The sequence below is a fragment of the Thalassotalea sp. G20_0 genome (assembly GCF_017744175.1).
GTDB lineage: Bacteria > Pseudomonadota > Gammaproteobacteria > Pseudomonadales > Endozoicomonadaceae > Endozoicomonas.
Genome location: NZ_JAGHQV010000003.1, coordinates 57,672 through 115,342 on the forward strand (window position 1 = coordinate 57,672; position 57,671 = coordinate 115,342).

The following is a 57,671-nucleotide window of genomic DNA, read 5'->3' on the forward strand; positions in this document are numbered from 1 at the left end:
CGTCCCCGTTCACCGATCAGGGCCAGTACGGTGACATCCACTTCCGCACCCTTAACCAGCATGGACAACAGGGTACTCTTACCACCACCGGCCGCTGCAAAGATACCCATTCTCTGTCCTTCACCGCAGGTTAGAACGCCATCAATGGCTTTAACGCCCAGGGGGATGGGGTGGTCAATAATTCTCCGGGTCATAGGGTCGGGGGCATCGGTATAAACCGGATAATGAGCTTCAGGCTCAATGCCATGAAATGCGTCAGGGTTTAATGGGTTGCCCATACCGTCCAGTACATGACCCAGAAGATGAGGGCCAACGGCTACGTGGTGTACTTTGCCGGTTGGGATAACCTCAGTGGTGGAGGAGATCCCCATAATTTCACCCAGGGGGGATAGCACTGTCTCATGTCCCTGGAAACCGACCACTTCAGCGTATGAATTCCGGTCACTGTCATCAGGGTTATTGGGGGATACCAGCTCGCAGAGCTCACCGATTTTGACACCAGGCACCGCCGCTTTGATGATCATGCCCTGAACTTCAGTAACACGGCCACGGATATCAATCAGCCTGCCGCTTTCCACGGTACTTTGCAGTGCATTGGTGAGATAGTTAAAAGTTTGAGCCAACTTGATGCCTCCATTATTTTTCTTGCTATGGATATGCTGCTATCGAGATCCTTCTACTCTCCATATTCAGACATGCAGCATTACCTGCCCTGACAGCATGGAGTTATTATCCAGACGCGGCAGAGTATAGTTGCTCTACTCAATACGTGGCTGAAAAACCGGATAAAGGATTCCCGAATCCATTACAGGCTGCTATTTCTCTTTTCGGCCTGATGATTTCGAGCTGAAATGGTGTTGGTAAAATAAATGCAGACAGGGAACGCAAAATAAAAGAAGGGCTGTGAAAGCCCTTCATGGTATTGGGTATTTTGGGAGTTACACCATCATTCCCATATCGCCAGGGCCTCCTGGAGCTCCTCCGGGACCACTCTGGGGGCGGGGAGGGGTGGATGTTGAAGAAGTCTGGTCCTGCTTGGACTCATCCAGCTCACTGACACACCATTCCAGAGTGTTGACAAACTTTTCCAGGGTTGACTCAAATAAACCGTAATCGCAGGAAGCCTGCAGGGAGCGAATCAGCAGTACTTCAGTTTTGTCATGGTTCAAAGCCAGAAAGGCACCCTGCATGCTATGGTGCTGGAGGTTCAGTGAACACATTTTTTCCAGCAGTGTGGTTTTCTCCGGACTGTCATGGGTAATCATGGGTCTGACAGAAGCAACAAATACCAGCGCCTCATCATCTTCCAGATACTCCATGTTCACGATCAGGGTATCGTCAAAACACAACCCGCAGGCATCGTGTTCGTTTAATTTGAGTTCTCCCAGGCCGATGCTCTGGGCAAAGTGTTGTAGATGCTGTTCTACATTCTGCTTGAAAGACATCAGGCCCTTCCCTCCAGTGATTTATTTTTCATAATTGAACAATTTATTTTTGATAGGCTATTTATAGCTTAGACACTATATATAGCTCAGACATTCGCCATGGGAAAAAATTCCATAGATTTAATCGGCGGATTATCACATTTCATAAAAAGCTGAAATAAATTCGCAAATCAGGGGATGAAAAGCCTGCCGTTTTACTTCATGATGCCAAATCACTCAAGATTGTCAGGTTTGGTAGATAGTTTGTGATTGATGACACCATTTGGATGAAAGAAGCCCTGCTGGAAGCTGGTAAAGGCCGTACCCTGGGCGAAGTTCCCGTCGGTGCTGTCGTAGTTAAGGAGGGTCAGATTATCGCCCGGGCGTGTAATCAACCTATTTCATCCTGTAATCCCATTGCTCATGCTGAAATTCTGGTACTTCAGTCAGCGGCTGCAGCCATTGGCAACTACCGTCTGATGGATTGTGACCTCTATGTTACGCTGGAGCCCTGTACCATGTGTGCGGGTGCTATTGTCCACAGTCGGATTCGTCGCCTGATCTACGGCGCAACAGAACCCAAGGCCGGAGCCATTGTCAGTGCCGCAAGGGTTCTTGAGCAGCCTCAGATGAACCACCGGGTAGAGGTTACCGGAGGTGTCCTTCAGGATGAATGCAGTTCGATGATCAGCGAGTTTTTTCGTTTTCGCCGTCAGCAGATTCGTGAACAGCGAGGAAAGCTGCCTTTTGTTGATAAATAGCCGGTGACTGCTGGTTTCCGAAGGCCGGTTTCGATTATTATAGGCTGCTTTTGATCATCCCCCTGTGTTGAGAGGCTATAGCATAAGGACTGGCTTGTAATCCAATCAGGAAGTAGTCACTCATGCGGGCTTCCTGATGTTTATTATTAGCTCATCCGGGCTGTAGCTCCTCACTAGCTGTTAATTGGCCCGAGGACAGACCAGAACATGCTGATACTGCGTGGCACCCCTGCACTTTCCCAGTTCCGCCGTCAAAAGCTGCTTGCTCAGCTGCAGAGCCAAGTGCCAGAGATCTCCTGTGTTGTTGCTGAATTCCAGCATTATGTGAAAATCCAGTCGTCCTGTGCGGAAGGTCTGAGTGAGAGGCAGTCTGATATTCTGGCCAGACTGTTGACTTACGGCCCAAAGATTCAACAGATAGAGCCTGACAGTTTTTCTTCCAGGGCAGAATTTCTGGTGGTTCCCCGTCCGGGTACGATTTCCCCCTGGTCCAGTAAAGCATCCGATATTGCTCACAATTGTGGCCTCGGTATGATCCAGCGAATCGAGCGAGGTGTTCGGTTTGTGGTGTTTGCGGATGCCCGTTTATCGGGGGATCAGGAAACCCGGATTGCAGATTTGCTCCATGACCGGATGACCCAGGCCGTCTTCCGTGATGAGGGTGAAATTACCAAGCTGTTTGCTGTGTCCGAGCCAGCTCCAATGACCACTGTGTCCGTTCTGGAAGGCGGCAAAGAGGCACTGGCTGCGGCTAACCTTTCCCTGGGCCTGGCACTGGCTGAGGATGAAATCGACTATCTGGTAGAGAGCTATCAAAAACTCCAGCGGGATCCTACGGACGTTGAGTTGATGATGTTTGCCCAGGCGAACTCGGAACACTGTCGGCATAAAATTTTTAATGCGTCCTGGAGTATTGATGGGGAAGCGCAGGATCTTTCCCTGTTCAAGATGATCCGAAACACTCACGCCTTGCACAGTGAAGGGGTGCTGTCAGCTTATAAAGATAACGCCTCGGTCATTGAAGGTTTCCAGGCAAAGCGTTTTTACCCGGAACCTGATAGCCGTGAATATGGTTTTAATGAGGAAGATATTCATATCCTCATGAAGGTAGAAACCCACAACCACCCGACGGCCATCGCGCCATGGGCGGGTGCCGCCACCGGTTCCGGTGGTGAAATTCGCGATGAAGGTGCCACCGGCAAGGGATCCAAGCCCAAGGCCGGGCTGACCGGGTTTACCGTATCTAACCTGAAAATTCCCGGCTACGAACAGCCCTGGGAACAGGATTATGGCAAGCCAGACCGCATTGTCTCGCCGCTGGAAATCATGATCGATGGCCCATTGGGCGGTGCCGGTTTTAATAATGAGTTTGGTCGTCCAAACCTGTGTGGCTATTTCCGTACCTATGAGGCCAGTGTCAAAGGCGTTGCAGGCTATGAGGTTCGTGGCTATCACAAGCCCATTATGCTGGCCGGTGGTCTTGGCAATATCAAAGCTGAGCACGTTGAAAAAGGGGAGATCCCGGTGGGTGCCAGGCTGATTGTCCTGGGCGGTCCCGCCATGCAGATTGGCCTGGGCGGCGGCGCGGCCTCGTCCATGACCTCCGGTGAAGGCCAGGAAGATCTGGATTTTGCCAGTGTGCAGCGAGACAACCCGGAAATGGAACGCCGTTGCCAGGAGGTAATCGACCGTTGCTGGCAGCAGGGGGACAGGAACCCCATTGCGTTCATTCACGATGTGGGGGCCGGTGGTCTATCCAACGCACTGCCTGAACTGGTCAGTGATGGTGGCCGTGGCGGTCACTTTCAGTTGCGTGCCATTCATAATGATGAACCGGGCATGTCGCCGCTGGCGCTCTGGTGTAATGAGTCCCAGGAACGCTATGTGATGGCGGTGGCGGCAGAAGACCTTCCCCGCTTCGAAGAAATCTGTCAGCAGGAACGCTGCCCTTATGCCGTGGTGGGTGAAGCGACAGAAGAGCAGCGGCTGCTGCTGGATGACAGCCACTTCCATAATCACCCGGTGGATATGCCGCTGGATGTGCTACTGGGTAAACCACCCAGGATGCACCGTGAGATTCAACGTCAGTCCTTCGAGCGTGATCCCCTGGACCTGAGCGACATCAAGCTGCTGGAAGCGATGGAGCGGGTATTAAAACTGCCATCGGTGGCCAGCAAGAACTTCCTGATCACCATTGGCGACCGAACCATTACCGGCCTGGTTAATCGTGACCAGATGGTGGGCCCCTGGCAGGTACCTGTGGCTGACTGCGCGGTGACCGCAACGGCTTTTCAGGGCTATACCGGCGAAGCCATGTCCATGGGGGAACGCACACCGCTTGCCCTGATCAATGCCCCTGCTTCCGGTCGCATGGCGATTGGTGAGGCGATCACTAATATTGCTGCGGCCCGTATTGGTAAAATCGGCGATATCAAACTGTCGGCCAACTGGATGGCAGCAGCAGGTCATCCCGGTGAAGATGAAAACCTGTTTGATACGGTTAAAGCCGTGGGTATGGAGCTTTGCCCGGCACTGGGTATTGCTATTCCGGTGGGTAAAGACTCCATGTCCATGAACACCCAATGGCAGGAAAATGGTGAAGATAAGCGTGTTACTTCACCATTGTCGCTAATTATCTCGGCATTCGCCCCGGTCCGGGATATTCGCAAGACGGTGACGCCTCAACTAAGGACTGATCAGGGTAATACTGATCTGCTGTTGATTGACCTTGGCCGTGACCATAACCGACTGGGTGGTTCTGCACTGGCCCAGGTCTATGGTCAGGTAGGCGACTCGGCACCGGACGTTAACTCTCCGGAAGACCTGAAAGGATTCTTTAATGCCATTCAGGAACTGATGGATAAGGATCTGCTGCTGGCCTACCACGACCGCTCCGACGGTGGCCTGTTTGCCACCCTGATTGAGATGGCGTTTGCTGGCCATACCGGTATTGCTGTTGATCTGGATAAGTTGGCTGGCAACAAGTCCATGGTTCTGCCAGCTCTGTTTAATGAAGAGCTGGGTGCCGTTATCCAGGTGCGTCACAGTGAGAAAGGTCTTGTTAAGGATATCCTGGCTCAGCATGGTCTTGCTGCCTGTTCTCACACCATTGGTACCCTGGCTGCTGGCCAGCGGGTATCGTTCCGGTTCAATGGTTCCGAGCTGGTCAGTGAAAGCCGGATCAAGTTCCAGCGCTGGTGGGCAGAAACCAGCTATCGCATTCAGGCGCTGCGGGACAACGCAGAGTGTGCACGACAGGAGTTTGATAACCTGCTGGACGATCATGATGATGGGCTTCATGCCTCTCTGCCTTACGATATCTCCCTGGATGTGGCGGCACCTTATATCAACACCGGTGTTCGTCCAGCCATGGCCATTTTGCGGGAGCAGGGCGTCAATGGTCAGATAGAAATGGCCGCAGCCTTTGACCGTGCCGGTTTCAAAACGGTTGATGTGCACATGAGTGATATCCTGTCCGGTCGACGCACTCTGGATGAATTTAAAGGTCTGGTGGCCTGTGGTGGCTTCTCTTATGGGGATGTTCTGGGGGCTGGAGAAGGCTGGGCCAAGTCGATTCTCTTTAATGAACTGGCCCGTGATCAGTTTGCCCGTTTCTTCGATCGTCGTGACAGTTTTGCCCTGGGTGTATGCAACGGCTGTCAGATGCTTTCCAATCTGCATGACCTGATTCCCGGTGCAGACTACTGGCCTCACTTTGTCCGCAACCAGTCTGAGCAGTTTGAGGCCCGGGTGGCGATGGTTGAGGTTCAGAAGAGCCATTCAATCTTCTTCCGGGGGATGGAGGGTGCCCGTATGCCAATTGCTGTCGCTCATGGGGAAGGGCATGCCGAGTTTGCTGATCCGTCTCACCTGGAGCGGCTGGCGAACAGTGGTCAGGTGTCTTTGCAGTTTGTGGATAACCAGGGCAGGCCCACCACACGTTATCCGTACAACCCCAACGGCTCGGTGCAGGGAATTACTGGCCTGACTTCCGCCGATGGTCGGGTAACCATTATGATGCCCCATCCTGAGCGGGTATTCCGTACGGTTCAAAACAGCTGGCATCCGGAACACTGGGGTGAAGATGCTCCGTTGATGAGAATGTTCCGGAACGCGAGAGTCTGGGTTGGTTAACAGGAAAGCTCTTTCCTGTTAACCCCAAAAGGAGTTAAAGACATGAATTTGAGACGCTATTGGGCCATATTGCCCATCACTTTTGTCGCTCTGTTGTCAGGGTGTATGACGGACAGCACAGGGACAACTTATTCAAGCAGTGAGACCCGGCGAATTCAGCAGGTCAGTTTTGGCACTATTTCCGAGCTGCAATATGTAAAACTGGAAGGCACAGAAGGTGCTGTGGGTACTGTGGCCGGTGCGGCCATTGGTGGTATTGCAGGATCCGGTGTTGGTGGTGGCAGAGGCAGTGATATTGCCGCTATCCTGGGCGGAGTTGCCGGTGGTGTGCTGGGGAGCAGGGCTGAAAAGCAGCTGACCACACAGCAGGGCATTGAAATGACCATTCGGCTTGATGGCGGTAAATATATTTCAGTGGTTCAGGCCGTCAACCCAAAAGCGCCTTTGCAGGTGGGTGATGCGGTAAAGGTTTTAACGCAGGGTAACACGACTCGGGTTGTTCGAACGCGATAGTTTGGTGGAGCGGGGGCTCGTCTCCGCTCTTGAATAAGTTTTGGAAGCTTTCCGGCTATGGGTGAGGATGGGCATGAGTAACAAGACAATTGCAATAGTGCTGGCGGCTCTTCTGGCTCTGGGGGGAACGGGCTGGTTTTTGCTGGCTAAAAAGGATGAGCCTGAACCATTGCCCGTAACGGAAGTCATTCCGATACAGCAGGAGGTCATAGACACGCCGGTGGAAGAGCCTGCTTACTCTCCGGGCATGGAATTTGACGAGTCTTCCGAAGAAACCCGAATCATTCTGGAAACGCCGGATAACGGAGAGTTGAGCAACCTGCTTTTGGAAAAAGTACTTCGTGACGACAAGGTAGTGGACAAGCCTGCAACCGGGAAATGAAAGTGTGAGACATATCTCACGTTTTTTCGCGTAATCACTGCTATTGCCATCACGAGTGTATTGATAACGTAAACCTTGCATGGATGCACTTGTCACACGGATGTGACCCCGCCAGCTCTGCTGGTGGGTTTTATTTCTCTTCTTAACTTTCCTTTTCTCCGAACTATTCCTCCCTTTGAAGCACAGTTATCAGGACTGGTTGCAAAGCCATTATCATTTTTTTACTGTGTGACAAGAAAAGTAAACCTTCATAAATGTTTCATAGTGGTGTGTTAGCTGCACTGGGTTCCGCTTGGTTAGCAGCCAGACAGAGGTAAGTAGATGCCTTTATTAATAGAGCCGGAGATGCTGGCTACCCTGTTGAACGATCAGCACCTGGTGGTTCTGGATGCTCGATTCAGTCTCGCCGATCCGAAACAGGGGCTGGCTATGTATCACCAGGGACATATTCCGGGAGGGCTCCATGCTGATCTTGAAGCAGATCTCTCCGGTTTGATTATTCCCGGTAAAACCGGCAGGCATCCACTGCCCGAGTCGGCAGACTGGCAGGCAACACTCCGTCGTTGGGGAATTGATAAGCACTCTCAGGTCGTTGTCTATGATGATGGTGGTCATGCCATGGCCGCAAGGGCCTGGTGGCTGTTACGCTGGGCGGGAATCTCTCAGGCTATGATTCTGCATGGTGGGATGAAAGCCTGGCAGGCGGGCCGTTATCCTGTGACCAACGATGTGTCTGGGGTGGCAGAAAGTCAGGCTGATTTTACCATGGGACATATGCCAACGGTTTCAGCGCAGGATCTGATGGCGCAGATAGAAACTGAAGGAAATAGCCTCGGGTATAAACTGATTGATGCCAGGGCTTATGAACGATTCTGTGGAGAAGAAGAAACTCTGGACTCGCAGGCTGGGCACATTCCCGGGGCGGTATGCCATCCATTTGCCAAAAATCTGGATGAAGATGGCCGCTTTCTTTCAGCGGATCACTTGCGGGAACTATTTACTGCACTGGTTAGCGACGACTCCCGGCCTGTCTTCTACTGTGGTTCCGGTGTTACCGCCTGTCACAATATTTTTGCCATGGAGCTTGCGGGCTTGCCAGGTGCCACACTGTACCCCGGCTCATGGAGCGAATGGATAACAGACCCCCGGCATCCTGTCGCCAGAGGTCAATAGCTTAGTGTCATTCAGAGCAACCCACGGGATTTTATCGGGCTCAGCTCACGGATGTGTTTCTGCTGAGCCAGCCTGCCAACAATCTGATGCTGACTGGTAAAACCGGAAACGCACATCTTGATTTCATACTGATCTTTTTTGCTGTTCAGCTCAGCAACAAAACTTTTCAGGTGTAACCCATTCTCGCTGCTGCACTGGAGAATTTGTTCAAGGCTGCCGGGATCACTGGTGGTGATCAGTCGAAGGTTCAACTCGTTCACGCTGTCATTTCCTGTCAGTGGCAAATGGTCATAAAAAAGCCCCCGGACCGGTTAGGGTGCGGGGGCTCGTTTCTGCTTTTCAGCTATCCACGATAACCCCCCCGGAGCATCATAATGGTGCCGGGTTTCATGTTAATCATGGCAAGCAGTGAAGAATTCATAGTGATAAGTATGTATACGTATTATTGTTCGGTCAGAACTTATAACAAATCAGATAGGGTCTGTAAAGTCTTAAATTCGGCTAATCAGCGATAATTCTTGATATATCTTCCATAATTATTCATGAGAAAACCTCTCAGCCTTGATGATGTATTCAGGTAGAATAACTGTTTTTAGCGAGTGTGAAAGAGCTGGTGACTTAATGAATTCATGGACTGTTGATAGCTGGAGACATATGCCGTTGCTCCAGCTGCCGGAATATCCCGACCAGGAAAAATTGAGCCGGGTTGAACAGGAACTTGCTGCCATGCCACCGCTGGTTTTTGCTGGTGAAGTGAATGAATTGAGAAACCGGCTGGCAGAAGCGACCGAAGGTAAAGCATTTCTGCTGCAGGGGGGGGACTGTGCAGAAAGCTTCCTGGAATTCTCGGCCAATAACATCCGCGACACGTTTAAAGTCATGATGCAGATGGCGGTAGTGCTCACCTTTGGGGCTGCCTGCCCGGTGATCAAAGTAGGGCGTTTGGCCGGCCAATTTGCCAAGCCAAGAACTTCTGGCACTGAAACCATCAATGGTGTTGAATTGCCGATCTATCGCGGTGATATCATTAACGGCACCGAGTTTACCCCGGCGGCTCGTAATCCGGACCCCCAGAGAATGCTGCAGGCCTATCACCAGGCGGCTGCCACCCTGAACCTGCTGCGAGCTTTTGCCCAGGGTGGCCTGGCCTCTCTGGAACAGGTGCATGCCTGGAATCTGGACTTTGTTGCAAACAGCCCACAGACCGATCAATACCGCAACATGGCTGACCGAATTGATGAATCGCTGGATTTTATGAGAGCCTGCGGCATTTCAGCAGAGCATTCATCCACCATCCGTGAAACCGCATTTTATACCTCCCATGAGGCGTTGTTGCTGCCTTACGAGCAGGCGCTGACCCGCCGTGATAGCCTGTCCGGTAACTGGTATGACTGCTCAGCCCATATGCTCTGGGTGGGTGACCGAACCCGTCAGGTCGATGGTGGTCATGTTGAGTTTGTCCGTGGTATTCAAAACCCGATTGGCTTGAAAGCAGGCCCAACCCTGCCACCGGATGACCTGATTCGACTGATTGACCGGATCAACCCGGAGAATATTCCCGGCAAATTGAACATCATTGTCCGCATGGGGGCTGACAACCTGGAGAAAGGCCTGCCGCCATTGCTGAAAGCTGTTCAGCGTGAAGGGCGCAATGTGCTCTGGAGCTGTGATCCAATGCACGGGAATACCTACAAGGCCAGCAATGGTTATAAAACCCGTGAAGTGTCGAAAATTCTCTCAGAAGTTGAGCAGTTCTTCGCGGCCCATCGCGCCGAGGGAACCTATGCCGGTGGCGTTCACTTTGAAATGACCGGCCAGAATGTGACGGAGTGCGTGGGCGGTGCTAATGCCGTGACGGAAGATCATCTGGGCAATCGTTATCATACCCACTGTGATCCTCGCCTGAATGCCGATCAGGCGCTGGAACTGGCATTCCTCATAGCTGATACCTTGAAAAAGTGCCGTAAATTGAGAGATAGTGCATAGCTGAGGCTCAATCATGAAAGACCGCTTGACATCATCCAGGGTGATATTACGACATTAACTGTGGATGCCAGTGTTAATGCGGCCAACATAGATTCTGATTAACCAGCCCAAGGCAGATTGGTATCAACAGCTTTTAGCCAGCAAGTTTAAAAAATAGACATGGTTTACTGATAGCTGTTGACTTATCGTTCAAAAACAATATGATAGGGTTCATCTAACGGGGTATAGCGCAGTCTGGTAGCGCGCCTGCTTTGGGAGCAGGATGTCGGGAGTTCGAATCTCTCTACCCCGACCATTTTCCTTTCTTTGCTTCTCTTCTTAAAAGCTTTACTCAATTCTTCTCTGCTGCCATTGACAGTTTCTTCTGCATGTCTAGAATAGCTCTGGCTTCGGCGTGTAGCGCAGCCTGGTAGCGCATTTCGTTCGGGACGAAAGGGTCGGAGGTTCGAATCCTCTCACGCCGACCAGAAGCCTTTCCGCCGCCGTAACTATTCAATCGTTTTGGCGCGGGCCTCTTTAATCTGATTCACTCAAGTTACGCACCATGCTGAAAATCAGTCATTATCGGTGGCATGAAAAATGATTTCATAGAACTTTATTCTGACTACCTGTTGTCGTCTTCTGGCAAGACCACTGCAACGGGCGTGTTAGAACTTTTGAATAATGTCTACAGTCATGATCAGTTCACCCGATTGCTTTCAATCAATGAGTTTACCAGCCGTGACTTGTGGCTTTACGTCAAACCCGTCGTGCGACAGGATGAGTGCAGGCACTGACCATATGTACAGCACATTTGCCCTTACCTTTTGAACCTCGGATGGTTTTACCATCAATTGGAGCAATGTCAGTCTGATTCTCTATCTGGTTTCCAGTGATCTTGACTGTGATGCCGAGACTCTCAAGGCAATCTACAAGAAACGTTGGAAAGTCGAGGTCTTCCATAAAACGCTGAAATCGAATGCTTCAATGGCCAAGTCACCGGCGCATACGGTGAGAACGCAGAGTAATCATATTTCTTTCAATCTACTCCGCCTTCAGGCTGGAAGTACTGTCATTGAAAATAAAGCTGAATCACTTTCAGCTCAGAGCCAAAATCTATATGGCCGGTCTGAAAGCTTCATTTAGGCAACTGAGAGAATTGTCAGCTGCGTAAATTGAGCTCTTTAATGGTCTCCAGTTGTGTCAGGAAAGTTGCCTCGTGACCTCTGGTTAAATCATCCACCCTCTCACAATCAATAACCTGGTCCTGCAGACGGTTTGCTGGCCTGACACGGGTTACTAACCACTCTGCATCGCGGCAGATAATTCTCATTCCCGGGGTATAGATGGTCACTTGGATGGTTCCTGGCTATGGAGGTTAAAGTAAGCCTTGTTCAGGAGCGTCCCCAGCTATATGAGCCACATTATGGCCAGTATTGAGGAGGGAAAAAGACACTGTCCTGAAGAGATATTGCCTGTGTAGTTGATTACGGTGTCATTGCTCCGGGTTGGAGGTTATAAGCAGTAATCCTTGTACTCTGGTGATTTTGCCAGTTTTTGCTCAAGTGCTACAGCAGTGCTTTTTAGAGTGTCATTAAACGGAACTTTTAGTCGAAATATACTGTCCAAGAATTTTTTGTGTACTGGAGAACCAGATCTTATGGCAGGTGCTGAACAGGATCCTATTAGTGTTATTAACCAAATCAGAGACAATCTCAGGGATCGATATGAAAATGGTTTTCCTGTTCTGAAAGAAATAGTACAAAACTCAGATGATGCCACTGCGGATAAACTGGTTATGGGATGGTGTCAGGGGATTGAAAATCCTGATAATCCGCTGCTTCGGGATCCGGCCATATTTTTTATTAATAATGCACCACTCAAAGAGGAGCATGAGAAAGGCATACGCTCTATTGCTGCTGGTTCAAAAGCTGACTCTAAAGCCTCGGTTGGTAAATTTGGTCTTGGTATGAAGAGCCTTTTTCACCTGTGTGAGGCATTTTTTTACCAGTCTGATCAATGGCAGGAGTTTGGCTGGGCTGCAGAAGTGTTTAATCCATGGGGTGAGGGATATCGCCCTGACTGGCATGAGTACTCAAAATCAGACCAGGCAAAGATTTTTCAGAAACTGAGTCGTGTTATTCAGCGTTTTGCGGTAACGAAGGGCTCGCCATGGTTTATTGTATAGGTGCCCTTGAGAACTCACCAGCAAATTCCAGCTGGTGAAGGCTCGATAGCTGGAATCTTTGAAGATAATGGAGATGTACCGGGATTTCTCCTGGATAAAAGCCTGCCGAGGAAAATAGCAGAAATATTTCCTTTGCTGAAGCAATTAAAGCAAGTCGAGCTGTTGATTGAAAATAAGGCTGATTCCTTTGAAAGCATTTTTACGATTCAGATCGGCAATAAGTCTGAACGTAGCCGGTTTATTGGTGATGCTATTTTATCAGATGGATCCGTGAGAGCTGGTTGGGCTGGCGAGGTCTGTATAAATCATTCAGGTGCTGATAGTCGTATTCAATATGCAGGTGTTGAGAAAATTCTTCAGTCAGACAAACTCTCTGAAATAAAAAGAACAGATAACGGATGGCCCTGTAGTTTTCAGAAAGATATCAAAACAGGCAAGGTAAAACATGCCCCGGATAAAGCTGAGCCTCATGTAGCGATAGTGATTATCAGGACGCCAGCAAAAGGCCAAGCCCATATTACGGCAAACTGGGCTGTGTTTTTGCCTCTTTCTGAAACAGCGGAATTTAAAAGAGAAAATATCTCAGGCGATTTTAATTATCATATTTATCTTCATGGTTACTTTTTTGTCGATGCAGGCCGCAATGGCATTCATGGTCATGATGCTATCGGTAAAGATGCAGATTCTCCATGGCGGGAAGGCGATGAGAAAGCACTTCTAAAGGCATGGAACCAGACTCTGGCCAATGAGGGAACGCTTGATAGTGTTTTACCTGCCCTTGATCATTTTATTCGAGAAATTCGCGTTAAGTTATCGGATATTGAGTTTGTCGGGAGTGGCCTTAAAAAGCTTTTGGATGACAAGTTTCTGGGTAGAGTAACGAAAAATCATCAGTGGTTATATCAGGTTAGCAAGAGCAGTAGAGGTTGGATCTTAACCGATAGCAATAAGCGAGTAAGGCTTTTGCCAAGGCCTGATTCTGATGACTATGCACGGGTATATGAAACTTTTCCGGCTTTAGAAAAGCTGGAACATACGATTTATGCTGAGCAGGAAAAATGCCACATACTTCCCCGAGGCGCTGGTGATTGGACAGTAAATGAGCTTAAACAGGTTTTAGAAATTAATGTAGAAATGGTTTTTCAATCGAATCAGCTGATTACCTATTTAAACCTTTTTATCACTAGATCTGGAGAATGGTTAAAGTCTAGTTTACAAGATCAGTTTAAAAACATAACAAAGGCTGCATTACAGTGTGTAGGTTTGGGTAAACTGTCAGGCCAAAAAAAATCAATTCAGAACTTTATTACAAATATTTATAAAGGCTCGAGGCTTGCCCTTCCTGTTGAAAAAAGCGATGGGGATATCTGGTCTGAGCTGATTAAGCTTGATCTTGGTGTTTTGCTGCTTCCTGCTTTTCTTGATCCCGAGCATGATCGATCAGACGCTCCGTTGTCGATAGGTGATGCGATAATCATTTTAGAGCTTTTTGACAGCCACTTGCGTAGGAACTTAAGTGCAAGAGATGGCCGAAGTTTTGGTTTAGTAGAAAAGCTGATCAGGGATATATTGAACAAGCTTTCAAAAACCGACCGAAATACTGTTTTTAAACAGTGCAGCAATCTGAAGCTGTTCAAAGTAGATGATTTATCAAGTGAAAAGACTTCTCTCTTTTCACTGGAAGAGCTTGACTCTTATCTTGAAGATAAGCGACTTTTCCAACGATCTGGTGTAGCAGACTTTGGTCTGGGAAAGGAACTGGTTAAAGCAACAAGGGGGGTTGAAATCTATTTTGTGGGTCGTGAAACCGTTTCTCTGGTATTGAGCCATAGGCATGTTCCTGAATGTAATGATGATGCTGTTCTGGCTACGCTGACAACTCATGTCTCTCTCTCAGCCATTGAAAAACGTATTGAGCTTCTGCATAGATTGGTTGGCAATCCTTTAAAATCTGATGTTTCCCGCCTGGGGCTTCGTTATCTCCTTCATGGCAGCAGCGATGACAATGATTTGACCCAAAAGCTATGGAAAAGCAAGAGCCAAACCAGAGAAATATGGGCTAAGATCTGGCGGTTTGGTAGCAAGGAGGATATTCATCAGTGGAGTGTTATACCTGATGTCCTGGGTCAGGTGTTAAGCGATCATGTTAAAAATGCTCTTAATGTTAAAGATGTTTCACCGGAAAATGTCATCAAAGAACTTGGTGAAGAGATACTGAATACTGATTGGGATGCGATCAATGTTTCTGATGCTGATAAAGATGAAATTCTGGAGATAATTGAAGATCACAATACCTGGCGTCAGTTACCGTTCCACTTAACGATAGACAGGCAACGGGTTTCCATAACAGGCCAGTGTATTCTACAGAGTTCCAGGCCTTTACCGGAAAGTTTTGATGTGACCTTGATCAAGGAGTCACCAATTCCTGTTATTGCATCAAAACAGCAGAAATGGATTGGTAAACCTGATCCATCACACTTGATCAGGTTGGCTCTTACACAGACGAATCCTGCTGAGCACGCTGAATTTATTTTTACTCAGCTAAATGAGTTAGATCGAGCAGGTAATCGTCTGGACGGTGATATCCTTGAAAATCTGAAGTCAGTTGCCTGGCTAACAACCCGTGATAGACAAATAGTTTCACCAAACCAGATCATACAGATAGTTCCTGAGGATTACAGTGCCGCCTATACGCTGGCTCAGAATCCGAGAACGCAATGTGTACCATTTGATCAGATTGTTATTGTTGAGGATAATCCTGTAAAAGCATCTCTCTTAAGAAATATTACCAAGAAAATAGAAGACGCAACCAGGCTGCTTCTGGTTGAGGCGGAAAAAATTTCTGAGTATGCACTTGGCAATATAAAGTCTGTTAGCAGGGAAGATGTTGAGCAGATTGCTCAGAGTGAGAGAGTGTTGAGACGACTGCCAGGCTGGGAGTTGGTGTATGAACTTTATACCAATAATGAGGGGGGGATTGATTTATCTGAAGCGAAGATATTGTGTAAATCTTTATCTCAGGACTCACTGGTAGCTACCATCAATGATTTGTCTGATGTTGGGAGTGCGGAGAGAGTCGCTGATATTCGGGTTACTTTTCTCCGTGCGGTCTGTCGGGACAGTGATGCTGCGATAGCACTTGAAAACATCAAACTCAGAACAGAGGCCGGAGGTTTCAGGCTTCCAGAAGAGCTGGCTGTTGGTTACAGCGGGATCAGTCGTGACTTTTTGGTTCATCAAGATGAGTGGAAGGTTGTCCAGGATAGGCTCAATGCCAAGTATGGTTCACCTTACGATAGTTTTGATTACGATGAGGTAACTAAAAGAAAACCGTCTTCTGCTATTTTGAAGGAATACTTTGATGAGTGGGATGGCCATGTCCCACATGATGGCATAGCAGGTTTTCTTGCTCTGTTTTCTGGAGATGATGAGGTTAGCCGGTACGCCAATGGAATGCTCAGTAGTCGTACATTAACAGGTGTGATAGAACTGATTTCAGACCAATGGACTCAAACTGGAGAGCGTGCCAGCCTTCAAGAAAGAATTGCAGAAACAAGGCTGATTCCAGAGATACACACCAAAGATAAAAGCCAGGTGAAATCACTTCTGGCAGAAGAAATAACACTACCTTTGGACGCTGAACTTCGGTCAATATTGATTATTCAAAAAATCCCAAGTGCAGCAGGCAGACAAAAGCGCTGGAAAATATTCTTGCGCAGATTAAATCCAAATGATCATGACAAAACCCGCTTGCTGCAAATTCTAAGTGAAAGTTCCGAGCTGATCCTTGATCGCGTTTATGGCAAGAGTATTGACCTGAGTAAAGTTTGGGAGGAGCTGGGTCAGACCAGTCAACTGGATATCAAAGTTGCACAGGGAATGATTATCGAAAATATTGTGCCTACCCTGGAGCGTTTGAAAGTACGGAATGGTGAAATTGGCAGACTGATTCAGGACTACAGGTATCTCCAGAGGGCTAAGGTAGAAGCAGAAACCAGCGGAAGAAATAACTGGGATAATAGCAAGATTAATAAAATCAAAAATGCTATTCGAGATGCTGTTACCACAGATGATGATTTAAAAAATCGGGTATTACAGAAGATGCGGTATGAGATCAAAAATAACTCTCAATACTTCGCTCACAGTGTACCTTTTGAGCTGTTCCAGAACGCTGATGACTCAGTGGGTGAAAAGCTTGATATGCAGGGAAAGAATAGTCTGACACCTGCACAAAATCGATTTATTGTCAGACATGAAGCCAAACATAAGGCATTGTCTTTTTATCATTGGGGCCGTGAAGTTAACGCTTGCCTGTCGAGCTATGAAGAAGGTCGGGGGCGATTTAATCGTGATCTGGAAAAAATGGTCAGTCTCAATATCTCTGATAAAGACGGCGATTCAACGGGCAAGTTTGGTTTGGGTTTTAAAAGTTGCCTGATAGTCTGTGACAGACCGGAAGTTTACAGTGGTGAGCTTCCGGTTACGATTGAGGCAGGTATTCTGCCGATCATTTCTGAAAATGTAAAAGTGCTTGAGGAGTGTGTTGTTGCTCATTCTGTCGAAGGCAAAAGGCCAACACTGACCCGGTTGGTTCTGAATAGTGAGTATAAGGAGTCGGGTGATTATCAGAGTATTGTTGAAAGATTTGAGAAAGCTGCCGGAGTGCTATGTGTCTTATCCAGGCATATAAAAACAATAGAAATTCCTGGTGAATCGCACCCTGTGCAGTGGGCACCAAAGCCATGTTCAAAAATCGAGGGACTTTCCTTTGGGCAAGCAAAACTTCCTCATGATGGCAAACTCAGGGGGCAAAAGGTTGCGCATTATCGCACTCCTTATGGCCAGTTTCTTTTTCAAATTGATTCTGAAGGCTTTAAGAGCCTGGCTAACCGCACAGAGCTACCAAAAATCTGGGTGCTTAACCCGCTTCTGGAAGATTTACCAGTGGGTTTTGTGATTGAGAGTAAAAAGTTTCAGGTGGATATCGGTCGCAGCCAGCTGGCAAAGGATAATGAATCGAATGCCAGATGCATGGGCCAACTTGCCGTTGATTTGGTTCAATTCTTAAAACAGGTTTACCAGTGGGCTGATCAGGATTGGGAAGGTTTCAGAAAGGAGTGGTCGTTTAAGGAGCAGTTAACACCAGAGCAATTCTGGGCCAGTCTATGGCATGTGCTCACGGATGGCTGGCCGCAGATATTATCTAATGAAGATAGCAAAGCTGTTTTGTTCAAGGAGCTGTTTACCGCTGAAGGAGGGTTGATTGACTTTTACAGCAGTTTTGCTGCGGTCCCAAACCGTTTGCGTGGAAAAGACATAAGACTTATATCGCTGAAGCATGCAGACGCATATACAGACAAGCTACTGAATCAGCTTTTTGTGGAACTCAGGCAACTGCCATCTCTTGCTGAACGGGAAAAGGCAGCAAGTTTGTTATCCTGTGAGTTGGGCCTGTTTTTGGCAAAGTTATATCCTGATGCGTATACCAGAATTTCTCTGGTCAACCTCATAGCAGAAAATGTATCTGATAATCAGGTCGGTCCGGAATCCGCTGATGCATTGGGGCAACTGTTTAATGCTGACTTGCATAAAAAGTACAAAGAAATTGATGCAGGCTACAAGGAGACCGACGAACTTGATGACTTATTAAGTCAATTCCGGTTCAAGAATCAAAGAGGGGGCTGGGATACCCCGGAGGCTTTGGCGTCTCCTGCATCGGATGTGGGGGAGGAAGAAGCATTAACTTTAGTATTTGCTCCGGCTTATGGCTTGTTGGCTGAGTCTTATACTGATAGCGGGACAGCGTTTTTTCATTGGTGTCGGAAATCATTCAGTCCGGACTTTTTTTCATGGGCCAAGTCGATTACCGGTTCCAGGCAAGCTAAGGAAGCCCTTCTGAAGTTTTTAATTTCAGGTAGCACAGGGCATGGGCTGGCAAAAAAAATCAAGGCACAGTGGGCCGATCCGGAGTTTAAATGGATCAATGATATTGATGCTGCTGTGCTCGATCAATGGGGTTGGGAAAATAATGATATTGATGATTATTGCCGTTTAATGATTGAAACGGAGCCGGAACGAGATAAACGAGTTAGTAAATGGAAAGAGCAAAGTTGCTCACAGTTTGACCCGGAAGACGCTCTAAACAGGGTTTATTACTGGTGGGAAGATAATAAAGATATAAGTCTTCCAGACTATGAGGAGAAACTTTATGCCAGGCCGTTACCCTGGGAGAAGATGAAAGAAGATATAGATTTGGAAAGCCTTGAGGCAAGAAAAGGCTGGATACAGTTATTCTACCTTGGGTCGTGTCAGACCATAGGTCGCGTCCAGGAGGGGCATCACCGAAAAGCCATTGAATGGATGAACAGTCAAGGCTGGTGGGGTATTCTGGCTTCTCCTGATGGTGTGTCTGCGCAGCAGTGGATTCAGATTATGGATGAGTACCTGGCAATGGCTGAAACTCAGGAGCAGTACCGAATCTGGATGCAGATTTTACCTCTATACCGGTTTGTAACCAATCTGAACGATTATGTGGATCTTGTCATGAAGGCGGATATGTTGACATGTTTGGATGATCTGCAAATTCCGGGGCAAAGTCAGGCTCTGCAAGGCTCAGGGATTTCGGTTCCGGAACTTAAGGCGACCCTGGGAATCGGGGTTAATTTTATTATCAGAGAATTGATTCGTCATCATGTTCTGGAACCAGAATCCAGTCAGCAGTATGCATATGTGCTTTCCGGGCAGGTACGCAAAGTATTTTTGACGATTGACGAGGATTGTATAAATGATGCGGCAGACCCCGCACAGTCTGAAGAGTTGTATGAGTATATTGTTGACACCCTGGGTGAGGATTATGCCACCTTCAGCAATAGCTTTGATATTCCATTCAGAATTTTAGCGGCAACCCCATCCCTGTGTAAGGAGATATTGTATGTTGGCTTTTGGAGCGAGGAGTGATTATTCATGACTGATTTTCAATCAGGCGTTTCCGTAAGCCATCCTGATTTTGGTTCTGGTGTAGTCGAGATTTGTAAGGGTGAGACAACGCTGGTCAGGTTTGAGCATGGCATCGAAGAATGCCTTACCAGTCAGCTATCCGTTAATCAGGGATTATCCGAAGCCATACTTGCCGGTAATTTTCATCCTGTGAAGCAGGTTGCCTGTCGTTCTCTGGCTTTGACCCTTCGTTCTGTAAATGACAGTTGGGGGGTGTTCTCTCGATCAAAAATTTCATTGCTGCCACATCAGCTTTGGGTTTGTCACAGGACATTAAGGCAGTGGCCTGCCTGTCATTTGATAGCGGATGATGTGGGGTTGGGAAAAACGATTGAAGCTGGTCTTATTCTCTGGCCGCTACTGGCCAAAAAACGTGTTCGACGATTATTGGTTCTTACACCAGCCCCTTTGGTAGAACAATGGCAGGAACGTTTGCGACAAATGTTTGATATAAGGCTGAGTATTTATTCCCCTCAGTCTGATACCGCAAGGTCTGATTACTGGAATAGTCATCACCAGGTTGTTGCTTCATTACCTACCTTAAGAAAGGATGTGAACGGTCGGCATCAACGCATGCTCGAAGCCGAGGACTGGGACCTGCTGATTATTGATGAAGCCCATCATCTTAACTTTATTGAAGATGAAGGGGCTACCCAGGGATACCGTTTTGTTGAGAAGCTTATCAGTCATGATAAATTTGATTCCAGGCTCTTTTTTTCGGGGACACCTCACCGGGGAAAGGATTATGGTTTTTTTGCCTTAATGAGGTTGCTCAGGGCGGATCTGTTTGATCCGGAGAATATGTCAGAAGCACAGATGCGGGAAAATCTAAGTCAGGTGCTTATTCGCAATAATAAGCAAAATGTCACGGATATGGCGGGTAAACGATTATTTAAACCTGTGAAAGTTATGGCAAGAACCTATGCCTATTCTCCAGAAGAACAAGCATTCTATGAAAAGCTATCCAACTTTATATTAAGTGGCCAGGCTTATGCGTCATCGCTGAACTCCAGAGATCAAAAAGCGGTAATGCTGGTGTTAATCACTATGCAGAAGCTGGCTTCCAGTTCAGTTGCGGCAGTTCGTCAGGCTATCAGGGGGAGAATATGCAGGCACCAACAAAATAAAGCCCGGCTTGGTGAGATTGAAAGTCGGCAGGAGAAAATTGTTTCTCAACTAGATGGTGGCAATAGTGAGGGAGCAGATATTGGGTTATCGGATGAGATTATTGCTCTGGAAGAAGAGTTTGCTGCCATTTCTGTAAAGGTGCAGCTGATGGATGATGAACTCCCCAGGATGGAGGAGCTTCTGGAAGCAGCTGAAAAAATACAAGATGAAACCCGTATGGGAAAAATCATTGATATATTGGAGGATGATTACAAAGGGCGCAGCGTTGTCTTTTTTACTGAATACAAAGCGACACAAGCTTTGTTAGTCAGTGAGCTGCTTAAAAAGTACGGAGATGGATGTGTCAGTTTTATCAATGGAGATAGTCGGATTGAAGGGGTGAGAAATCAGTCTGGTGATGTATGCGCCATGACAATGGATCGTTATACAGCAGCACAGCAGTTCAATACTCAAAAAGTACGCTTTATTGTTTCAACAGAGGCCGGAGGTGAAGGGATTGACTTGCAGGATCACTGTTATTCCATGATTCATGTTGATCTGCCCTGGAATCCAATGCGACTGCATCAACGGGTGGGCCGTCTGAACCGATATGGTCAGCAGGAGCAGGTTGAAGTCATTACTCTGAGAAACCCTGATACGGTAGAGTCAAGAATCTGGGATCTGCTAAATAGTAAGATTGAAAGAATTATGATGGCTCTGGGTAATGCAATGGAAGAGCCTGAAGACCTGATGCAACTGATACTTGGAATGAGTGATCAGCGTATTTTTAACGAGATATTTGGTCAAAGTCTTGGCAGGAACAATGAGAAACTGGCGGACTGGTTTGACGTCAAAACCCAGACAATTGGTGGCCAGTCTGTTATCGACAAGGTTAAAGATATGGTAGGTCGTGCAGAAAAGTTTGATTGCTCTGATCTGAAAGACGTTCCCAAATTAGATCTCCAGGAATTAAAGCCGTTTTTTGAGTCCATGCTGGTTTTGAATAATCGCCGACCAAAAAAAGGTGATCATGCAATTAGTTTTAAGGCCCCTAAAGAGTGGCAAACTGATCTGTCGATACAGCGAGTGTATGAGAATATTTCTTTTGACAGGACCGCTGTACGTAACAATAAAGATCTTGATGTTATCGGTTTTGGGCATCCCGTTTTCGGTAAGGCTGTAGATCAGGCATTAGATTTTAAGGAGTGCCTGTGTTTGTTGAAAGGAAAAGCCTGGAGTCTGGTGTTATTTACGATACGGGATCGAGTGACAGGGTCAGACAGAACGATAAATATTGTTACAGTTGGGGTACATAAAAAAGTATCTGGTGAACTGTCTCTATTAAAGGGAGAAGAAACAGTTAACGCTCTCAATAATGCTTTATCAGCACGTCAGATTGATAAAGATAAAGCACCTGATAGCGCAGTGCTTATAGAGTTTCTGGAATCTTCCAGGGAGTTTTTGATGGGAAAAATTGATCAACTTGGTCTTCCTTTTCAGTTGCCAGATGTTGAGCCTGTGTCCATGGTTTACTCGGTTGATTGCTGATGGATTAGATAGTGTGTATTTGAAATGTCAGATTATATTCTGATTTTGAACAACTGGTAACGAACACTTTTTCAGGGTCTCCAACACGGAAAAAACATGAGTGTTTTTTGAACAGATATTTAGCTTGAAAAGCTGCGTATTCTGGTTAACTTGAACACTTGGTCTAATAATCACACTGGGCAATGTGTAAGGAGTTCGGGGTGTTCAAATGAAAAAGAATAGGTGTTCAAGTTAACCAGAATACGCAACATCAACTTTTTGAGGTGCATTGGGGCTTTTATAGGTCAATGGGCAATCATTGACCCAGGGTTCAAATCGATGACCCGTTTTTAAAAATTGGATAAAAAAGGCCAATTGCCCCATTGGAGTGACCGAAGCTTTCGGTTCCCGCTCAACATGAATTTTTCCATCGAAAGAATCGACTTCAAGCGTGACCGACAAGGGGTCTTTTTTCATTTCTGACAGCTCACCCTTTGGGTGAGCGGGTTTTGGAGGCCGAACCATCTTGAAAAACTCCGCCTGGGAAATCAGGGAAGATCGCCTTTATCTGAATGGCCTGTCAGGGGGTGAAATTAAAAGTGTTCTTGCACTAATTAACCAGAATGCTCCCAGTACTGATCCCACTCTCCGTTAGAATGCAATGTTCTTAAACAAAGCATTGCCCCTGCGTTTGCAGGTTTCCACCAGGCTCCGGGAATTTTTAACCGCATTTGTACTATCGAACTGTTTGAGCTTTCTATTTCGCCAGAGCCAATGGGAAGGTTTGCTGCTTTCGCCGATGCATACTCGAATTGCCCCGGACGGTTCCGGATATATCGGTGGCACTCCTCTGATTTATTAGCTGTCTTGCCTTTCTTTCCATTTCTATACTGATCAAGTTCTGCCATGACGGCATCAATATTTCCTGATTTCATGCGATTTTGCTGGATATGTCGCCATTCTACACGCGACTCCTTTTTATGACCCGCACACTCTTCTGCTGCTTCTGCAAAGTAATCGGACAGATGGTAATAGTCGACAAGGAAACTCCCTTGATCACCAAACACTCTTTTTGTCTGACTGACAATCCACTTAGCACCATCACTAACGCAGTGAATGGACGACTGCTGGTTAAAACCTTGCGATATTGCACAGCTCAACCACTGGTCACCGGCTTCATCCAGTCCTCCCATAGTAGCCTGATGACGTTTATCTGTACTCCCAAGCTTATAGATCTGACAAAGCTTGGCTTCCTGCCATTCTGTTTTACGCGTTTTGCGTTTATCGCCTTCTGCATCTTCATCGAAGAGTACAACCGGGATCATACTTCCATCCATTTCTCCTGCAAACTGGCCAGCGTCACGGCCACGTTCCTGACAAGTTTGTACAGAAATAACGGAATCCTTTTGCATACAGCGTGCGTGTTCAAGCGTAATAGCGCGGATAGATGACTCAGGAATCTCTATACCGTAATGTTCGTGCATTTTTTTTGCAGCACACTGAAAAGACAAGTCTGCAGAAAAGTCAATAATCCTGCGCTGGATTGTGCGGGAGTACTCACGACAGTTAACCTGAGCGGCATTACTGAAAGGCCTGACTCGATGCTGGTTTACAGTCGGACAGCGTTCAATGACTTCTATCTTTCCGTAGGTGCTGAACCAATAGATGTTTTTTTGAGCCTTAGCTTCAGGATGCTTCAGGCAAGCCTCAGAAAACTTCTGGTCTTCTTTATAGGCGCTCCAGTCAGTGAGGAGTTCATTACCCATACTACGAAGGTTGTCAATGACAGCCTCTTCTGCATCATCAGCACGATCCAACACGCCGGATTCTGATTCAACAATATCCAGGAGAGCAGAAACTCTATGTTCAAGTTTAGGGTGGGCGGCTAGTCTATCAGCAAGGGAAATAGATAAGGACATATTGTTGATGCGGCTGTTGAGAAATGTCCACACAGTATCTGCCTTTCACCACCCCGATTCCAGTTGTTCGGTAGCGAAAGTAAAGATCCCGCTGCGTGCCAACAGGATAACCGTGCCGGTACACTGATATTCTTCGATGGGTTCCCTGTCGGCAAGGTGCAGCTGGTTACCGATATCATGACGCCCCATGGCGGCAAGCGGCACGAAAAAGGCGGCACCGATCAGGTAATGGAAGCAGATAGCCTGCCCGGCGACTGGCACAGTCCGGTGCCGGTACCGTTTCTGGTGTGCAGAGAAGCCAGCTTTCTGTTTGGCATTGCACCCCGGGAAGGCTGCACGGTTGCTGCCGAACAATTGCAACAGGCCATGGCGTGGCTGGAAGAGGCCCTGATGTTCTGGGGTGTCGGGGCTAAAACCGCTGCCGGTTACGGCCATATGGGTCGGGATGGGAGTGCCGAAAATCGACTGAAGACTGGTTTGCAGGAGCAGGCTTCTGTCAGGGCAGAGCAGGCACGGTTGGCAACCATGGCATCGGAAGAGGTGGCGATGGATGCCCTGCGGCAGCGGATGGACAAGGGGGAAGGGATAGGTGGCAGTCTCGGATGTTCATTGGGTGCTGACCTGATCAGGCTTTCAGTCAGGCAGTATCAGACTCCTGGGATGTTCGCTATTGTCAGCAACTGGTGGTTCTTGGCAAAGAGCGTTACAACTATCTGGGCGTTGACCTGAAAAAAAAATAAAAAAGCCAAAGACCGTATTCGGGAACTGGAAGCCCGTGGCGGATAATAAACAACAAAGGTCGTGCAGTTGCAGTTGTACGGCCTTTGTCGAAGATCGCACATCTGTGCATACCCGGTAAAAAAGGTAAAATAGCTCAAGAGTATCTTCTCTTATGGTTTTTGATGTGATTTGTATAACTGAGTTTTCCCGTAGCTCCCGATCTTCGGGAAATGCGTCAAGGGCCTTTGTAACATATTGATTGCAAATATTTATTTTGGTGGTAGGGTTTGAGAATTGCCCTGATTCGGAAGGGATTGATACTTTAGCTTATCGCCGTCAAAGTCAGCGTTAATTGCTTGGCTACTGCCCTGATTTGAAAGGGATTAAGACGATTCACCGTATGATTGAGAACAGCTATAAGATTCCCATTCCCTGCTGTTATACCTTACCCTCCATAAAACAACCTTCATTCTTCAATCTGTACAATAAAACCTTTGCTTCACTGTAATGTTTCCGTCTGCCAGGGATCCGTTGCCTTGCCGAAGTGTCTACATCGTATATACTGGTGTATCTATATAGTAGATACGGAGGGGGTTATGCGCACAGAATCCACCATCAAACGCTGGGGCAATGGCCTGGCCCTGCGGATTAGCGGACCGATGCGGGATATTCCCGGCTTTGAAGAAGGTATGGGGGTTGAGGTTGAGATCCATGCCGATGGGCTCTTTATCCGCCGCAAGGTTTCCACCGGTCCGCTTCCCTATTCAGAAGAGGAGCTGGTTGCCAGTCTGAAGGAGACACTGGTAGACGATGACGTCAGTGACTGGCTGGAAGATACCCGGCCAACCGAAGAGGACTTTTGATGGCTGCCAACAGGTCCGGGATTTATGTACCCGAAAGGGGCGATATTGTCCTGCTTGATTTTCATCCGGGTAAGGGCTGCGAGATTGGCAAGCGTCGGCCTGCCCTGGTGCTTTCTTCGCGCCTCTATAACGAGGCCATTGGTCAGGCCATCTGTATTCCCATCAGCTCTCAGGGGAAAAAACGGCCCGCCAATGTTGAGATCAGCGGTCTGGATATAGAGCCATCCTTCGCGATTCCGGGGCTGATCCGTACCCTGGACTGGCAGCATCGCCGGGCTGAACGGGTGGGCCATGTGGATGAAGCTGTTTATAAAGAAGCCATCTTGAAACTGCTTCCCCTGATTGGTGCTGAAACATTCCTTGACTAACTCCAGACAATTACTTAATTGAACGAATTGCCGCATTACCGAAGCTCCAGGCACCGTTTGGCCTGAGTTTGTCGCAGGATGTAGACTTCAGACCCATGTACCGTGCCAACCATTCTTCGACTCCGCTTGGATGAACGGAGATCGGGTGCCAAATATGGCAGTTATTTCCGGGCAGATCCTGAACAGGGCATAGCCTGCCCATCCTCTCCGATTAAAGTACCCGCACTCTCTCAATACACAAGGTCGTGATGCCGGATTACACGACTATTTATGTTTATTCTTTGCCTGAAGTGACCGGCTGTATCCCTCCGATACAAGGTTGTGATCAAACAAATTTTTTGCCTGAAGCGTAGGATACCAACCATAGACAGGGGCAAGCATTGGGGCTTGCCCGGATATCCACACCAGAAGCAGTTTCCTATGAACAGATCCGACCTTCAGGCACTGGCCAGAGACCTTCCCGAAGCAAGGGAAGAACTGAACCGCCTGGCCCAACTGATGGACCAGCAGCGTAATGCACGTATCGCCGTATTTATTCGGCAAGTACAACTACGGGCACCCTGCTGAATGCGCTGGTGGGCAGAGAGGTTTTCAAGGCCTCTGATCGCTGTGAAAGCCGCGCCAATCAGGAATTTTCCCGGGATGGGGTGGTCTGGATTGATACTCCGGGGCTGGATGAGGATGTGCGAGGCGAAGATGACCGTCTGGCCCGTCAAGGCGCTTTTGAACTGGCTGACTACCTGTTCCTGGTGCACAACATCAGGGCCGGTGAACTGGATCGCTACGAGCTGGATCTTTACCGGGGGATGATGGCCCGGAGCTGGGATCACAAATCCAGAATGTTCCTGGTGCTGACCAAGATCGACCAGCTGAACCAGGAGGATGGTTACCGGGTTTTTCAGCGAGTTCAGGCGCAGTTGCCTGGTATTACCGTGGTGCCGGTATCCGCCCTGCGTTATCAGCGGGGCATCTATGAGGGCAAAGAGAAGTTTGTCGAACTCAGTGGCATGTCCGATCTGCTGGCGCTGACTGAACAGTTGAAGCGGGGTCTGCAGAGCAGCCGCCAGCAAGAGATAGCGCATCTGCGTGGCGAGGTTAGGCGACAACTGCAACAACGGATTAACCGGCTGGAAGCCAATCTGGCGCAGCGTGAAGAACAGCGATACGAGCGTCGTTGTCGTTTTGTCAGTGCGGTTGATCAGACACTCAACACAGTTGCCGCTTACGGCTGACTCACATAGAAAAGAGGAGATAGTTATGCCAGCACCACTTGTATGGGGCTTGATCTTGACCGGTGGAGCATTGCTCGGAAAGGTCGTTTATGACGTCGTCCGGGATGAGGACGATGATGACGACTGGGAATACCGGGAGGCAGAAGCTCGCCGGGAGCGTGAACGTGCCGCAGAGCAGGCCAGAAAAGCAGAGCAAGAACGGCTTGCCCGGGAACGTCAGCAACGGCTGAGCCAGTTCGCAGAACAGCAACTGAATAGCCTGACAAACCAGTATAAGCTCGGCCACAGAATTGATAAACCGCTGGTAGAGCAGGCATTGAGCAATCGGTCCGGGTGCAAAGCAAAGCTGCTGTGGATGTACGACAAATGTCATGGGAATAACAGTGAGAGCGACCGGGGTCGGCAGGCTATTCACAAACTGCAACAGCTCTGCGTCCAATTGGAGGGTTGATCATGGAGCACTTCCAACCTTTGCTGGCCAGCCTGGAGAGTTTTCAGGCTCAGTTTGAGCGTCTTGAGGGGCAGGAGAGTGAGTTGCTGGTGCTCAGGAACCGGTTCTTGTCAGTACCCTGGCAGCAATTCCTGCCAGCAATGATACCGCCCTCAATGAAGAGAGTACCCTGTACCAGCAGAACCTGCGTCTGCGGCAGGCGTTGGAACAGAGCATCAGCGACTGGGCAGAACGCTGGGAGCAGACCTCCCCCATGCGAGCGCTCTCTGAAGCCTTTGCCGACCGGGTGATTTTCTTGGTGTTTGGCAAGGTCAATGCCGGCAAAAGCTCTTTCTGCAAAGCCATTGTTGCCGGTACTGACCCGCAGTGACGAGACCCAGGAAGATGTTGATGAACACGATGAACTGGTCCAGACCCTGATCAACAAAAGCCCTGAAAAACGGACCATGGATTCGTAATTCGTTGAGGTGACTTTCATCCATTAGCCAGGGAATCCACTGACTTAAATCTACTGGCGGTTGCCGGTCATTGGCAATGCAAGCTTCAAGATAACCTGTCAGCCACAGCTTCTGATTTATTTTCCAGAGCTTAAGGGTCGTCAGAACAGTAAAGAGCCACGCAGCCAGTTCTGTACTCCACTCACTTCCGCTACCGTAGTAGTTTTTTCTTCCAACCACCGGGCCGCGTAATGTCTGCTCAGCAATATTGTTGTCCATAGGGACATCCGGATTCTGAATAAACCGGACAAGCCCTTCCCAATGATTTGCCAGGCTCTCCAACACTTTCCTTGCCTTTGGAGCCAGCCTTGGGCGTGTCAGCTCCTTGTCCCGCTGAGAGGTTATAAGCTCAACTTCCTTTTTCAGCCTCAACTGTCGTGTTAGCCACTGCTGCGGATCATTCCGAACCAGAAGTCGCTGCTCGTTTAAGTAATACAAACGACCAATTCTATTTACCCAGACTGTGCTCCATTTATACAGATCCGAGTCGCCACGACAGGCATCAATGAAGTCTCTCCTGACATGAGCCCAGCAGAATGCCAGAAAAATCAGCGGATGGTCTTTGGCCAATTTTTTGTAGGCTGAATACCGGTCGCAGACAAGTGTTCCCTCACCTTCTCCAATGATTGACCTGCCATTTGAGATCAATGCATTCCTGCTTGGTCAAGCTGACTTGAACAAGACTGAAGGGAGTGCCGGGTTGACCCGAAGTGCATTCAGGTTCAGGGGAGATATCAAGCATCTGCCAAGGATAGTTGAATACATGACTTTTGATGCTTGAATTATGGTTTTAGCGAAGATTTACACTATTAACTCTGCTGGGGATTGTCCGATTCTGCAAGGTTTTGTCTTATTCCGCAATCACTCAACTCAGTGCGAGTGCACACCACACTGAGTCAGCAGCAAAGTCATGACATGACTTTACTTGTATCCCCGGATTTTTCAGAATGCGTTGTTACACTGAGAAAGGGCTGATCATTCTGTCCTGTTTCTTTTGGACAGGCTGTCGAATTAGAATACTTTGTATCTTACGGACGATACATTATGACCAGCAGCCAGTCTGATACCTCCGGCTCTTCAACGCCTGACTTCGATAACGACCTCAATAAAGAGCACCATCAAAAAGAAGTCGCTGTGTTTAACAGCCCAGAATTACAGGCTTTGCTTGCGGAGATTATTGCCCTTGATCTGGAAACCACAGGCCAGGGAGCTATCCGCCATATCGGGGCTTATTATAATCCGGTTATCGGTCACCCTGAAGCTCCGGTCCTCAGTGACCGGATACAGCAGTTTGAGTACCAGGGAGGCAAGCGAAAAGAGGTGATGGCTGCCTTGCAGGGGCTGGATGCCTTTTGTCAGCCTTGCCGTTTTGTCCTCGGCCATAATCTGATCGGCCATGATTTGCCGGTATTGCAATCTCTTCAGCCCGGTTTGCAGCTATTGTCCAAACCGGTGATTGATACCTTATTCCTGTCTCCCCTGGCTTTCCCCCGTAATCCTTATCACCGATTGGTGAAAGATTATAAATTGGTCAAAGATGCCATTAATGACCCGGTGGCGGATGCCCGGCTGGCACTGTCTATCTTTGTCGAGCAATATCAGAGTTTCTGGGAGACTGCACAGAACGAGCCTGACCTGATTCGGTTCTATCATTTCTGCTTTGCCACTGGCCAGCCACAGGATGAGCATTCTGGACAATCTGGTGATGAGCTGCCGGAGGTTATCGGGGCATCATTCGAGGGGATGTCTGCGGTTTTCCAGACATTGATTGATCGGCCGTTTACCGCTGGCCCGGACGTGTTACAGGCCCTGGTGCGGTTATGCAAAGGTCTGGTTTGCCCAAAGCAGATCCGTCGTGTGGCTATACGGCACTTGCCCGAAACCCGAATGCGGGTGCTGTTGCCCTATTGTGTCGCCTGGTTGAAAGTATCCGGAGGCAATTCGGTGATACCGGGTTGGGTCCGTCATCGTTTTCCGGAGATACCCAATCTCCTCAAGCAGCTCCGGGATCAGCACTGTGGCGATGAGTCGTGCATTTACTGTTCAGAAAATCATGACCCGGTGAGGCAGCTTCAGCGCTACTTTAATTATCCGGATTACCGCAAAACCAAAGAAGGGCAACCGCTGCAGCGGGATATTGTGCTTGAGGGCATGAATGACCAGCCGTTGCTGGGTATTTTGCCTACTGGCGGCGGTAAATCCATTTGCTTTCAGATTCCCGGTCTGGTGCGTTATTACCGCCGTGGTTTGCTGACGGTGATTATTTCGCCATTGCAGGCATTGATGAAAGACCAGGTGGATAACCTGAAAAAGAAAACCGGCTCCATAGCCGTTGCTGCTATTTACGGTATGTTAACGCCTCCGGAGCGCGGGGCTATTCTGGAACAGGTGCGCCTCGGCGATATTGGCCTGCTGTATCTGTCGCCGGAACAGTTACGAAACAAGTCGGTAATTAAGACCCTTAGCCAGCGGGAAATAGGCTGCTGGGTATTTGATGAAGCCCATTGCCTGTCAAAGTGGGGGCATGACTTTCGGCCGGATTATCTTTATGCGGGACGATTTATTCGGGAGCAGTCGCTTAACAGTAAACAGCCACTGCCTCCGGTAGCCTGCTACACCGCAACCGCGAAACACGATGTGATAGATGATATCCGTGACCATTTTTCCAGCCATCTTGGGCAGTCCCTGACCCTGTTTCAGGGGGGCGTTGAGCGTTCCAACCTTGCTTATGAAGTGCACCTGGTTACCCATGCGGCTAAATATGGCCGGGTGTCGGAACTGATTATGGAGCGCCTGCCGCAGAATGGTTGTTGTGTTGTTTATTGTGCCACCCGTAAGAATACCGAGGAGCTGGCGCAGTTTCTGTCGAAGGCACTTAATCAGTACTCTGAAGAAACGCAAAGGTCGCTGACCGTTAGTCATTTTCATGGTGGCCTGGACGTTCCCGCCAAAAAAGTGATTCTGGAAGGTTTTATCCTTGGGAGGATTGACATTATCTGTGCCACCAACGCTTTTGGCATGGGGGTGGATAAAGATAATGTGCGGCTGGTGATTCATGCGGATATTCCCGGCTCTCTGGAAAACTATCTGCAAGAGGCGGGGCGTGCCGGTCGTGATGAGCAACCTGCCGAGTGTATATTGCTGTTTGACCATCAGGATATTGAAACCCAGTTCAAGTTGGGGGCTCTGTCTGAAGTTCATCTGAATGATATTCAATAGATTTTGCGTGGACTGAGGCGACTGGAAAAACAGCCGGGGAAGGATATTGTGATTACGTCCGGCGAGCTATTGCGTTCCGATGACGTGGATACTTCTTTTGACCTGGATGATCGGTCAGCAGATACCAAGGTAAAAACGGCCATTGCCTGGCTGGAGCGTGGTGGTTACCTGGAAAGAAATGAAAACGCCAACCAGGTGTTCCAGGGCAAACCCCTGTTCAGTACCCTGGAAGAGGCAGAGGAAAAGCTGGATACCTTACAGCTGTCCGACACTAACCGGAAAAAGTGGATAATGGTGCTCTCGGCCCTGATTAATGCCGATCCCGATGAGGGCGTGAGTGCGGATCTGCTGGCGGAGGATATTGGCCGTCACCTGAAAGCGCAGGATAAAGCTACCCCGCTGAATACTACCGATATCATGACCATCCTTAATCAGATGGCGGATGTGGGACTGGTCTCCAACGGGTTATTGATGACTGCTTTTCTCCGGCCCAAGGGGCGAAATAATGCCCGGGATGTCTACCAGAAATTGTGCCGGTTAGAAAAGGCCATGCTGGGTAGCCTGCGGGAAGCCCATCCCGATGACCATGAAAAAGAACCCTTTCCATTGGATTTGCGCCAGTTGAATCAGGTGCTGGTGGACCAAGGGCTGGATTATGCCAATCCTGACCTGTTGAGAAATCTGCTGAAAAGTCTGGGCGAAGATGGTAAAGGGCTGGCGTCGTCCATAGGCAGCGTTGAATTCAGGTACATCTACAAAGATCATTACAGCCTCAGGCTATGCCGTAGCTGGGCCAGCATTCTGGCAACCATGGAAAAACGACACGCTCTGTCCCAGCATATCCTGATTGCACTGATCCGATCGGTTAAAGATTCTGAGCAGTCTTCCCGGAGTGAGGTGCTGGTGGAGTTTTCCCTGGAATCACTGCTGGACAGTGTCAGACAGGATATGACACTGGATATTCGTGAAGGCAAAGAGCTGGCAGCGCTGGAGCGTGGACTGCTGTTTTTGCACGAGCAGGGTGCCATTATTCTTCAGCAGGGGTTAGCTGTTTTCCGCCAGGCCATGACGTTGAAGATGAACAATGAAGCCCGTAGCCGACGCTATAACAAAGGAGATTACGATCCGCTGTTCCGTCATTACAAGGCCCGTATATCTCAGGTTCATGTAATGAATGAGTACGTGAAGCTCGGGTTGGAAAAAATGGCTTCGGCGCTGCGTCTGGTTCAGGACTATTTTCAGCAGGATAATGCCAGCTTTCTGAACCGTTACTTTAAGGATCGCAAAAAGTTGCTGGAGCTGGCGACCAGTGAGCAGTCCCTGAAAGATATTGTTGAGTCACTGGGTAATCCGCAGCAACAGGCGATTGTTCAGGCTCCGGTGGATCAGAATATGCTGGTGCTGGCGGGGCCCGGTTCCGGGAAGACAAGGGTGGTCGTCCATCGCTGTGCTTATCTGATGAGGGTTCAGCGGGTTCGGCCGTACAGTATTCTGGTGCTTTGTTATAACCACAGTGCCGCAGTGACGTTACGCCAGCGGCTTTATCAATTACTGGGCCGGGAAGCCCGGGAAGTGACGGTGCAGACCTTTCACGGCCTGGCCATGCGTCTGACCGGAACCAGCTTTCAGGCTCCGGATATTGGGGGTAATGGCAATCGCAGTCCGTCTGCTGGCAAACAGCAGAATAATGTCTTTAATTTTGATGAGCTGATTCCCGGGGCAACAGCATTGCTAAAAGGTGAAACCCTGTTGCCGGGCATTCTGGGTGACCAGGCCCGGGAGCGCCTGCTGGCAGGTTTTGAACATATTCTGGTGGATGAGTATCAGGATATTGATGCCCAGCAGTATGAGATGATCTCGGCCATTGCCGGGCGCACCCTGGAACAGGGAGAGCAGAAACTGAGCATCATGGCCGTGGGGGATGATGACCAGAGTATTTATGGTTTTCGTCAGGCCAGCGTCGAATACATACGACAGTTTGAACAGGATTATCAGGCACAGCGGCATTACCTGGTGCAGAACTATCGATCTTCCAGTCATATTATCAATGTTGCCAATGGCGTGATTAACCAAAATAACAATCGCATGAAAACCCGGCAGGAAATTCGTATCAATGATGCACGACAACACTTGCCCGAGGGCGGCAGTCTCGACAGCCTGGATCCTGTGGTCCGGGGGCGGGTGCAGATACTGGTTTGTGCTGATATTCGCCAACAGACCCTGGCCGTGGTGCAGGAGTTACAGCGTCTGAAAGAGCGGATGCCGGATCTGGACTGGGGTCAATGCGCCATTCTGGCCCGTCACGGTATTGCCAAAAAAGAACTGACCCATATTCGCAGTGCCCTGGAACAGGCGGGGTTGCCTGTGAGCCTGCCGTTGGAGAGTGGCCAGAATCTGCCTCTTTTTCGGATTCGTGAATTTGATGAAACGCTCCGATGCCTGAATGAACACTGTGACAATGTGGCGGATAGCCATGGCATACGACGTTGGCTGGAAGCACTGTCCCTGCCTCCGGGGCTTTGGCGGGAGAAAGTCATGGCACTGGTGGATAGCTGGGAAGAGGAAACCGGCGGTGCTGAATTACCGGTCAGTGCGCTGGTGGCTTATATTGTCGACTATCTTCGGGAAACCCGGCGGGAACAGAGACTGGGAGACGGTATCCATCTGGGTACGGTACATGGTGCCAAGGGCATGGAGTTTCCGGTGGTGGTTATGCTGGATGGGGGATGGTTGTCTTATCATTCCCGGCGGTCAGGAACCATTACCATCGCGGCTGATGCCGATGCCATAGAAGAAGAGCGTCGGCTATTTTACGTGGGCATGACCCGGTCAATGGAGCAGTTGGTGATCTGCCAGCGTCGGGATGTGCATAATCCATTGATTGATGACCTGGGTGATGGGTGCCTGACTCGTGCAGTGGGTCCCTCTGGTGATTACCCACAGCAACAATTCTATCTGATGGGGTTGGCTGACCTCTATTTGAGTTACGCTGGCTTAATGCCGGAAGCACACCCCATTCATGGGGTACTTGCCGGATTGAATGCGGGTTGTACAGTAACCCTGAAAAGGGATAAAGACGCCATCCTGTTGTTAGCCGATGGTCAGGCCGTGGCAGCGCTGTCCAAAACTATGATCCGGAATAATCCCTCCCTTGTGCATCAGCTTGATCAGGGCAATGGTTCCCCGTTACAGGGGAGTGTGATTGCCATAGTTCGACGGCGTCTGGAGGATTCTGAGGAAGCTTTCCGGGGCATGCATAAATGCTCGCAATGGGAGGTGCCGGTTGTAGAGCTGGTGTTGATCAATGAAGACCGGGGCAGTTATTAGAAGAATTACTTCTTGTCTAATGGATTTTTATAAAAATGAAACTATAATTTCATTTAATTGGCTTCTATGAAGGTTTAGTTTCATGTCTTCTCGCTCTGCTGTTGTTTTTCCCAAGGATCTTCGGCTGTTGAAAACACTGGGCGAGAATATTGCCCTGGCGATGAAACGCCGGAAGATCACCCAAACCCGATTGTCTGAGCGTACCGGTCTGTCTATGCCGACCCTTCGTAATATCACCCGGGGTGAACCCGGTGTTTCCATTGGTCATTACCTGGTAGTGCTTTCAGCACTAGGGTTGGCTGAAGATTTAGCGAAGGTTGCATTGGATGATGAGTTTGGCCGTAAGTTACAGGATATTGAACTGCTATCATCCCGTCGCAAAAATAACGAACGTCATTCAGATTCCTTTTAAAGGGAAGGTGCCAGTTATGAGTAAGTCTGTTTGGGTTTATGCCCATTGGCATTCGATGGAACAGCCCGAACGGGTGGGCATTTTAGAGGTTGATCTGGTTCGGGGTGTAGAAGTTTACCGGTTTGCTTATGCCGAAAGCTGGTTAAGTTCACCATTTGCGGTACAGATAGATCCCCAGTTGAAGCTGTTCTCCGGTGATCAGTTTAATAATGATGCGCGCAATTTTCGGGTCTTTATGGATTCGTGTCCAGATCGCTGGGGGCGTTTATTGATGCAAAGGCGCGAAGCGGTTCTGGCCAGGCAGGAAGGGCGGCGTGTTCAGCGGCTCAATGAATCGGATTACCTGCTGGGTGTGCATGATATCTGTCGTATGGGGGCGCTGCGGTTTAAATTGTCCGACAGTGGTCCTTTTCTTGATAGTAATGAACGGTTGGCTGCCCCACCATTTTCAAGTCTGCGGGAACTTGAGTATGCGGTTAGTCAGATTGAGCTGAACCAGGATTTGGATAACCCGGATTATCTTAAGTGGCTGTTTATGCTGATTTCTCCCGGGTCGTCGTTAGGTGGCGCACGTCCCAAAGCCTGTGTAAGCGATGGCGATGAGCTTTGGCTGGCGAAATTTCCAAGCCATTATGATGGTTATGATGTGGGTGCCTGGGAGTATCTGGTTTATCGCATGGCAACAGATGCCGGTATTAACATGGCACCCTGTAAAATCCAGCGTTTTAATAGCTCACACCATACTTTTCTTACCCAGCGCTTTGATCGTTATGGGCAGGTGCGGCGTCACTTTTCATCAGCGATGACTCAGCTGGGTTACTATGATGGTGATGATGGAGCAAGCTATCTGGAGCTGGCACAGTTTCTTATTGAGCAAGGGGCAAACACACAGGCTGATCTTGCTCAGCTCTGGCGGCGGCTGGCGTTTAATATTCTGGTTTCCAACAGTGATGACCACCTTCGTAATCATGGGTTTATACTGGCGGACAATGCGAGTTCAGGCTGGTTGTTGTCACCGGCTTACGATATTAATGTGATTCAGGGTGCAACGGGTCTGCATCTCAATATTGATGACTATTCCAATGAGTTGAGTCTGGATCTGGCGCTGGAAGTAGCCCCTTATTTTCAATTGTCAGCGACACAGTCCAAAGAGATATTGACAGAGCTTCGTAGTGTGACCGACAACTGGCAACATTACGCGAATGAAATTGGCATTAATCGTCAGGAACAGCAGTTGCTGGCATTAATACTATGTTAAAACTATATTTTCATTTTGGTTTTAATAAAGAAGTTATAGTTTCATTTTCTGCTGCTCTGTGTTGCTGGATTTCCAGTCAGAAGTTCACTTCGTTTATCGTTTTAATAGAGCCTTGTATAGCGTTATTATTCCAGATTAGTCATCAGTAAAATCCATTTTAGTCGGATTATAAGTCCATAATGGTCGATTTCATAATCCATATTAATCTAAAATAAAATCCATATTAGTCATGATTGGATTGCTATGGACTACATACCAAGAGCTATTGAGCGTAATTTGCGGGAATGCTTGAAGGATACGCCGGTAGCCATTATCACCGGTCCCCGGCAATCGGGTAAAACGACCCTTGCGCGGCATCTGCTGGAGACACTCAAGCCTGAGGGTTCCGGCAGTTATCTGACCCTGGACGATGAAAATATCCTGACGGTTGCCCGCAATGACCCGATTGGTTTGCTGCGTAATCAGCCGCGTCCGGTCATTATTGATGAAATTCAGCGGGCTCCGGAATTGATTCGCACTATCAAGCTGCTGGTGGATGAAGATCGGCAACCCGGGGCTTTTATCCTGACCGGTTCCGCTGATCTGATGACGCTGCCGATGTTGGCAGATTCCCTGGCTGGTCGGGCAGAATTTATTACCCTGTACCCATTCAGTCAGAGTGAGTTGAAGCAGAGGCCTGCTGACAGGCAGGAAGAGCATGATATTATCCACCAGCTATTGTCTCCGTCTTCGGATTTTACTCCCCCGCCCGGGTCGCTGCTTGAGCTTGACCAGGTTATTTCGGCCATAGCTTGTGGTGGTTATCCTGAAGCAATACAGCGTTCTTCCAATCGTAGGACCCGCTGGTATAGATCTTATACCGATGCCATTATCCGGCGGGATATCAGAGAAGTTTTTCAGTTGCAAAAGCTGGACGAAATGGCGCAGCTGCTTAAATCACTGTCTTCTATTTCTTCTGAGGCGTTGAACTATGCAAGTCTTGGTAAAGCGATAAAAATGGATAGCAAGTCTGTGCAAAAATACGTTGCAGCCCTCGAAAACCTTTACTTGGTCAAGCGAGTTCCCGGGTGGCATCGGAATGATCTCAAGCGGGCAATTAAGCAGGCAAAGGTTCATTTTGTGGACACTGGGCTGCTGTGTTCCCTGCGAGGCATAAGTGCAGCGGCTATTAAAGCTGACAGAAATCTTATGGGATCGTTAATGGAAACCTGGGTCTGCTCTGAACTGCTGAAGTCTATCGCCATCAGTGATCAGGACTGCCAGCTTTTTCACTATCGTGACAAGAGTCAGCGAGAAGTGGACTTTATTCTGTCAGGGCATAATGGCCAGGCCACAGGCATTGAGGTCAAGGCAGGCATGACGATCAAAAAAGAGATGTTCGCGACTCTGGAAATGCTCATGGCAACGGGCAGTATTCAGAGGGGGATAATTGTTTACAACGGTGATACGGTGCTGCCCTTTTCAGAAAAACTGGTGGCGTTGCCGGTAGGGTGCCTGTTTTGAATATGAGTCGTATGTCGTGCAAAAAACGATTTTGGGTGCTTTTCGGATGTAAATCTTCTCGTCTGTCTCGGTTCTGTGTCTTGAGTGTTGCCCTTCATGATCGGATACCCCGTCATTAAGCCTGGCTCTTGATCACATCTCCCCAGCACTAAATTGGCGAGCTATCTGCCAAGTCTTGATCCGATCTTGCTACGACTGTCTGGGCTAAGTAATTAAATAAGAGTTCGCCATCCTGATCCCTGATTACTGCAAACTACAGTTAATTTTTCATTAAAAATTAACTTTTTATCTATTAAAAAATAAATAGTACTGTATTTTAATGTATGAAAAAGTATGAAAAGTCGATTATTGTTCTATAATAAATACAAAGTAACCGCTTTGGATGACTTTCGATAAGCATGGACAGATTACTTATTACCCAGCTATTGAACTGGAAGAATCAGCCAGAGCGCAAACCTCTGTTACTGGATGGTGCCCGCCAGGTGGGTAAGTCTTATCTGATCGAAGAGTGTTTTGGCAAAGACCACTTCCGTCGGGTTCTTAAGCTGGACTTTCTGGCTAACCCCAACCTGGCAGGGCTGTTTGGTGCCAATCTGAACCCACAAGACATACTTCTGAATATTGAGCTGGAACTGGGTGTTGATATTGACGCCAAACATGACCTTCTGTTTTTTGATGAAATTGGCGAGTGTCCTGCAGCGTTAAGTTCGTTGAAGTTCTTTGCTGAGCAGCGCCCGGATCTTTACCTCTGCGCGTCTGGCTCAAATGTTGGTCTGCTGAACTCGTTTCCGGTTGGTAAGGTAGAAGCTCTGGAGCTGTTCCCTATGTCTTTTGAAGAGTTTGTCATGGCATCGGGAAACGAGAAAATTCTGGAAGCCTTCAGGCGAGGACTCCAGATTCAGGCCTCTCACAATAAACTGTGGGATTTGCTGCTGGATTATTATTTTGTCGGCGGCATGCCTGAAGCAGTAGAAACCTGGTTTGCTGATGGGGGAAAGTTCAGTGGCATTAATGAGCGATGCAGCCGGATACAAAACATCCACCGGAGTCTATTATCCGGCTATCTTCGTGACTTTGGTAAATATGGCGGCAAGGTCAATGCACAGCATATAGAAAGGGTCTTTCGTAATGTGCCGTTGCAACTATCCAAAAACATGGATGCATCGGTTAAACGTTATCGGTTTAGCGGTGTGATCGAACGTAAACGCAGTTATCTGGATTTAAGCAGCCCTATTGAATGGTTGGAAAAAACCAAATTGGTTTCGCGCTGTTACCCTATTGACTGCGAACCTCAATCGCCCTTGTCTGCCTACCGGAAAGACAATTTTTTTAAACTGTTTCTGTTCGATATTGGGTTATTAGGACATATGCTTGACATCAGTTATCAGGAGCATCTTCAGCAAAGTTATGAGTATAAAGGTTATCTGGCTGAGAATTTTGTTCAGAATGAGTTAAGAGCCACCGGCTGTTATCCGACCTATTCCTGGGACTTCAGGCAAGCTGAAATTGAGTTTCTTTTCAAAACCAATAATGGCGAGATCATCCCGGTGGAAGTGAAATCTGGCAAGCGCACACGGGCAAAGAGCCTGAAGACTTATATAGCACGGTACAAACCTGCTCGAACGGTCAAATTAATTGGCTCTGTAGGAGGTACTGAGCAACCCGGGCAGAACATAACCTGGCCTTTATATTATGCAGGCAGGTTAAAGACTTTGTAGAAAATTGACTTTGAGGATGGAAGATAAAAAGTACGTATGAGCCAAGCCCTTGTGCACTAACAAGGACTTTCAGCAACACCTCTCCTATGCGGATGCAAATCTTTCTGCCAGTCTCGGTTCTCTGTCCTGAGTATCGCCCTTCATGATCTGATACACCTTTGGCTTTCATATCATGAAAAAATCTGGAGTTTTCTGAATCGTCATCAAGAGTGACCGGAACAGGTTTCTCTTCAGGTGCTTTGGGACCAATTCAGAGTGCTACTCGACAAAACGGGATAAATACTCTTTTTCAATCCAGCGCGGACGTTCCAGTTGAAAATGTTCTTCCAGCATCAGTTCGGTGCTGGTCAATGCGCCCTCCACCCAGCCTTGCAGATCGGAATAAGAGTCACCACAGATGTGAATGGGTAAACCGGGCAGGTGGCGCATACGCTTTTGAGTAGCCAGGCTCTTTTGTCCGGGCTTCCACAAACTGTATCCTCCCCCATAGGGGTCTTGAGACCAATCCATGTAGGCCGCAGTGTAAGGTTTCGGAATGTATTTCAAGTCATGAAGCGCCTTGAGTTCCTTTTGGGCTTGCATAACCTGGTTATTGGTGGCCCGGTTCTCGTTGGGAAGAGGGCTCTGTCCCACAGGAACAAAGGGGTTCTCTGCTCCGGCAAACTCATTCCCCCTGGCCAGGGGATGCCAGTAATCCAGCACCCGGCCATCGGTATAGGCTGCCAGCAACAGGGCGTTGGTGTTGCCAGCTTCACCGGCAGGTCGATCCTCTTCTGTTCCAAAATAATAGGACTGTTTGATCTGAAGGTCAGTCACCGACTTACCCCCCCTAATCCCGAGCACCTTCCACCAAGGGTAAGGGTAGCCAAGATAAAGTTTAATGGCCGGTTTTGAAATAACTGAGTCAATGTCCGACCATATTTCGGGGGTGCGTAAAAGAACTGAGTCCTGATCCAGTAGCTCCAGTGAGCGTTTTGGTAACCCTAAAATGGCGTGCCGGGCATTAACAACCATTCTGGTACCTTGGTCATTCTCGAACACGAGTTTAACCCGGGTCTGTCCCTGCTGTTCAAATGGGGTTATGGCGCATAACCTGTGACGGGAATGGTACTGGCCTCCTTGATCGATAAACCCTTGCACCAGGGCTTCGGGTAACGATTGAAAGCCGGTTGCAATCATCCTTGAGGTAACATTCCAGCCCGGTGCATTATTTCTGAAAACATCCATCGCCACAGCGGCATTCCAATTGCGAAAAGGAGCGTCGTAACCTCCGGCATCATTGATCAGTTCAATCGCTTCTCTGGACAGCACCCAATCCATCAGACTCCACCATCCGTACTCATAGAGCCTTTTTCCTTCCAGGGTATGGGATTGCCGGAAAGCTCTCCACTCATCAGGGGATGCACGGACGCTTTGAGGAACCAACGTATCGATCACATATTGAATCAGTTCGTCAGGCGTTTTACCCCGCTCATTGAAACTCAGCCGGTAGGGGACTTTATCCGGATCACGAAAGTCCAGGTCACGGAGATGGTGGTTGCGCACAAAAGAAATATTGCCCTGTGTGCCACTGCCTGGAAAGTCCAGAGTGGGTAAGCCCAGAGTGTTGACCAGTTCACGGGTCACTGCATGACTGGAAAAGTAGCGCATGCCCCCCAGTTCTGCCGGTACGTTGGGCATTCCGGGCATCTTGAGGGAGTAAAGACGGCCGCCAATCCGGTCACTCATTTCAAACAGGTCAATTTTCTGGTGTTCAGGAGCCGAAATTTTATCCCTTAAGCGCCATGCTGAATAAGCGCCGCCCACTCCTGCTCCAACAATGGCAATATCTGTCTCGTAGGCTTCCTGATTCATTATTTCTGGATATCCTGGTCAATTGAGACTGGTTGGTTGTTATTAAATCATGGGAGGGACCAGTCTGTTATCCATGCTGCCAGTATGGGGAGCAACAGTGATGACCTTTCTGAAAAAACGAAGTAATCCTGATTGAATCCAGAGTGCATATCTGACTGAAAAAGAGCATCACCAAAGGAGATATCGGCAGGGAAAAATAGTCATTAATGTGCTGCTATCGCCCGTCATGCCAGTGTGATGGACGGCAGGCAATCACTGGTCTGGCCATCACGGCCCGGGAAATCAATGCCAGCAGCAGAGCCTGCAACATACATTATCCTTCAGATTGTTGACTGGTTCTTCTTCTGTGTTCGCCATGGCATTGCTGCCCCCCCTGTTGCCATATCCGTCAGCTCGACCACCACCGGTTTGCCTTGGCTAGAGGCGGATTTATGCCTGGTCGATACATTCTCGTACGCCGGGGGGGCAGGGCGTTGTTGGCCAGGGCCAGGTTGTTTTCCAGCGCTATTCTCGGACAGCCTCCTGGAGGCGGATTTATGCCTGGTCGATGCATTCTCGTACGCCGGGGGGCAGGGCGTTGTTGGCCAGGATCAGGTTGTTTTCCAGTGTTCAACATGGCGTAGCTGCCCCCTTTTGCCATAATCGCCTGCCTGGCCTCCATCAGTTCGTAAAGGTCATCGATGGATTCATACTCGTTCAGTACATCCGAGCGGTCAGAGCGTTGTTGGTCAGGTTGTTTTCCAGTGTTTACCATGGGGTTGCTGCCCCCTTTTGCCATACCCGCCTGCTTGACCCCCATCGGTTCGTAAAGGCTATCGATGGCTTCATCCTCGTTCAGTACATTCGGGCGGTCAGGGCGTTGTTGGTCTGGTTCTTTTCCAGTGTTCGCCATGGCGCTGCTGCATCCTGTTGCCGTGTTCTCCGGTCTGACTAACAATAGATCGCAATGGTTCTGAGGAGGAGCAGGCAGAGGTCTATAAGTTATGGATCTGTCGTCGGGTTGCCACGGCATGGGGCGGTTACGGCCAGCCCTGGCCGATGATCTTTGGTTGCAATAGCGGTAGGTGTACACACCGGTAGCACCGACCAGCACAACAAACAACGCGCCCAGGGTGATACAGGCTAAAAAGACAGTATTTAGTGATTGCACTAGCGGTGTTGATTTGGCAAGTGTGGCAGAATCCGGGGAGGAAAAGGTCATGCCTGGTGTCGTGGCCGCAGTTGTTGGTGGCGTTGTAAGTGTGACAGAACCCGGGCTGGAAACGTTCATGGCGGTGCCTGGCACCGTGGCCACCGTCTCTGTGATAGGACATGATGGAAGGGCATTAGTACCATTTGATGTATCAATACCAGTATTAACAGCCTGGCAATCCGACGTTACAAACCGGCGGTCAAGATCTTCACAGAATAGAGTATTATTTTGCCAATAATGACACCCCTGGGCAGTGCTTTTTGGTTCGCCATTAACAATGACATTACAAATAACTGTGTTATTTCCTCCATTGATATCCGCAGAGGTAGCATTACCTGTACTATCAACGAAGCTGTTAATCACCTTGGTGTAGTCAGTACTTCCTTGTTTTCCCTTAATGGATCCTGCGCCAATACCGGCATTCGCCTCTTTACCTGAGGTTATCACCTTGCAGTTCACCGCTGTCGTGTCGGTAACATTTGCTTTATCCCGTACTCCCACCCCAATACCGGCATTCGCCTTTTCACCTGAGGTTGTCACCGTGCAGTTCACCGCTGTCGTGTCGATAACACTTTCTTTTGCCTGATATCCCGCCCCAATACCGGCATCTGTTTCATTACCGAAGGTTTCCACCCTGCAGTTTGCTGCTTTTGTGTTGGTAACTGTTCCATTGTTAATTTTGCCCACAGCAATAGCAGCGGTTGCATTTTCACCCCTGGTAGCAATGCAAGCACGTTCAACGTGAATATTGCTGATCCTGGCGTCGCCTGACATTTCACAAGCCGCTACCCCGGCCGGAGCTGTTGAATTTATATTGGCATCAATAAGGATCAGGTTCTCGATACTGCCCTCAGCGGAGAGGTGTTCTACCAGGCACCGGAGAAGGTTATCAATGGTACGGCAATTGCCGTCCAACTTGCCGGTAAACGGATGGACTTTATTACCAATGGACTGGGACAATTGGCTACCGTCGATATCCTCAGTCAGGCGATATTGTTTGCTACATGATTCCTTATCTTGGCAGATCTTGCCCAGGTCCTCGGCATCCCGCACCTCAACCCAGGAGTCAGTGTCAGGGGCGGATGCTGATGCCGCACCGACCGCGGACAGGCCGACCAGAGCCCCCAGTGCCAAGGGTGTGTTTGGCAACTGGCTGGACCGTAGCGTTGGGGCGGCGGATTTACCAGTCTGTTGTCGTAGGTTCTGTGAGGCTTTTCTGGTTTTGTTTTTCGTGTTTTCCAAAGTCTCGTCCGGTGTATTTTCCCTGTGTGTGCCAAGCTCAGGTATCGAACCGTCGCAAGCATTGAACGCATTCAGCTGATCGCTGGCAAACCGGCCCGCAACCGCCAGGTTGGCAAGATAGCTCAGCAAACTATTGATTTCTGAAGGCAGGCCGGAATAAGCTGCTATCGCCCGTCCTGCCAGTGTGATGAACTGCAGGCAATCACTGGTCTGACCATCACGGCCCGGGAAATCAAAGCCAGCAGCAGAGCCAGCAACATCCGGTACTGGCGGGCCGGGAATTGGTTGGATCATAGTGGGGGTTTAGCGACTGAACAAATGCACTGACTGCGGATTGGGCCACCCCAAACCTTCTCCATTGGCCCTCTGGTTGTGTGGTCGGGGTTGTCACCGGTTGCGGGTCGATGGCAGTGCTTGCCGAAGGTACGCCTGGTTGCCGTATCAAAACCAATACCTCATAACAAAGTTGTTTACGGCGATATCAATCCACTGTCTTGCAGAGTAAATATCCGGAGGAGCGAAACAGGTGGACCCGTAACATTTAACTGCTTTTGACGTGTAATACTGACGCTGTATGTACGCTACTTGAGAAGGAATAATGGCCAGTGCTATGGCAGTGGTGAGAATTGTTTGGATCACATACGCTTTTTTTTACTATGAAAATGCAGATATCTGTTGTTTAAATCGGGGCTCCAGCGCTGGACATACATTATCCTTCAGATTGTTGGCCGAGGTCATGTTCTTTTCCGGTGTTCGCCGTTGAGTTGCCCGCTGTTGCCATATCCGCCTGCTCGACCAACACCGGTTCAGCGGATTGATACTCGGTCAGCCTCCCGGGAGGCTGACCGAGAATAGACTGCCCTACTGCGGTTGCGATAAATTGGTCTAAAAATTCCTGCTTCTTCGTCAAATAGCCCCGCTATTCTCCTCAGAAGCAGAAATTTTTATCCTCAATTTCTCGCATTCCTCGCTACGGGCACTATTCTCGGACAACCTCCCAGCTGCTTTTCCACCAGGCGATCCAAACTAAAATAACCACCGCTGAAAATAATGAGCTGAGCCAGTAGCGTACCCCACAGCACATGCTGGATGTATGCCGCAGCGGCAATATCTTCGAGGCTAATCACAGCGACGATATTAACAAAGAACAGCCCGAATGCAGCAAAACGACTGGCAATACCTGCAAACAACAATAATGGCAAAATCAGCTCGGCTGCCGTCCCGAGGTACGCCGCCAGTTCGTATGGCAGCACTGGCACTGCATACTCCTCTTCAAACAGAAACAAGGTGGTGTCCCAGTCATCAATTTTAGTTAAACCCGAAGCGAAGAATACCCAACCGACATATAGCCTGGCCCCAAGTAATGCAACAGGCTCTAAAAGACTGACCTTACAGGCAATTTTTCGATAAAAATGACTCAAGGCTATTAATAGACTTTTCATAATACTTTCCCCCACTCTCATAAAACGCACTGTTAACAGTGAATAACTAAACGGTTAATAAGATTATTTTTAATGGCACCTGTCAGCCATTGCTCAAACGAGAAATCATCGCAAACAGTGACTAAATCCAGGGCCTCTCCCAGTGATTGATCAGCCAGTAAGGCCTGCATAAAGAGTGCTTCACTATCACTAAGTTGAGATATTTTTGGTTGAAACTCAGGACGATAAATCATAGTGGTCGTTGTTTCAGGCCCAGCTTGTAATAGCTGCCTGGCTTTTGTAAACGCCGCTTCGCGTTCAGTTTCAGACTCAAGGTGGTGGGCCTGGTAAATATCGAAGATGGGATAGTCGCTGGTTAACAACGCAACATTTGGATTCAGCACCACATGCAATTTTTCTGGCTCAGTATCACCCAAGCGCGCGAGGGACTGACTATCCACAGACCAATCAGGACCCTGGAGTCCGCAGTGAACCTGCCAATCAAGTGCTGCACAATCGGCCAGGTAAGGATATTCCTCGCTGAGGCGATGCGTTTTTAAGAAGGCTGCCAGGTCGCCGCCCCACTGTCCCCAATCGCCTTGATTCGGTGGCGATGACTTCAAGAACTCAGCGACCAATTCATCACTGTCGTTGCTGTCTAACAACTCGAACAGTGTCGGGAAGCTCAGGCTTAAACCTCGCCTGGCATTGGCTAATAAATTACGACGATATATTGCGATCCCCTCTTGCGTAAAGCCTTGTTCAACAGCAGAGTCATCCCAAATCGCTGCTAATAGCCGCTGTTGTTCGTTCATGACTTGTTGTTCGTTCATGACTTGTTGTTCGTTCATGACTTGTTGTTCGTTCATGACTGTTTCTCCAACACACGCTCAGCAATAGCCCGCGCCTTGTGTGCTTCATTTATCAGCACCGACCATTCGGGTAAATTGGTATCCCATTCCACCAGTGTGGGAATGGCACCGAAACGCTTAATAGCCTGCTCATATCCACGCCACACTTCATCGGTAACCGGGCAGGCGTGGTCGTCTATCACCATCCCGGTTTGAGGGATAGTTGCGCCTGCTAAATGAATCTGCGCCACGCTGTTGGTTGGCAGCACATTGATATATTCCGCGATGGAAAGCTCAATATCACCATGTTCAAAGTTGAGACTGTTTATCGCAATATTGTTGATATCGAGTAAGATCCTGGCATCGGTTAGCATGGCAACCTGCGCCAAAAACTCTGCTTCGGATAAATAACTCTCGTCAAACTGGACATAAGCCGACACATTTTCAATCACCAAATGGCGACCTAAAAAATCTTGTACCCGATTGATTTGTTCGCAAATCACCTTGAGATTTTGATGGGTATGAGCAACAGGCAATAAATCCCCACTGTGAATAAGCCGCCCCTGCTGTTGCCCCCATGTAAAACAGGCGTGTTCTGACATTAAAAAAGGATCAACATCATTCATTAACCGCTTGAGACGGTTTAAATAATCAATGGGAATGTTTTGGTGAGAGCCAAGGCCCATGGATGTCGAATGCAGACTCACAGGATAATGTTCTCTCACTTGACGCAGCACTGAAAGTGCCGCACCGCCATCTGAGAAAAAATTCTCGGAGTGAACTTCAACAAAATCCACTGCTTTATTACTCGTCAGGATGTCAGCAAAGTGTTGATGCCTTAGACCAACACCAACCAACACATCTTTTTGACACTTTGCCAACATAATTCGTTCCTAACTGTTTTTCGAGTTATACATTTCTTTCGCTTCTTTTTTAGTTAAACCGCCGAGCTTGGAACAAGTACCCTTTTCAACCAGCTTCCACTCGCCTTTGTCGTAATCAACATTTGACTGACCAGCACAAGAATGAGTACCCGCTAAATTTGCACAGTCATTTTGACCAGCTTTAGCGACGCCGTAGCATTTCTCTTTTTTTCCACCGGCTTCAGCGGGCGCTACAACACCTGATGCGATTACCGCTGCCAGTGCAGCACTGGCTAATACTTTATTGCTCATAATCTCTTCCTCTGTTTAAAAGAACTAAACTCGTTGATTTAACCACTGTATTAATTCTTGTGGTGGCACGGTGCCAACGTGTTGCGCCACAACTTGATTATCTTTAACTAACATAAGCGTTGGTACACTACGAACCCCATAATCAACAGCGGCTTGTGGCGACTCATCAACATCAAGCCTGATGGTGTTAAAGCGATCACTCATCATGTTAGCTACTCCCGCCACCACTGGTTTCATAGTCTGACATGGTCCACACCAGGAGGCACTGAAAAACAATAATGAATAGCCGTTTTTTGATACAAAATCGTCCAGGTTTTCTGCTGATGTCAGTTGCTTCATTCGATCATTCGCTCTTTGCTTACTCGTATACTTTTGCGATTTGCCCGACAGTTAAGCCTTTAATGTCTTTCCAGTTACCTTGAGCAGTCTCGATATAGCCCGGAATATCTGTTGACCATTTCTTTTGTACCGCGGCGTTGAGGTTCAGGTATAACTTGCCATCGCGTACGTGCCAGGCTGTTGGATCTGTGTCTAATTTCTTGTTTAACGCTACACCCATGGCGCAGTAACCACCGTATTGCGGTGCGTATTTAGCTGGATCCGCTTTGAACAAATCTCGGTTTTGCGCGCTGGAGAAGTGATAGATTGCGCCGTTGTGAGCTGCGGTGAATTTATCTGAACCTTTCGTTGGTGCACTTTCAGTGAAGTAAGCAACCGCGTCATAACCTTTGATAGCAAGATCATTGGCATTGGCATTGACTTCAATGTTTGCCGCAAAACTCATGCTGCTGGCCAGTAATACAGTTGAAGTCAATGTCGCTTTAACCAGCGTTTTAAGTTTCATTATGTAGCTCCTGATCATCCGTTATTTAAAGTTTGATAATTAACCAAGGTTGTCTACCTTGTTTGATAATATAGGGCTTCTAATTCTTAAAAAGGGATGAGATAGTCCCAACTTTGAACCCAATCGTCCAAAGCCGACTTAAAAGAGGTGGAAGTGGATCAACTTTCAATCATTCTTCAGCGTTTCTCCATAAATACCGATGTTTTTTTCACGGGAAATCTGTGTGGCATATCCGATTTCGAGCGCAAGCCCAATCAAGGCCATATTCATCTGCTGCGCCGTGGGGAGCTCACCATTGTTGACGAGCAAGGCAACTCGCAACTCATTAATGAACCAACGGTGATGTTCTTTCCCACACCTCATGCCCATCGGATTACCGGCAATGACGACAATCCACCCCAGCTGGTGTGTGCCAACATCATCTATAACGAAACATCGTCCAACCCCATTGCCAATGCGCTACCGTCGTTAATGTATTTCAAACTGACAGATTCTCAAAAGATGAATCAAACCGCCACCTGGCTGTTTGACGAGGCCTTTGATGACGAGTGCGGTAAACAGCCGATGCTCAATGCGCTAACCGATATCTTCATCATTCATGTGCTGCGTCATGTGCTAAACAACAACATTATAAATCACGGCTTATTATCAGGGCTTGCTCATCCACAAATATCCAAAGTAATGTTGGCAATTCACGAAGCGCCTGAGCATTCCTGGGGCCTGGAAGAAATGGCCGGGCAGGCACTGATGTCGCGCTCGAAGTTTGCCGACCTGTTCAAGAAGGTGGTGGGGCAAAGTCCTGGTGATTACGTGATAGAGTGGCGTCTTACAATGGCCAGGCGCTTATTGCTACAAAACAGACCAGTAGCACTTGTGGCCAATGCGGTAGGTTATGAAAATGGTTCAGCCCTGGCGCGGGTGTTCAGGAAGAAGCTGGGCATGTCGCCGAAAGAATGGTTAGAAAACAAGAATCTCAGCTCTGCTATAGGCCCATCAATAAAGTAGCTGACACTGAAAAAGAAGAGCCTGTCTACTTCTTGGAAAAAGAAGTTGGAAAAAGAAGTTGGAAAAAGAAGCAGGCAGCGAGCTGGATTGGTTCAGTCAGCCGCTGATGCTTCTACTCTCGATTTTAGTCATTTCTACCATTCAAAGAGCAGTAAAACTTAATGCTTCGGATAACCGGTAATATCCCGAATGGATTTATACAACGGTTGCAGGCGTTTATAGATTTTTTTATAAACCTCATTGTACAAACGATCATACAGCTGCATGGTTGGCAGGTCCGGCTCAAACACATCGCCCACCCGGGTCATTTTATCAATGGCTTCGTTATAGTCTTTATGAATGCCAAGGCCGACACAGCAGTTAATGGCTGCCCCAAGGCCGGAAGCTTCGTAGGTGTGTGGCCGTTCTGCCTCCATGCCAAAAATATTGGCCGTTAATTGCATGGCGGCATCACTCTGGGATCCACCGCCAGAGACTCGTAATCGGGTGATCGGTGTACCGCTGCGTTTTTCAATCTGCTCTTTACCGGATCGCAGTTCGTAAGCCAGCCCTTCCAGAATCGCACGGTAAATATGCGCCCGTTTATGAACATCGCCAAAGCCAATAAAAGCGCCTTTGCCTTCAGGGCCGGGTTGACGTACGCCCGGGGACCAGTAAGGTTGCATCATCAACCCCATTGAGCCCGGTGGTACCTTAGTTAACAGGGTATCGAAAAGCTGCTCGGGCTCGACACCCAACTCTTTTGCCTTACGCTGCTCGGCCTGGGCCAGCTCATTTTTAAACCAGCTGACCATCCAGAAGCCCCGATAAATCATCACCTCGGTGTTGTAACGTTTTGGCATCGCCGCTGTGTAGGGCGGAATAAAGGGGACTGTTTCAACGTATCGGGATGTTGTTGTACTGATGGTGGCGGTAGTGCCAAAACTCAAACAGCCGATATGGGGGTCAACACCGCCTGCGCCCAGTACTTCGCAGGCTTTGTCGGATGAGGCTGCTATCATTGGTAACCCCGCAGGCAGACCGGTATGCTCTGCAGCTTCAGCCGTAATATGACCTAACAGCTCTCCGGGTTGTACCAGATCCGGCAACATATGTCGTCTGGCGGCCAGCAGTTGCCATTTCAGATCGTGCTTGCCAGCCCATTTCTGGCGGCGATAGTCATAGGGCAGATAACCGGCCACTGAACCACAGGCGTCTTTCATTTCGCCAGTCAATTGATAGGTCAGGTAGCCGGATAAATTCACATAGTAACGGGTCTTCTGCCAGATATCGGGCTGATGTTGTATGATCCAGTTATCACGGGCTTTGGCGCGCAGATCTTCGATCAGGCTGGTCAGGCCGATGGTCTTGATCAATAGTCCCCAGAGGCCGCCAACGGGCTTTTCCGGTTCGGCTTTACGCTGATCCATCCAGACAATGGCGGGTCTCAAAGGCTTTTTATCTTCATCCAGGTTAATCATGGTGTAGCGCTGTGTGGTCAGTGCCATGCCTTTGATCTGCCCGGGCGCTACAATGCCCTGGTCCCATAACGCTTTACAGGCTTTTCCAAGTTGCTGCCAATAGTAGTCAGGGTGCTGTTCTGCCCAGCCGGGGTGTTGTGAAAAATAAGCCTCCAGCGCAACTTTGCTTTTGGCGATCTCATTACCGGCACTGTCAAATACCAGGGCCCGAATGCTCTGTGTGCCATTGTCGATGGCCAGCACATAGTCTGAATCACTCACTACACACTCACTTCTTGTTTCTTATTATCGAGTATCAGCGTTATTGCGCCGTTTCGGAATACTGTAATAAGTGTTCCAGATGGATTGATAACGGGTGACTTCCTGTTGCCACTGCTGCTCGCTCCAATCCAGTTCTTGCTGGCAGATGGTCTTGATTCTGTCGGCAAAAATCAGGCCTCCCTGTTCCAGCAGCAAGCCCAGGCGGGTACGGCGGAGCAGAAGATCATCCAGGTGCACAACGGCTTCATTGCCTGCCGACCAGCGCAGCTCGGCCCAGAGGGCACGGGCACCGGGAATAACGTCCTGTTCATCGGGTTGGAGCTGTGCCAGTAAACGATCAGTGTCCATGCCGTAATGGCCCCGGATACGTTGCTTTGAATAGTCCGGCAGCTTGTTAAACAGAGAACTATCAGACTCGTATTGAGTAAACATCTCCGCGCCGGTATCACTGAAATCAACGCCGGGCAGGTACTCTTCAGCTGCTTTTAAGACATCCAGGGCAATCAGTCGGAAGGTGGTCAGTTTGCCGCCACTGATGGTCACCAGTCCGTTATCGTTCCAGATACTGTGGTCACGTTTTTCTTTCGACGGGTTCAGTGTCCCGGAGCTGACCAGCGGGCGCACACCGGCCCATGAAGAGATAATATCCTGTTCGGTTAACCCGGCTTTCGGGAACTGGGCACTGGCGGCTTTCATCAGGTATTCCAGTTCATCACGGGTCATGGCTACTTCATGGTTGCCAATAGTGCCGTTGTCCAGGTCGGTTGTCCCGACCACGGTTCTGCCTTCCCAGGGGTAAATAAATATGGGGCGTTTATCATCCGGGTGCATGGCGGTGTATGACTGAGCCACCGGCAGTCGCCAGCCAGGTACGACAATATGGCTGCCACGGGCAGGGCGAATATGCTGCTCTGAGGTCATCTCACCCCGAAGTTCATCCCCCCAGGCACCTGTGGCATTGATCACCACGTTGGCTTTCACCGGAGTTACCTGACCGGTTTCGGTATCCTTCAGTTGAGCACCCGTCACCTGACCATTGTTTTTAATCAGCGCATCGACACCAACATAATTTATTACCGTAGCACCGTCTTTCTGAGCTTCGCGCAAAACCCGGATAACCAGGCGTGAGTCATCGGTAATGGCATCGGCAAACTGGGTGGCACCGAGCAGGTTGTGCGCATTAATGAGCGGGCTCAGGTTTTCAACGTCGTGTAATTTATGAAACTTACGGTAACGCTTACCGGCAAAAAAATCATAAATACGCAGCAGAATATTAAAGACCAGCGGCCCTGGAAACCCACCTTTGTAATGGGCCATCAGATAGCCCATTGGATCAACAAGGCCGGGCGCTTCTCTCATCAGGCGTTCCCGTTCGGAAACTGAGTGCATGGTGGTTTTGATATCGCCGGAAGCGATGTAGCGAAGGCCGCCATGGATCATTTTTGATGAACGGCTGGAGGTTCCCCAGGCGAAATCCTGACGATCAACCAGCAGCACCTTCAGGCCCCGGCGTGCGGCTTCACGGGCAATGCCAGCACCGGTGATGCCGCCACCGGCCACAACGATATCCCATTCCTTGTCAGTATTGTTTTTTAACGCTTCCAGTAACTGATTCCGGTTACCTGTCTGCCAGGATTTCTGCCACATGGGTTGGGTACCTGATAAATTCAATGAAGTGAGCAGTTATTCGCTGTCCTGGAGTAACACGCCGGGGTTCAGTCGTTTATCCGGGTCAAAGTCATGCACCAGGGTGGCAATCATCCGCATCCCCAGCTCACCTTTTTCTGCCGGCATATAAGGCGCGTGGTCACGGCCAGTGCCATGCTGGTGGGAAATGGTGGCATAGCCCCGGGCAATCACTTCAGAGGTTTTGGCCTTCAGCTTTTTCCAGCGTGCCAGAGTGGCTTCGTAGCTGTCAGCGCAGCGGAAGAAATAGGTGGTATAGATACTCGACCCCTGACCGTAGATATGGGAGAGGTGAGAGAATGCCATGACATTTTCCCCTTCGTCCTTTAAGGCGTTTTCCAGGCTTGCTTCCATCTGATGCATCAGGCCATCCACATTTTCCCAATCGGTGGCGGTTTCCAGTGTATCGACTGCTATGCCCCGGGCCCAGGTGGTTTCCCGCAGATAGGGGAACTTGAAACGGCCATGGGCCCAGATGGTGCCCATGATGTTGGCCAGTGCACCACCAACGCCGCCATGTTTTTTCAGAATCTTGCCCAGCTGTTTCAGGGCTACTTTATTTTGGTATTCAGAGCCGGTCACGCCAAAGGTTAGCATGCATCGATTGTCGTCCAGCCCGCGAAATCGCAGATAGCCTTCCAGCAGTTTGAACTGTGTCAGTGAGGTACCAAGGTGAGCGTGGGCACGAGCCTCTTTAGCGTTGCTGACCCGCATCATGGAGAGTGGGATCTTCTGCTGTGCAACTTCCCGGGCGACGGCTTTACCTGCCTGCCAGTTCGGCATAAAGCAGACCATAAACTTTTCTTCTTCTGCTGCACGTTGTACGCGTACTTTCACTTCGGTAAAGATACCCAGGCGGCCTTCGGTGCCCATGGTGAGCTCCCGAATGTCCGGCCCTGCGGAAGAGGCGGGAATCGAAGGAATGTCCAGTGTGCCCTGCAGGGTTTCCATACGGCCACCGGCAAACATCTGTTCAATTCGACCGTAACGGAGTGACTGTTGGCCTGAAGAGCGGGAGGCGATCCAGCCACCAATGGTGGACAATTCCCAGGATTGGGGGTAGTGCCCAAGGGTATAACCCCGTGCCTGCAGTTGTGCTTCAATCTGTGGTCCGGGAGTCCCTGCACCAAAGGTGGCAATCTGGCTCTCTTCATTCAGATCCATTAACTGGTTCATGTGACCCATATCAATGGTCAAAATGGCCCTGGTATTTTCCTGCGGCGTGATGTGACCGGCAACGGATGTTCCACCGCCATAGGGAATCACAATAAAATCGTGCCGGACCGCAAGGGCAAGAAGTTCGCGAACCTGTGCACTGGTTTCCGGATAGGCGACACCGTCCGGAAAAACCCCAAAATCACCACTGCGCATGGCCAGCCAGTCCGGAAAGCTCTGGCCACGGGCATGGCGAACCCGATCTTCTGCAGCAGTGATAATCAGTGGATGTTCAGGCAGGCGGGTTGGCGGTACCTTGGCTATCACGCTCTTCAGGGTGGCATCTTTCAAGGGGGTCGGTTCGCCGATAATACGGCGAATCAATGCATCCCCGTGGTCGGAGACTTCTTTAATGTAACTCTCATCACCCCAGCCATTCCAACGGCGCATGGTCTACCTCTGTTCTTTTTATTCTGCTAATGCTAATAACTGCCATGTAGAGCCAGGAAGCAGCTAACGCTTTTAAACTGACAACGGTGTCTGTTTTTAGAGTCGCTAATGTAGCAAGTTGAGGTGTGATATTTCAACAATCAGCAAGGAGGGAGCAAACCATAAGTAGCTAACCATATGAAATCGTATATTTCTGACTCCTTGTGCTGGCACTCTGCTTCGTTACAACTCCGGTCACATAGCTACGGCTATGCTCCCTCCGTTGTGCCTCGCATAGTACCAGCCCAAGTAGCCAGAAATATACGATTCCATATGGCCAGCTACTTACAATATCGTTAATGGCAAAGACTCCAATGTTTATGATTGAGTGGAGTGGTAAGCTTAATGCCTGGTCTTAAACAGGAATGTTAAGCGCCATCAACCCCAACGCCCATTGGCCGATGGCCTGTTACAACCTATAACTCAGGGCCATCCAATGAATGAACTGATTACCACACTTCAGGCAACTCCCCCTTCAACCTGGCAAATCCTCTCTTTCTGTGCCCTGGCTTTTGCCCTGTTTATGTCATTGATACCCGGCAAATGGGATCCCACCCGTTTTATCAATGATAAGGTGAAACATGTACTCACCTTTATGGTGCTGTCTCTGCTGATCGATCTGGCATTTCCAGCGGCCAGCGTCTGCTGGTGGAAACCGGCAGGGCTGATGGCGTTTGGCGTGTTTATCGAGGTCTGTCAGCACATGACCCGTTATCGCCGTTTCAGTTTTGGCGATATTATTGCCAATGGGGTGGGTATCGGGATTTATATGGGGATCAGTCTCGGTATTGGTACATTGGTCGCCTCTGAAGGTAGTTGCCAACCCTGGCCTGAATGTATGAGTGTGTTGTTTAACCTTTAGCCATCGAAAAAGTGAACCTGGTCCTGGCAGGGCCAGTCACCTGTTTCTGTGACCATAAGCTGACAAGGCTCTGGTCAGCATGGATTTGCCATTGTTTTCCTGGTGTAAAGTCTGCAAAATCACCGGACATCAATAACAATAAACAAGAACAAGGATTTCATCCATGTATCAGGCCCTTGTCGGGATAGGTCTTCCTGCCGCCCTTATCCTTATCATGATCGGTGTTGGTTTAAGTCTTACTTTTAACGATTTTACCCGGGTTTTTGCCCAGCCCCGTGCCTTCCTGGTAGGGATAACCTGTCAGATGCTGTTGTTACCTGTTATCGCAGTACTGATTATTGACCTGGCCGGACTGAGCGGTGAGCTGGCCATTGGCCTTTTTATCCTGGCACTCTGCCCCGGGGGAACCACATCCAACCTCTACAGTTTTTTGGCGAAGGCCGATGTCGGTCTGTCCATTTCATTAACGACCGTTGCCGGGTTTATCACCACCTTTACCGTACCGCTGCTGGGAAACTGGGCGATTTACCACTATGCAGGTGCAAACTCTCAATTTGAATTGCCGGTGTTGATTACCTGGGTCAAGTTGATGGCCATTACCATTATTCCGACGTTGATCGGTATAGGGATCCGTCTTCAGTGGCAGGGCTTTGCCGAGAAAGCAGAACCCTACGTCGGTAGGCTGTCTGCCGTCATACTGATACTGATGATTATCAGTATTGCCTGGGAACTGGGTGAGAAAGTCATGTCTTATCTGCTGCAGGCAGGCTTTGCCGCCCTGGCCCTGAATGTGCTGACCATGGCGCTGGGCTATCTGGTGGGGAAATGGCTGGTGGATAATGAACGACAGGCCAGAACCATCAGTCTGGAAGTGGGTTTGCAAAACGGAGCATTGGCTTTGCTGGTCACCGTTACCATTCTGGACAGTGCCGCCATGTCTATTGGCCCCAGTGTTTATAGCCTCCTGATGCTTGTTACCGCCTCGCTGTTCACTATGGCGGTATTGAGAAAGGATAAAACCGTTCAGGGAAAGGCGGTTACTTCCTGAGGGAGTGACTTTCCGGGCATCTGTTTAAATGAATCAACAATAAAAATGCACAACGGCTATTTTGATGTTTGAACTTATAGGATTAGTAAGCACTGTTTTATGTTGTCTGTTGCTTCTTTCTATCGCAATCTGCCAGGGCGTTCATTTAAAAAGAAGGGCACTTCGCCTGCCCGAGGCCAGTGGTAAACGTCTGCAGGCCAGAGGCTCGGATTGTTCAATTGTTCATGTGGGTGAAAGCCCTGTCGCCGGGGTGGGGGTGGCAGAGATAAGACAGGGGCTGACCCACCAGGTTATCAGGAACCTGACTCAGGATCGGGGCGTTGAGTTTGATTGGGAAATACTGGCAAAAAATGGTGCCAGAGTGTTCGACTCATTAACCTTTGAGGCGACCATTAAAGAACCCGATCTCTTGATCATCAGCTTTGGCGTCAATGATACCACCAGATTTACCTCAGGTTCGGAATTCAATAAACATATGCAGGCGTGTGCCCATCGCTTTGCTTCTGACAATACCCGGGTATTTATCACCTCAATTCCAAAGATCAACCGGTTTCCCCTGATTCCAGCCCCGTTAAGCTGGTTGTTGGGAGCAAAGGCATACCTGCTGGACAGGCAGTTGCAGAAGCTCTGCCAGCAGGAGGGGTGGACGTATATCCACAGTGATACGACTCCTGACGCTTCGTTGATGGCGGAAGATGGTTATCACCCTAATGAGTCGGGGTGTCAGGTCTGGGCGGGGATCATTGCGGACAAGATAATAAGTAGCTAACCATATGAAATCATATATTTCTGACTCCTAGGCTTCGTTACAACTCCGGTCACATAGCTACGGCTATGCTCCCTCCGTTGTGCCTCGCATAGCACCAGCCCAAGTAGCCAGAAATATACGATTCCATAAGGCCAGCTACTTAGATACCCGGAACCACAGGGTTTAACGATCAATTAATCACTAAGTATTGATACGTATCAATATGCGTATTGATAATTTGTTTAATAATCAGCCTGTTGATTGGTCATTGACCGTCACGATTCTGTCATCTTTTCAGTGTTAATCTGCCCTTGTTGATAGCATTAACAACAGCAATAAAAGTGATCGTGCACAGTCAGAATAAAGAACGGAAACTATCATCCGCAATGTTGAGAATTGAGAAATATACGCTCAGAGATGGGCAGGCAGGTTGGCAGGCGCACCTGGTAAAACCTGATTGTTCCAAAATACATGAAACTCGTCGTTTTAGCTATTCAGACTATGGCGACCTTGCGTTTCAGGAAGCATTAGACTGGCTTGAGCGTCAGTACTATCAGCCCGCTGGCAATGATGCCGGTGATCAATGTCCGGTGCTGGCTATAAGCGAATCACACTGAGTTTTTTCTCTTCAGGGGATGAAGTGTTTGCTATGGATGGCAACTTTTCCCGAGAGAAAGAAAAACCATTTCGCCACAAATCTTCAGCTCTTGCGTTGCATTGC

At 48.9% G+C, this 57,671-nt stretch carries 46 protein-coding genes and 2 tRNA genes (1 of these 48 only partly in view); 29 read left to right on the plus strand and 19 right to left on the minus strand.

Annotated elements, in window-relative coordinates; all coding sequences use genetic code 11:
- A protein-coding gene (gene sctN, locus J7438_RS02330; RefSeq protein ID WP_209275293.1) for a type III secretion system ATPase SctN crosses the window boundary here: on the minus strand, positions 1-623 show its 5' portion. Its footprint begins 721 nt before the window's first position; the window shows 623 of its 1,344 coding nt (coding positions 1-623); the start codon lies at positions 621-623; its stop codon lies beyond the left edge, outside the window.
- Positions 624-938: 315 nt separating this feature from the next.
- Positions 939-1,445, minus strand: coding sequence for a type III secretion system chaperone (locus tag J7438_RS02335; RefSeq protein WP_101748737.1), 507 nt, complete (start codon positions 1,443-1,445; stop codon positions 939-941).
- A 245-nt stretch (positions 1,446-1,690) separates the two neighbouring features.
- On the opposite strand from J7438_RS02335, the gene tadA reads away from it, so the two are divergent.
- The 5 genes from tadA to J7438_RS02360 all read left to right on the plus strand — a co-directional run bounded on the left by tadA (position 1,691) and on the right by J7438_RS02360 (position 8,387).
- Positions 1,691-2,185, plus strand: a complete 495-nt coding sequence (gene tadA, locus J7438_RS02340; RefSeq protein WP_353620087.1) for a tRNA adenosine(34) deaminase TadA — start codon at positions 1,691-1,693, stop codon at positions 2,183-2,185.
- A gap of 207 nt (positions 2,186-2,392) precedes the next feature.
- Positions 2,393-6,319, plus strand: a complete 3,927-nt coding sequence (gene purL / locus J7438_RS02345; protein ID WP_209275295.1) for a phosphoribosylformylglycinamidine synthase — start codon at positions 2,393-2,395, stop codon at positions 6,317-6,319.
- 42 nt (positions 6,320-6,361) lie between these two features.
- Positions 6,362-6,832, plus strand: coding sequence for an outer membrane lipoprotein (locus tag J7438_RS02350; RefSeq protein WP_209275296.1), 471 nt, complete (start codon positions 6,362-6,364; stop codon positions 6,830-6,832).
- A 73-nt stretch (positions 6,833-6,905) separates the two neighbouring features.
- A complete protein-coding gene (locus J7438_RS02355) occupies positions 6,906-7,214 on the plus strand; it encodes a hypothetical protein (protein ID WP_209275297.1) in 309 nt (102 codons plus the stop codon).
- 321 nt (positions 7,215-7,535) lie between these two features.
- Positions 7,536-8,387 (plus strand): sulfurtransferase, encoded by an 852-nt coding sequence (locus J7438_RS02360; RefSeq protein ID WP_209275298.1) that lies wholly within the window; start codon positions 7,536-7,538, stop codon positions 8,385-8,387.
- 11 nt (positions 8,388-8,398) lie between these two features.
- On the opposite strand, the gene J7438_RS02365 is transcribed toward J7438_RS02360, so the two are convergent.
- Complete coding sequence (locus J7438_RS02365; RefSeq protein ID WP_209275299.1) at positions 8,399-8,647, minus strand: hypothetical protein; 249 nt, start codon at positions 8,645-8,647, stop codon at positions 8,399-8,401.
- A 361-nt stretch (positions 8,648-9,008) separates the two neighbouring features.
- On the opposite strand from J7438_RS02365, the gene J7438_RS02370 reads away from it, so the two are divergent.
- The 4 genes from J7438_RS02370 to J7438_RS28615 all read left to right on the plus strand — a co-directional run bounded on the left by J7438_RS02370 (position 9,009) and on the right by J7438_RS28615 (position 11,498).
- Positions 9,009-10,373: a class II 3-deoxy-7-phosphoheptulonate synthase gene (locus J7438_RS02370; RefSeq protein WP_209275300.1), complete on the plus strand. Its 1,365-nt coding sequence runs from the start codon at positions 9,009-9,011 to the stop codon at positions 10,371-10,373.
- A gap of 218 nt (positions 10,374-10,591) precedes the next feature.
- Positions 10,592-10,668: transfer RNA gene (locus J7438_RS02375), tRNA-Pro, on the plus strand.
- A gap of 95 nt (positions 10,669-10,763) precedes the next feature.
- Positions 10,764-10,840: transfer RNA gene (locus tag J7438_RS02380), tRNA-Pro, on the plus strand.
- 439 nt (positions 10,841-11,279) lie between these two features.
- Complete coding sequence (locus tag J7438_RS28615; RefSeq protein ID WP_503003882.1) at positions 11,280-11,498, plus strand: hypothetical protein; 219 nt, start codon at positions 11,280-11,282, stop codon at positions 11,496-11,498.
- Positions 11,499-11,514: 16 nt separating this feature from the next.
- On the opposite strand, the gene J7438_RS02390 is transcribed toward J7438_RS28615, so the two are convergent.
- On the minus strand, positions 11,515-11,706 hold the full coding sequence (locus J7438_RS02390) for a hypothetical protein (RefSeq protein ID WP_209275301.1): 192 nt from the start codon (positions 11,704-11,706) through the stop codon (positions 11,515-11,517).
- A gap of 177 nt (positions 11,707-11,883) precedes the next feature.
- Between J7438_RS02390 and J7438_RS02395 the strand changes: the two genes are divergently transcribed.
- Genes J7438_RS02395 through J7438_RS02405 form a run of 3 tightly spaced genes read left to right on the plus strand, consistent with a single transcriptional unit; the run spans position 11,884 to position 22,191 of the window.
- Positions 11,884-12,540 carry a sacsin N-terminal ATP-binding-like domain-containing protein gene (locus J7438_RS02395; protein ID WP_209275302.1) on the plus strand — a complete coding sequence of 219 codons (657 nt, stop codon included), beginning with the start codon at positions 11,884-11,886 and terminating at the stop codon, positions 12,538-12,540.
- Positions 12,541-12,546: 6 nt separating this feature from the next.
- Positions 12,547-19,497 (plus strand): hypothetical protein, encoded by a 6,951-nt coding sequence (locus J7438_RS02400; protein WP_209275303.1) that lies wholly within the window; start codon positions 12,547-12,549, stop codon positions 19,495-19,497.
- A gap of 6 nt (positions 19,498-19,503) precedes the next feature.
- Positions 19,504-22,191, plus strand: coding sequence for a DEAD/DEAH box helicase (locus tag J7438_RS02405; protein WP_209275304.1), 2,688 nt, complete (start codon positions 19,504-19,506; stop codon positions 22,189-22,191).
- A gap of 231 nt (positions 22,192-22,422) precedes the next feature.
- Here the strand turns inward: J7438_RS02405 and J7438_RS02410 are convergent, their stop codons facing one another.
- On the minus strand, positions 22,423-22,647 hold the full coding sequence (locus tag J7438_RS02410) for a hypothetical protein (RefSeq protein ID WP_209275305.1): 225 nt from the start codon (positions 22,645-22,647) through the stop codon (positions 22,423-22,425).
- Positions 22,648-22,784: 137 nt separating this feature from the next.
- Entirely contained in the window at positions 22,785-24,089 is a 1,305-nt protein-coding gene (locus J7438_RS02415; protein WP_209275306.1) for a hypothetical protein, read from the minus strand.
- On the opposite strand from J7438_RS02415, the gene cmr6 reads away from it, so the two are divergent.
- From cmr6 to J7438_RS02445, 6 genes are all read left to right on the plus strand, one after another.
- Positions 24,090-24,818 carry a type III-B CRISPR module RAMP protein Cmr6 gene (gene cmr6 / locus J7438_RS02420; RefSeq protein WP_503003883.1) on the plus strand — a complete coding sequence of 243 codons (729 nt, stop codon included), beginning with the start codon at positions 24,090-24,092 and terminating at the stop codon, positions 24,816-24,818.
- 587 nt (positions 24,819-25,405) lie between these two features.
- The gene (locus J7438_RS02425) at positions 25,406-25,672 is read left to right on the plus strand and encodes an AbrB/MazE/SpoVT family DNA-binding domain-containing protein (protein ID WP_209275308.1); all 267 of its coding nucleotides are present in this window, start codon (positions 25,406-25,408) and stop codon (positions 25,670-25,672) included.
- Positions 25,672-26,040: a type II toxin-antitoxin system PemK/MazF family toxin gene (locus tag J7438_RS02430; RefSeq protein ID WP_209275309.1), complete on the plus strand. Its 369-nt coding sequence runs from the start codon at positions 25,672-25,674 to the stop codon at positions 26,038-26,040. Before J7438_RS02425 ends, J7438_RS02430 begins: the two co-directional genes overlap by 1 nt.
- Positions 26,041-26,460: 420 nt before the next feature.
- Positions 26,461-26,607, plus strand: coding sequence for a hypothetical protein (locus J7438_RS02435; RefSeq protein ID WP_209275310.1), 147 nt, complete (start codon positions 26,461-26,463; stop codon positions 26,605-26,607).
- Positions 26,608-26,615: 8 nt separating this feature from the next.
- Positions 26,616-27,272 (plus strand): P-loop NTPase family protein, encoded by a 657-nt coding sequence (locus tag J7438_RS02440; protein WP_209275311.1) that lies wholly within the window; start codon positions 26,616-26,618, stop codon positions 27,270-27,272.
- 25 nt (positions 27,273-27,297) lie between these two features.
- On the plus strand, positions 27,298-27,723 hold the full coding sequence (locus J7438_RS02445) for a hypothetical protein (protein WP_209275312.1): 426 nt from the start codon (positions 27,298-27,300) through the stop codon (positions 27,721-27,723).
- 311 nt (positions 27,724-28,034) lie between these two features.
- On the opposite strand, the gene J7438_RS02450 is transcribed toward J7438_RS02445, so the two are convergent.
- Positions 28,035-28,868, minus strand: coding sequence for an IS66 family transposase (locus tag J7438_RS02450; protein ID WP_209275313.1), 834 nt, complete (start codon positions 28,866-28,868; stop codon positions 28,035-28,037).
- Positions 28,869-29,264: 396 nt separating this feature from the next.
- On the opposite strand from J7438_RS02450, the gene J7438_RS02455 reads away from it, so the two are divergent.
- The 6 genes from J7438_RS02455 to J7438_RS02480 all read left to right on the plus strand — a co-directional run bounded on the left by J7438_RS02455 (position 29,265) and on the right by J7438_RS02480 (position 39,657).
- Complete coding sequence (locus J7438_RS02455; protein WP_209275314.1) at positions 29,265-31,439, plus strand: RecQ family ATP-dependent DNA helicase; 2,175 nt, start codon at positions 29,265-29,267, stop codon at positions 31,437-31,439.
- 48 nt (positions 31,440-31,487) lie between these two features.
- The gene (locus J7438_RS28175) at positions 31,488-34,766 is read left to right on the plus strand and encodes an ATP-dependent helicase (RefSeq protein ID WP_209275315.1); all 3,279 of its coding nucleotides are present in this window, start codon (positions 31,488-31,490) and stop codon (positions 34,764-34,766) included.
- Between the two features lie 82 nt (positions 34,767-34,848).
- On the plus strand, positions 34,849-35,178 hold the full coding sequence (locus J7438_RS02465) for a helix-turn-helix domain-containing protein (protein WP_209202764.1): 330 nt from the start codon (positions 34,849-34,851) through the stop codon (positions 35,176-35,178).
- Positions 35,179-35,194: 16 nt separating this feature from the next.
- Positions 35,195-36,436, plus strand: coding sequence for a type II toxin-antitoxin system HipA family toxin (locus J7438_RS02470; protein WP_209275316.1), 1,242 nt, complete (start codon positions 35,195-35,197; stop codon positions 36,434-36,436).
- Between the two features lie 243 nt (positions 36,437-36,679).
- Positions 36,680-37,939, plus strand: a complete 1,260-nt coding sequence (locus J7438_RS02475; RefSeq protein WP_209275317.1) for an ATP-binding protein — start codon at positions 36,680-36,682, stop codon at positions 37,937-37,939.
- A 398-nt stretch (positions 37,940-38,337) separates the two neighbouring features.
- Positions 38,338-39,657: an ATP-binding protein gene (locus tag J7438_RS02480; protein WP_209203924.1), complete on the plus strand. Its 1,320-nt coding sequence runs from the start codon at positions 38,338-38,340 to the stop codon at positions 39,655-39,657.
- A 258-nt stretch (positions 39,658-39,915) separates the two neighbouring features.
- On the opposite strand, the gene J7438_RS02485 is transcribed toward J7438_RS02480, so the two are convergent.
- From J7438_RS02485 to J7438_RS02525, 9 genes are all read right to left on the minus strand, one after another.
- Complete coding sequence (locus J7438_RS02485) at positions 39,916-41,511, minus strand: flavin monoamine oxidase family protein (protein WP_209275318.1); 1,596 nt, start codon at positions 41,509-41,511, stop codon at positions 39,916-39,918.
- A gap of 388 nt (positions 41,512-41,899) precedes the next feature.
- Positions 41,900-44,239 carry a M26 family metallopeptidase gene (locus tag J7438_RS02490; protein ID WP_209275319.1) on the minus strand — a complete coding sequence of 780 codons (2,340 nt, stop codon included), beginning with the start codon at positions 44,237-44,239 and terminating at the stop codon, positions 41,900-41,902.
- A 415-nt stretch (positions 44,240-44,654) separates the two neighbouring features.
- Positions 44,655-44,855 (minus strand): hypothetical protein, encoded by a 201-nt coding sequence (locus J7438_RS02495; RefSeq protein WP_209275320.1) that lies wholly within the window; start codon positions 44,853-44,855, stop codon positions 44,655-44,657.
- A gap of 40 nt (positions 44,856-44,895) precedes the next feature.
- Positions 44,896-45,387 carry a DoxX family protein gene (locus J7438_RS02500; RefSeq protein WP_209275321.1) on the minus strand — a complete coding sequence of 164 codons (492 nt, stop codon included), beginning with the start codon at positions 45,385-45,387 and terminating at the stop codon, positions 44,896-44,898.
- Between the two features lie 32 nt (positions 45,388-45,419).
- On the minus strand, positions 45,420-46,235 hold the full coding sequence (locus tag J7438_RS02505; protein WP_286196334.1) for an HvfC/BufC family peptide modification chaperone: 816 nt from the start codon (positions 46,233-46,235) through the stop codon (positions 45,420-45,422).
- A complete protein-coding gene (locus tag J7438_RS02510) occupies positions 46,232-47,101 on the minus strand; it encodes an MbnB/TglH/ChrH family RiPP precursor modification enzyme (RefSeq protein WP_209275322.1) in 870 nt (289 codons plus the stop codon). Before J7438_RS02510 ends, J7438_RS02505 begins: the two co-directional genes overlap by 4 nt.
- Positions 47,102-47,110: 9 nt before the next feature.
- A complete protein-coding gene (locus J7438_RS02515; RefSeq protein ID WP_209275323.1) occupies positions 47,111-47,392 on the minus strand; it encodes a BufA1 family periplasmic bufferin-type metallophore in 282 nt (93 codons plus the stop codon).
- A gap of 24 nt (positions 47,393-47,416) precedes the next feature.
- Entirely contained in the window at positions 47,417-47,731 is a 315-nt protein-coding gene (locus J7438_RS02520) for a thioredoxin family protein (protein WP_209275324.1), read from the minus strand.
- Positions 47,732-47,750: 19 nt separating this feature from the next.
- Complete coding sequence (locus J7438_RS02525; RefSeq protein WP_209275325.1) at positions 47,751-48,236, minus strand: YHS domain-containing (seleno)protein; 486 nt, start codon at positions 48,234-48,236, stop codon at positions 47,751-47,753.
- Positions 48,237-48,389: 153 nt separating this feature from the next.
- Here J7438_RS02525 and J7438_RS28180 point away from each other — a divergent pair, with 153 nt between their 5' ends.
- Positions 48,390-49,241: an AraC family transcriptional regulator gene (locus J7438_RS28180; protein WP_209275326.1), complete on the plus strand. Its 852-nt coding sequence runs from the start codon at positions 48,390-48,392 to the stop codon at positions 49,239-49,241.
- A 158-nt stretch (positions 49,242-49,399) separates the two neighbouring features.
- Here J7438_RS28180 and J7438_RS02535 read toward each other — a convergent pair whose 3' ends face one another.
- The 3 genes from J7438_RS02535 to J7438_RS02545 are packed head-to-tail and all read right to left on the minus strand — an operon-like array spanning position 49,400 to position 54,253.
- Complete coding sequence (locus tag J7438_RS02535; RefSeq protein WP_209275327.1) at positions 49,400-50,962, minus strand: FGGY-family carbohydrate kinase; 1,563 nt, start codon at positions 50,960-50,962, stop codon at positions 49,400-49,402.
- A 24-nt stretch (positions 50,963-50,986) separates the two neighbouring features.
- Positions 50,987-52,609, minus strand: coding sequence for a glycerol-3-phosphate dehydrogenase/oxidase (locus tag J7438_RS02540; protein WP_209275328.1), 1,623 nt, complete (start codon positions 52,607-52,609; stop codon positions 50,987-50,989).
- Positions 52,610-52,645: 36 nt separating this feature from the next.
- Positions 52,646-54,253, minus strand: coding sequence for an FAD-binding oxidoreductase (locus tag J7438_RS02545; protein WP_209275329.1), 1,608 nt, complete (start codon positions 54,251-54,253; stop codon positions 52,646-52,648).
- Between the two features lie 475 nt (positions 54,254-54,728).
- On the opposite strand from J7438_RS02545, the gene J7438_RS02550 reads away from it, so the two are divergent.
- The 4 genes from J7438_RS02550 to J7438_RS02565 all read left to right on the plus strand — a co-directional run bounded on the left by J7438_RS02550 (position 54,729) and on the right by J7438_RS02565 (position 57,567).
- A complete protein-coding gene (locus J7438_RS02550; RefSeq protein ID WP_209203918.1) occupies positions 54,729-55,154 on the plus strand; it encodes a VanZ family protein in 426 nt (141 codons plus the stop codon).
- Positions 55,155-55,317: 163 nt separating this feature from the next.
- Complete coding sequence (locus J7438_RS02555; protein WP_209275330.1) at positions 55,318-56,202, plus strand: bile acid:sodium symporter family protein; 885 nt, start codon at positions 55,318-55,320, stop codon at positions 56,200-56,202.
- A gap of 64 nt (positions 56,203-56,266) precedes the next feature.
- Complete coding sequence (locus tag J7438_RS02560; RefSeq protein ID WP_209275331.1) at positions 56,267-56,971, plus strand: SGNH/GDSL hydrolase family protein; 705 nt, start codon at positions 56,267-56,269, stop codon at positions 56,969-56,971.
- A gap of 365 nt (positions 56,972-57,336) precedes the next feature.
- Entirely contained in the window at positions 57,337-57,567 is a 231-nt protein-coding gene (locus J7438_RS02565; RefSeq protein ID WP_209203915.1) for a hypothetical protein, read from the plus strand.
- Positions 57,568-57,671: the final 104 nt, after the last annotated feature.

Coding starts and splice junctions, on each gene's coding strand:
- J7438_RS02485 (WP_209275318.1), bottom strand. CDS start 41,511: ATGAATCAGGAAGCCTACGAGACAGATATTGCCATTGTTGGAGCAGGA.
- J7438_RS02510 (WP_209275322.1), bottom strand. CDS start 47,101: ATGTTGGCAAAGTGTCAAAAAGATGTGTTGGTTGGTGTTGGTCTAAGG.
- J7438_RS02550 (WP_209203918.1), top strand. CDS start 54,729: ATGAATGAACTGATTACCACACTTCAGGCAACTCCCCCTTCAACCTGG.
- J7438_RS02430 (WP_209275309.1), top strand. CDS start 25,672: ATGGCTGCCAACAGGTCCGGGATTTATGTACCCGAAAGGGGCGATATT.
- J7438_RS02545 (WP_209275329.1), bottom strand. CDS start 54,253: ATGCGCCGTTGGAATGGCTGGGGTGATGAGAGTTACATTAAAGAAGTC.
- J7438_RS02505 (WP_286196334.1), bottom strand. CDS start 46,235: ATGAACGAACAACAAGTCATGAACGAACAACAAGTCATGAACGAACAA.
- J7438_RS02555 (WP_209275330.1), top strand. CDS start 55,318: ATGTATCAGGCCCTTGTCGGGATAGGTCTTCCTGCCGCCCTTATCCTT.
- J7438_RS02435 (WP_209275310.1), top strand. CDS start 26,461: ATGAACAGATCCGACCTTCAGGCACTGGCCAGAGACCTTCCCGAAGCA.
- J7438_RS02475 (WP_209275317.1), top strand. CDS start 36,680: ATGGACTACATACCAAGAGCTATTGAGCGTAATTTGCGGGAATGCTTG.
- purL (WP_209275295.1), top strand. CDS start 2,393: ATGCTGATACTGCGTGGCACCCCTGCACTTTCCCAGTTCCGCCGTCAA.
- J7438_RS02455 (WP_209275314.1), top strand. CDS start 29,265: ATGACCAGCAGCCAGTCTGATACCTCCGGCTCTTCAACGCCTGACTTC.
- J7438_RS02565 (WP_209203915.1), top strand. CDS start 57,337: ATGTTGAGAATTGAGAAATATACGCTCAGAGATGGGCAGGCAGGTTGG.
- J7438_RS02480 (WP_209203924.1), top strand. CDS start 38,338: ATGGACAGATTACTTATTACCCAGCTATTGAACTGGAAGAATCAGCCA.
- J7438_RS02465 (WP_209202764.1), top strand. CDS start 34,849: ATGTCTTCTCGCTCTGCTGTTGTTTTTCCCAAGGATCTTCGGCTGTTG.
- J7438_RS02445 (WP_209275312.1), top strand. CDS start 27,298: ATGCCAGCACCACTTGTATGGGGCTTGATCTTGACCGGTGGAGCATTG.
- J7438_RS02355 (WP_209275297.1), top strand. CDS start 6,906: ATGAGTAACAAGACAATTGCAATAGTGCTGGCGGCTCTTCTGGCTCTG.
- J7438_RS02470 (WP_209275316.1), top strand. CDS start 35,195: ATGAGTAAGTCTGTTTGGGTTTATGCCCATTGGCATTCGATGGAACAG.
- J7438_RS02425 (WP_209275308.1), top strand. CDS start 25,406: ATGCGCACAGAATCCACCATCAAACGCTGGGGCAATGGCCTGGCCCTG.
- J7438_RS02520 (WP_209275324.1), bottom strand. CDS start 47,731: ATGAAGCAACTGACATCAGCAGAAAACCTGGACGATTTTGTATCAAAA.
- J7438_RS02490 (WP_209275319.1), bottom strand. CDS start 44,239: ATGATCCAACCAATTCCCGGCCCGCCAGTACCGGATGTTGCTGGCTCT.
- J7438_RS02360 (WP_209275298.1), top strand. CDS start 7,536: ATGCCTTTATTAATAGAGCCGGAGATGCTGGCTACCCTGTTGAACGAT.
- J7438_RS02560 (WP_209275331.1), top strand. CDS start 56,267: ATGTTTGAACTTATAGGATTAGTAAGCACTGTTTTATGTTGTCTGTTG.
- J7438_RS02525 (WP_209275325.1), bottom strand. CDS start 48,236: ATGAAACTTAAAACGCTGGTTAAAGCGACATTGACTTCAACTGTATTA.
- J7438_RS02370 (WP_209275300.1), top strand. CDS start 9,009: ATGAATTCATGGACTGTTGATAGCTGGAGACATATGCCGTTGCTCCAG.
- J7438_RS02410 (WP_209275305.1), bottom strand. CDS start 22,647: ATGAAAAAAGACCCCTTGTCGGTCACGCTTGAAGTCGATTCTTTCGAT.
- J7438_RS02540 (WP_209275328.1), bottom strand. CDS start 52,609: ATGTGGCAGAAATCCTGGCAGACAGGTAACCGGAATCAGTTACTGGAA.
- J7438_RS02405 (WP_209275304.1), top strand. CDS start 19,504: ATGACTGATTTTCAATCAGGCGTTTCCGTAAGCCATCCTGATTTTGGT.
- J7438_RS02515 (WP_209275323.1), bottom strand. CDS start 47,392: ATGAGCAATAAAGTATTAGCCAGTGCTGCACTGGCAGCGGTAATCGCA.
- J7438_RS02500 (WP_209275321.1), bottom strand. CDS start 45,387: ATGAAAAGTCTATTAATAGCCTTGAGTCATTTTTATCGAAAAATTGCC.
- J7438_RS02415 (WP_209275306.1), bottom strand. CDS start 24,089: ATGTCCTTATCTATTTCCCTTGCTGATAGACTAGCCGCCCACCCTAAA.
- J7438_RS02350 (WP_209275296.1), top strand. CDS start 6,362: ATGAATTTGAGACGCTATTGGGCCATATTGCCCATCACTTTTGTCGCT.
- J7438_RS02335 (WP_101748737.1), bottom strand. CDS start 1,445: ATGTCTTTCAAGCAGAATGTAGAACAGCATCTACAACACTTTGCCCAG.